General features: G+C 42.9%; 53 protein-coding genes (1 of these 53 running past the window's edge). 37 read left to right on the top strand and 16 right to left on the bottom strand.

Features of this window, described 5'->3' with window-relative positions; genetic code table 11:
• Positions 1-95 carry the final stretch of a DUF6241 domain-containing protein gene (locus BAA9072_RS09145; RefSeq protein ID WP_201714383.1) on the top strand. It extends 451 nt beyond the left edge of the window, so the window shows 95 of its 546 coding nt (coding positions 452-546); its start codon lies off the left edge, out of view; it ends in the stop codon at positions 93-95.
• Between the two features lie 42 nt (positions 96-137).
• Here BAA9072_RS09145 and tagU read toward each other — a convergent pair whose 3' ends face one another.
• Positions 138-1,073: a polyisoprenyl-teichoic acid--peptidoglycan teichoic acid transferase TagU gene (gene tagU / locus BAA9072_RS09140; RefSeq protein WP_201714382.1), complete on the bottom strand. Its 936-nt coding sequence runs from the start codon at positions 1,071-1,073 to the stop codon at positions 138-140.
• Between the two features lie 68 nt (positions 1,074-1,141).
• Here tagU and BAA9072_RS09135 point away from each other — a divergent pair, with 68 nt between their 5' ends.
• From BAA9072_RS09135 to BAA9072_RS09050, 18 genes are all read left to right on the top strand, one after another.
• Complete coding sequence (locus BAA9072_RS09135) at positions 1,142-1,516, top strand: magnesium chelatase subunit ChlI family protein (RefSeq protein WP_201714381.1); 375 nt, start codon at positions 1,142-1,144, stop codon at positions 1,514-1,516.
• 17 nt (positions 1,517-1,533) lie between these two features.
• A complete protein-coding gene (locus tag BAA9072_RS09130) occupies positions 1,534-1,761 on the top strand; it encodes a DUF4160 domain-containing protein (protein ID WP_201714380.1) in 228 nt (75 codons plus the stop codon).
• Between the two features lie 62 nt (positions 1,762-1,823).
• Positions 1,824-2,222 (top strand): DUF2442 domain-containing protein, encoded by a 399-nt coding sequence (locus BAA9072_RS09125; protein ID WP_201714379.1) that lies wholly within the window; start codon positions 1,824-1,826, stop codon positions 2,220-2,222.
• Positions 2,223-2,254: 32 nt separating this feature from the next.
• On the top strand, positions 2,255-3,286 hold the full coding sequence (locus tag BAA9072_RS09120) for a DnaD domain-containing protein (protein ID WP_201714378.1): 1,032 nt from the start codon (positions 2,255-2,257) through the stop codon (positions 3,284-3,286).
• An 84-nt stretch (positions 3,287-3,370) separates the two neighbouring features.
• A complete protein-coding gene (locus tag BAA9072_RS09115; RefSeq protein ID WP_201714377.1) occupies positions 3,371-3,682 on the top strand; it encodes a hypothetical protein in 312 nt (103 codons plus the stop codon).
• A 761-nt stretch (positions 3,683-4,443) separates the two neighbouring features.
• Entirely contained in the window at positions 4,444-5,505 is a 1,062-nt protein-coding gene (gene rsgA, locus BAA9072_RS09110) for a ribosome small subunit-dependent GTPase A (protein ID WP_201714376.1), read from the top strand.
• 41 nt (positions 5,506-5,546) lie between these two features.
• On the top strand, positions 5,547-6,836 hold the full coding sequence (locus tag BAA9072_RS09105) for a helix-turn-helix domain-containing protein (protein ID WP_201714375.1): 1,290 nt from the start codon (positions 5,547-5,549) through the stop codon (positions 6,834-6,836).
• Between the two features lie 500 nt (positions 6,837-7,336).
• Positions 7,337-7,879: a hypothetical protein gene (locus BAA9072_RS09100; RefSeq protein WP_201714374.1), complete on the top strand. Its 543-nt coding sequence runs from the start codon at positions 7,337-7,339 to the stop codon at positions 7,877-7,879.
• Between the two features lie 588 nt (positions 7,880-8,467).
• Positions 8,468-9,715, top strand: a complete 1,248-nt coding sequence (locus BAA9072_RS09095) for a hypothetical protein (protein WP_201714373.1) — start codon at positions 8,468-8,470, stop codon at positions 9,713-9,715.
• The gene (locus BAA9072_RS09090; RefSeq protein WP_201714372.1) at positions 9,702-10,940 is read left to right on the top strand and encodes an arginase family protein; all 1,239 of its coding nucleotides are present in this window, start codon (positions 9,702-9,704) and stop codon (positions 10,938-10,940) included. The genes BAA9072_RS09095 and BAA9072_RS09090 overlap by 14 nt, the downstream gene beginning before the upstream one ends.
• Positions 10,915-12,168 carry a hypothetical protein gene (locus BAA9072_RS09085; RefSeq protein ID WP_201714371.1) on the top strand — a complete coding sequence of 418 codons (1,254 nt, stop codon included), beginning with the start codon at positions 10,915-10,917 and terminating at the stop codon, positions 12,166-12,168. Before BAA9072_RS09090 ends, BAA9072_RS09085 begins: the two co-directional genes overlap by 26 nt.
• Positions 12,165-13,382 carry a JmjC domain-containing protein gene (locus BAA9072_RS09080; protein WP_201714370.1) on the top strand — a complete coding sequence of 406 codons (1,218 nt, stop codon included), beginning with the start codon at positions 12,165-12,167 and terminating at the stop codon, positions 13,380-13,382. Before BAA9072_RS09085 ends, BAA9072_RS09080 begins: the two co-directional genes overlap by 4 nt.
• Positions 13,379-14,167, top strand: a complete 789-nt coding sequence (locus tag BAA9072_RS09075) for a JmjC domain-containing protein (RefSeq protein ID WP_201714369.1) — start codon at positions 13,379-13,381, stop codon at positions 14,165-14,167. Before BAA9072_RS09080 ends, BAA9072_RS09075 begins: the two co-directional genes overlap by 4 nt.
• Positions 14,164-15,390, top strand: a complete 1,227-nt coding sequence (locus BAA9072_RS09070) for an MFS transporter (RefSeq protein ID WP_201714368.1) — start codon at positions 14,164-14,166, stop codon at positions 15,388-15,390. Before BAA9072_RS09075 ends, BAA9072_RS09070 begins: the two co-directional genes overlap by 4 nt.
• 617 nt (positions 15,391-16,007) lie before the next feature.
• On the top strand, positions 16,008-17,258 hold the full coding sequence (locus BAA9072_RS09065; protein WP_201714367.1) for a multidrug effflux MFS transporter: 1,251 nt from the start codon (positions 16,008-16,010) through the stop codon (positions 17,256-17,258).
• Between the two features lie 833 nt (positions 17,259-18,091).
• Entirely contained in the window at positions 18,092-18,313 is a 222-nt protein-coding gene (locus BAA9072_RS09060; RefSeq protein WP_201714366.1) for a DUF3311 domain-containing protein, read from the top strand.
• On the top strand, positions 18,313-19,779 hold the full coding sequence (locus BAA9072_RS09055) for a sodium:solute symporter family protein (RefSeq protein WP_201714365.1): 1,467 nt from the start codon (positions 18,313-18,315) through the stop codon (positions 19,777-19,779). Before BAA9072_RS09060 ends, BAA9072_RS09055 begins: the two co-directional genes overlap by 1 nt.
• A gap of 72 nt (positions 19,780-19,851) precedes the next feature.
• A complete protein-coding gene (locus tag BAA9072_RS09050; protein ID WP_201714364.1) occupies positions 19,852-21,525 on the top strand; it encodes an amidohydrolase in 1,674 nt (557 codons plus the stop codon).
• 171 nt (positions 21,526-21,696) lie between these two features.
• Here the strand turns inward: BAA9072_RS09050 and BAA9072_RS09045 are convergent, their stop codons facing one another.
• From BAA9072_RS09045 to BAA9072_RS09015, 7 genes are all read right to left on the bottom strand, one after another.
• Positions 21,697-22,458, bottom strand: a complete 762-nt coding sequence (locus BAA9072_RS09045; RefSeq protein WP_201714363.1) for an SDR family oxidoreductase — start codon at positions 22,456-22,458, stop codon at positions 21,697-21,699.
• A 644-nt stretch (positions 22,459-23,102) separates the two neighbouring features.
• On the bottom strand, positions 23,103-24,383 hold the full coding sequence (locus BAA9072_RS09040; protein ID WP_201714362.1) for a TRAP transporter large permease: 1,281 nt from the start codon (positions 24,381-24,383) through the stop codon (positions 23,103-23,105).
• Positions 24,380-24,853 carry a TRAP transporter small permease gene (locus tag BAA9072_RS09035; protein WP_201714361.1) on the bottom strand — a complete coding sequence of 158 codons (474 nt, stop codon included), beginning with the start codon at positions 24,851-24,853 and terminating at the stop codon, positions 24,380-24,382. Before BAA9072_RS09035 ends, BAA9072_RS09040 begins: the two co-directional genes overlap by 4 nt.
• Before the next feature lie 80 nt (positions 24,854-24,933).
• Positions 24,934-25,953, bottom strand: a complete 1,020-nt coding sequence (locus BAA9072_RS09030) for a TRAP transporter substrate-binding protein (RefSeq protein ID WP_201714360.1) — start codon at positions 25,951-25,953, stop codon at positions 24,934-24,936.
• A 263-nt stretch (positions 25,954-26,216) separates the two neighbouring features.
• Positions 26,217-26,855, bottom strand: coding sequence for a GntR family transcriptional regulator (locus tag BAA9072_RS09025; protein ID WP_201714359.1), 639 nt, complete (start codon positions 26,853-26,855; stop codon positions 26,217-26,219).
• Positions 26,856-27,502: 647 nt separating this feature from the next.
• Entirely contained in the window at positions 27,503-28,144 is a 642-nt protein-coding gene (locus tag BAA9072_RS09020; protein ID WP_201714358.1) for a hypothetical protein, read from the bottom strand.
• Between the two features lie 659 nt (positions 28,145-28,803).
• Positions 28,804-30,882: a methyl-accepting chemotaxis protein gene (locus BAA9072_RS09015; RefSeq protein WP_201714357.1), complete on the bottom strand. Its 2,079-nt coding sequence runs from the start codon at positions 30,880-30,882 to the stop codon at positions 28,804-28,806.
• A gap of 380 nt (positions 30,883-31,262) precedes the next feature.
• Between BAA9072_RS09015 and BAA9072_RS24670 the strand changes: the two genes are divergently transcribed.
• The 15 genes from BAA9072_RS24670 (at position 31,263) to BAA9072_RS08955 (ending at position 47,181) form a co-directional block, all read left to right on the top strand.
• On the top strand, positions 31,263-31,487 hold the full coding sequence (locus BAA9072_RS24670) for a hypothetical protein (protein ID WP_408015223.1): 225 nt from the start codon (positions 31,263-31,265) through the stop codon (positions 31,485-31,487).
• Between the two features lie 201 nt (positions 31,488-31,688).
• Positions 31,689-32,420 carry an alpha/beta hydrolase gene (locus BAA9072_RS09010; RefSeq protein ID WP_201714356.1) on the top strand — a complete coding sequence of 244 codons (732 nt, stop codon included), beginning with the start codon at positions 31,689-31,691 and terminating at the stop codon, positions 32,418-32,420.
• 33 nt (positions 32,421-32,453) lie between these two features.
• Positions 32,454-33,761, top strand: a complete 1,308-nt coding sequence (locus BAA9072_RS09005) for an ABC transporter substrate-binding protein (protein ID WP_201714355.1) — start codon at positions 32,454-32,456, stop codon at positions 33,759-33,761.
• A gap of 64 nt (positions 33,762-33,825) precedes the next feature.
• Positions 33,826-34,572: an N-acetylmannosamine-6-phosphate 2-epimerase gene (locus BAA9072_RS09000; protein WP_201714354.1), complete on the top strand. Its 747-nt coding sequence runs from the start codon at positions 33,826-33,828 to the stop codon at positions 34,570-34,572.
• Positions 34,526-35,380, top strand: a complete 855-nt coding sequence (locus BAA9072_RS08995; RefSeq protein ID WP_201714353.1) for a MurR/RpiR family transcriptional regulator — start codon at positions 34,526-34,528, stop codon at positions 35,378-35,380. Before BAA9072_RS09000 ends, BAA9072_RS08995 begins: the two co-directional genes overlap by 47 nt.
• Before the next feature lie 20 nt (positions 35,381-35,400).
• Positions 35,401-36,309 (top strand): ROK family protein, encoded by a 909-nt coding sequence (locus BAA9072_RS08990; protein ID WP_201714352.1) that lies wholly within the window; start codon positions 35,401-35,403, stop codon positions 36,307-36,309.
• Positions 36,306-37,181 carry a carbohydrate ABC transporter permease gene (locus BAA9072_RS08985; protein ID WP_201714351.1) on the top strand — a complete coding sequence of 292 codons (876 nt, stop codon included), beginning with the start codon at positions 36,306-36,308 and terminating at the stop codon, positions 37,179-37,181. The genes BAA9072_RS08990 and BAA9072_RS08985 overlap by 4 nt, the downstream gene beginning before the upstream one ends.
• A 6-nt stretch (positions 37,182-37,187) precedes the next feature.
• Positions 37,188-38,081: a carbohydrate ABC transporter permease gene (locus BAA9072_RS08980; protein ID WP_201714350.1), complete on the top strand. Its 894-nt coding sequence runs from the start codon at positions 37,188-37,190 to the stop codon at positions 38,079-38,081.
• A complete protein-coding gene (locus BAA9072_RS08975; protein ID WP_201714349.1) occupies positions 38,081-40,630 on the top strand; it encodes an alpha-mannosidase in 2,550 nt (849 codons plus the stop codon). Before BAA9072_RS08980 ends, BAA9072_RS08975 begins: the two co-directional genes overlap by 1 nt.
• Positions 40,623-42,143: a DUF4127 family protein gene (locus BAA9072_RS08970; protein ID WP_201714348.1), complete on the top strand. Its 1,521-nt coding sequence runs from the start codon at positions 40,623-40,625 to the stop codon at positions 42,141-42,143. Before BAA9072_RS08975 ends, BAA9072_RS08970 begins: the two co-directional genes overlap by 8 nt.
• Positions 42,140-42,289 carry a hypothetical protein gene (locus tag BAA9072_RS24195; RefSeq protein WP_230980811.1) on the top strand — a complete coding sequence of 50 codons (150 nt, stop codon included), beginning with the start codon at positions 42,140-42,142 and terminating at the stop codon, positions 42,287-42,289. The genes BAA9072_RS08970 and BAA9072_RS24195 overlap by 4 nt, the downstream gene beginning before the upstream one ends.
• Positions 42,290-42,407: 118 nt before the next feature.
• Positions 42,408-42,620 (top strand): ROK family protein, encoded by a 213-nt coding sequence (locus tag BAA9072_RS24475; protein ID WP_269139934.1) that lies wholly within the window; start codon positions 42,408-42,410, stop codon positions 42,618-42,620.
• Between the two features lie 55 nt (positions 42,621-42,675).
• Entirely contained in the window at positions 42,676-43,020 is a 345-nt protein-coding gene (locus BAA9072_RS24470; RefSeq protein WP_269139933.1) for an ROK family protein, read from the top strand.
• Between the two features lie 27 nt (positions 43,021-43,047).
• Positions 43,048-44,610, top strand: coding sequence for an FAD-dependent oxidoreductase (locus tag BAA9072_RS08960; RefSeq protein ID WP_201714347.1), 1,563 nt, complete (start codon positions 43,048-43,050; stop codon positions 44,608-44,610).
• 210 nt (positions 44,611-44,820) lie between these two features.
• Positions 44,821-47,181: a glycoside hydrolase family 10 protein gene (locus BAA9072_RS08955; protein ID WP_201714346.1), complete on the top strand. Its 2,361-nt coding sequence runs from the start codon at positions 44,821-44,823 to the stop codon at positions 47,179-47,181.
• 106 nt (positions 47,182-47,287) lie between these two features.
• On the opposite strand, the gene BAA9072_RS08950 is transcribed toward BAA9072_RS08955, so the two are convergent.
• From BAA9072_RS08950 to BAA9072_RS08925, 6 genes are all read right to left on the bottom strand, one after another.
• Entirely contained in the window at positions 47,288-49,138 is a 1,851-nt protein-coding gene (locus tag BAA9072_RS08950; protein WP_201714345.1) for a zinc ribbon domain-containing protein, read from the bottom strand.
• A gap of 80 nt (positions 49,139-49,218) precedes the next feature.
• The gene (locus BAA9072_RS08945) at positions 49,219-50,703 is read right to left on the bottom strand and encodes a zinc ribbon domain-containing protein (RefSeq protein ID WP_201714344.1); all 1,485 of its coding nucleotides are present in this window, start codon (positions 50,701-50,703) and stop codon (positions 49,219-49,221) included.
• Between the two features lie 20 nt (positions 50,704-50,723).
• The gene (locus tag BAA9072_RS08940) at positions 50,724-51,224 is read right to left on the bottom strand and encodes a zinc ribbon domain-containing protein (protein WP_201714343.1); all 501 of its coding nucleotides are present in this window, start codon (positions 51,222-51,224) and stop codon (positions 50,724-50,726) included.
• A gap of 128 nt (positions 51,225-51,352) precedes the next feature.
• Complete coding sequence (locus BAA9072_RS08935; protein ID WP_201714342.1) at positions 51,353-51,676, bottom strand: DUF2628 domain-containing protein; 324 nt, start codon at positions 51,674-51,676, stop codon at positions 51,353-51,355.
• Positions 51,677-51,901: 225 nt separating this feature from the next.
• On the bottom strand, positions 51,902-53,260 hold the full coding sequence (locus tag BAA9072_RS08930; RefSeq protein ID WP_201714341.1) for a DUF4179 domain-containing protein: 1,359 nt from the start codon (positions 53,258-53,260) through the stop codon (positions 51,902-51,904).
• Entirely contained in the window at positions 53,229-53,774 is a 546-nt protein-coding gene (locus BAA9072_RS08925) for a sigma-70 family RNA polymerase sigma factor (protein WP_201714340.1), read from the bottom strand. Before BAA9072_RS08925 ends, BAA9072_RS08930 begins: the two co-directional genes overlap by 32 nt.
• 353 nt (positions 53,775-54,127) lie before the next feature.
• Here BAA9072_RS08925 and BAA9072_RS08920 point away from each other — a divergent pair, with 353 nt between their 5' ends.
• Positions 54,128-54,904: a transposase gene (locus BAA9072_RS08920; RefSeq protein WP_201714339.1), complete on the top strand. Its 777-nt coding sequence runs from the start codon at positions 54,128-54,130 to the stop codon at positions 54,902-54,904.
• Positions 54,905-54,952: 48 nt separating this feature from the next.
• Here BAA9072_RS08920 and BAA9072_RS08915 read toward each other — a convergent pair whose 3' ends face one another.
• Positions 54,953-55,918, bottom strand: a complete 966-nt coding sequence (locus tag BAA9072_RS08915) for a glycosyltransferase family 4 protein (protein ID WP_201714338.1) — start codon at positions 55,916-55,918, stop codon at positions 54,953-54,955.
• A 355-nt stretch (positions 55,919-56,273) separates the two neighbouring features.
• Here BAA9072_RS08915 and BAA9072_RS08910 point away from each other — a divergent pair, with 355 nt between their 5' ends.
• A complete protein-coding gene (locus BAA9072_RS08910) occupies positions 56,274-56,447 on the top strand; it encodes a hypothetical protein (RefSeq protein WP_201714337.1) in 174 nt (57 codons plus the stop codon).
• Positions 56,448-56,534: 87 nt separating this feature from the next.
• Here BAA9072_RS08910 and BAA9072_RS08905 read toward each other — a convergent pair whose 3' ends face one another.
• Positions 56,535-57,413, bottom strand: coding sequence for a helix-turn-helix domain-containing protein (locus tag BAA9072_RS08905; protein WP_201714336.1), 879 nt, complete (start codon positions 57,411-57,413; stop codon positions 56,535-56,537).
• 78 nt (positions 57,414-57,491) lie between these two features.
• On the opposite strand from BAA9072_RS08905, the gene BAA9072_RS08900 reads away from it, so the two are divergent.
• On the top strand, positions 57,492-57,671 hold a 180-nt coding region (locus BAA9072_RS08900), incomplete at its 3' end, for a hypothetical protein (protein WP_408015225.1).

The following is a 57,671-nucleotide window of genomic DNA, read 5'->3' as shown; positions in this document are numbered from 1 at the left end:
GATTGCAGGACGGAACCGTCGGCAAAGCATCCGGATTGTTATCCCCTAAGGCAGAGGAAGCTTATATCGATAAACAAAAGACAGAGAAGAGATAAAGAAAAGGCTCAGGACGCCATCGCATCCTGAGCCTTTATTGTTTATAATTCCAGATGATCCCGGAGAGTACCTTGAATCTCACTCAATTCCTCATCAGGAATCACATAATAATAGATACCATCGATCTTCGTACCTGAGCCTGTCTTGATCTGGATCTGTTGAATATCCTTAGAAGCGGATTTATAATGCTTCTGAATATCGACCATTTCCTCGAATTTCAGGTTCGTCTTTACGTTGTTTCCTAACGCATCGAAGATATTATCGAAATTCCATAGGCTTGAGACGCTGGCACCTTCGTTGATGACGGCCTGGATGACTTCACGTTGTCTAAGCTGACGGCCGAAGTCCCCACGTGGATCTTCATATCTCATACGGGAGAAGGCAAGTGCTTCCTTCCCGCTCAGCTTAAGCTCGCCTTCTTTAAAGGAGTAACCGCCGTAACTGAAGTTCAGGTCATTATTCACTGTTACACCGCCGACTGCGTTGACGATATCTTCGAAGCCTTCCATGTTGATCTGTACGTAGTAATCAATCGGAATATCCAGTAGACCTTCAACGGTATCCATAGACATTTCGACCCCGCCAAATGCGTAAGCGTGGTTGATCTTATCCCTTGTACCATGCCCGACGATGTCCGTCAGAGTGTCACGCGGGATGGAAATCATCTTCACGGATTTCTTATGCGGATTCACGGTCAGTACGATCATGGAATCAGATCGGCCTTTATCGTTTTCCCGTTCATCGACGCCCAGTAACAGGACGGAGAATGGTTCTTTATCTGTGAATGTTACTTCCTTCGTCCGTTTCGATGACATATCCCGGTCGATCGGCGTATGCATCGTTTCCACTGCTGAGTTTAAGCTATGGTAAATGCTGTAGGCGTAAGCCCCACCACCAAGAAGCATCAGGAGAAAGGCAATCCCGACGACCCTTAACCATATGCGTTTTTTACCTCGTTTATGTTTCTCTGCTCTCATCTATTCGTTCCCTCACCTTTTTTTTGCAACCTAATCATTACCATATCAGATTATGAGGGAAAAGCCTAGTGAAATATCACTGGAAATCGATCCATTTACCTAATCAGATCAAGGGACGTTTTTTCTCTTCCTTCATATCTAAATGCTCTTTCATATCGGTCATTTCCCTGATGAGAACCTGGGTATTGAACCAGGCAGCGAATGAAAAGATCACGGCGAGAATAAGAGCGACAGTGATAAAGACAGTCATAGGTTTCACCTCGATTCAGTCATCTTTCTTCATGATGCAGGTGAAGGTTATTCGACTTGCGAGAACGATCGCTGATTTGGACGATTCAGTAAAGGTAACGGAACAACATATGTGGGAAGCGGTCAAACTGCATAGGAGACCGCCAAGTGAGAAACATCATGGTGCCCGAGTGATTGGTGAACCTTTAACTTGATGACATAAAGAAAGAAGGTGGAAGAATCATATGCCGATGATCAGCAAATTTTGGGGATTACCATACATTTGTATTACAACGATCATGATCCTCCTCACTTTCGTGTAAATGATTCTGGATTTATGACAAGAATAGAAATAATGACAGGCGAATATGTAAAGGGAGACGATGCTTTACCCGCAAGCAAAGAGAAGATGGTCATGAAATGGCTTGAGCTTTATAAAGGTGATATGATGAAGGCGTAGAATGACTGCAGGCGTAATGAGGCACCTTGCAGAATACCACCCCTAAACCAGGAGGTGTTTTGATGATTCACATAGATAATGTAGCTACAATTCCTGAGATGGACGGATGGCTTCTCATTGATTTCACCAATGGATCCAAAAAGTTCGTAGACATCAAACCTCATATGGAAGGTATTCTTAAAAAACTGAAAGACCCTGAATTTTTCAGTAAAGTGTATGTGGATGATGAATTGAGAACCATCACTTGGCCAGGAGAGCTGGATCTGGATCCCGATCAGTTACACAGAGAAGGAATCGATCTAATTGAAAGCAAAAAAATCATTGAAGTACGAAAAATACAAATTTATTGGAAAGAGCTTGAAGACAAAGCGAGGGTAAATAGCCCTGGCTTTTTTTGTTTTCTTTTTCAAAAAATAATTTCCTCTTCAGGGTGTCCTATTTCACTTCTACTCCCTATATAAACCATGAAAAGATCAGAAGGGTGGAAGAAAAGATGAAATCAGGATGTCAAGTAGTGGATCAAATCGGGGAAATGGAAATCGTGGGGAATATCGTTCCTCATCTATGGTACAAGAACATTACCTTTTCAAGCGGGAAAGCCCATTTTGTGGCGATTACGTTACTCGCTGATATCGTCTATTGGTACAGGCCGACGATGATCAGGGATGACAGCGGAATGGTCGTCGGGGCCAGGACGAAATTCAAGGGGGACATGCTGCAGAAGAGTTATCAGGCCTTTGCGGATACATATGGGTTTACGAAGCGTCAGGTGAAAGATGCCATTGATTTTCTGGTGGAGCATCATTTGCTGATTCGGGAGTTCAGAACAATCTCGTCTTCGAGCATGATTTTAAACAATGTGATGTATGTGCAGCCGGTCGCTGGGAATGTGAAACGGATGATGGAGGAACGGTGTAACGTGACAGAGCTTGTTTCCATTTGCCCACCTGATACGCCGGAACGTACCACGTCATCCCCTTCAAAGGAGGGTCTGACACATCAAGAGGAAGGGGCTCCTGAGGTGGAAGCTGGGACGTATACAGAGAGTACTTCAAAGAGTTCTTCAGAAAATCATGAAGAACAAGAACAAAGCGCGGCCGAGTGTCCGGTGACCTTTTTCAGAGACAATGGATTCGGCCGGGTGGGGACGTATATCCAGGAGAAAATCAAAAGCTGGTGTGACAGTCTTTCCGAAAGTCTTGTGGTGGAAGCGATGAAGAGGGCGGTTGAACAGGGGAAGTATTATTGGAGCTACGTAGACGCAATCCTTGTGAATTGGGAGCAGTTAAAGGTTCGGGATGTGAAGGATGCGAGGACGAAAGAGTCCCAGAGAATGTTTGAGAAGCACTCTAAGCGAAACGTGTGCAGCGGAACAAGGAAGCCGGTTCGGACGGAAATGCTGCCGGATTGGTTCACCAGTGAATCACAAGACTTTCTTGATATTACCGACAAGGAGTTTGAAGCGGAGAAAGCCAAGCTGATGGAAGAGCTGAAAGCGTATCGTGAGCGTGGGGCTGTCATGTGAAATGAAACTAAATGAAAAAAGTTTGTTCGATGGTGTCCTCCTGAACCAAAAATCTGTATATAAAGGGTGAAGGAGGAGATGAACATGGATCAAACAGTATGGATAAAGGAAGAAATGGTGGATCATGAGGTGTATCGAAACCCGGCGGACTTACGGGTGTATGTGTGGATTCTGCTTCGTGCAGGACAGGATGGTACGTATATTCACGATAATAGTAGGATGTTACATGACATGAGTGAGTCGCTTTGGTATTACAATGGGAAGAAGTTGGATTGGTATTCGAGGGAGTGGATTAGGGATTGTCTCGTAAGGTTGGAGGGGTATGGGTTGATACGAAATATTGAGGATGGGGTTGTGGTGACGTATAAGGATGGGGAAGGGCCGCCGGGGAGTTAGAAAAACGTTTGGTTGGAAGAAAGAAATGTCGAAATGGAGGGGTATGAAGAGATAAACGGTTGTTTAGTGTATTCAAGTTTGAAGATGGGGACGATTCTCTTGCTTCCGTTCGCTCTTACTAAGAGAGCTTTGCGGAGATTCAGAAGAACCGTCCCCACTCTACTATAAAGGAGGATTTTCCAATTGTATGAAGAAGTCAATGGAAGATATAAATTTTGAAGAAGTGAGTTAGGTGATGGACGAAACGATGCACAACATGAATACAATCGTAAAAAAAAGGGGGCTCCTGAGGTGGAAGAGGGGGCTTGTACAGAGAGTACTTCACGTCTTTATTACTATCTCCGGCACTCGCTTTTTTTCCGGCAAACCCACTGAATATTCCAGCGAACAAGATAATACTTAGTAATACTTTCACCCCTTTTTTCATCCTTACCTTCTGCGTATTCAAAATACTCGATCTAAAGACCCTGTCCGAATCCAAAATCCATAATATAGTAAAAAAGTTTTCGTCATTAATAGATTAAAATATTCTTTTGGGCATATTTTCTCAGTGATCAACGGGACAGTTCTCTTGTTTCCTCATTAATGAATAGTAATAGCTGATGTATAAGCCAATGGAAGAACAAATAGTCCATTCAGGATGGTTCAATAAACCTGGGTAGATGATATTGTCTAATTGAAAAATATGGTTTAGTATTATTTTAGAATATTCTTTACTATCTGATTTTTAGCAGGTTTGGATATACATAGGAGGAGAATGGATGGAGTTATCTCAGTTGGGCTGGAATTTATCTTTAGCAGAGAAGTTTAGTGAATATAAAGAATACGGGTATGAAGTAGGGAGAATCGTTCTCGAGCATAAAAATAGTTACCGGGTCATGACCGAAGCGGGCGAGATGTTTGCAGAGGTGTCGGGTAAGTTCAGACACATTGCGGAGGAGAGAAGCGAATTCCCTGCAGTAGGAGATTGGGTGGCCATTTCTATATTAAGAGAAGAGGGGAAAGCTACAATACATGGTATTCTTCCACGGTTTAGTAAATTTTCCCGGAGAGCTTCCGGGGAGTCGACTGAGGAGCAAATTGTCGCTACGAATATTAATACAGTGTTTCTGGTGATGTCTTTAAACAATGACTTCAATATCAGGCGCATTGAAAGGTACTTGATTACAGCATGGGAAAGCGGAGCTAATCCAGTCATTGTCTTGAGTAAAACTGATTTATGCGATGATATTGAATCGCGGGTCAAGGACATTGAAGATGTTGCGCCAGGAGTTCCGATCCATGCGATAAGTGCAACGGAAGGTGTGGGTCTGGAACCCCTGAAGGGATATTGTCTGGAAGGTAAGACAGTTGCACTTCTTGGTTCTTCTGGTGTAGGGAAATCGACGATATGTAACTATTTATTTGGAGCGGATAAACAGCAGGTGAAGGAAGTAAGGGACAGGGATGATAGAGGGAAGCATACGACCACACACAGAGAATTGATTATTCTTCCTGATGGTGGAATCCTGATTGATACGCCAGGTATGAGAGAGTTGCAACTTTGGAATGTAGACAATAGTATGATGAAAAGCTTCTCAGATATAGAGGTATTGGCTAAAGACTGCAAGTTCAATGATTGTCAGCATGAATATGAGCCATCTTGTCGTGTGAAACGGGCAATCGAAGAAGGACTGCTGGATCAAAAACGGTATGATAATTATAAGAAGTTCCAGAAAGAATTAGCCTTTTTAGATAGACAGACGAATAAACGATCACAGCTACTTGAAAAGGAAAAATGGAAGAAGGTGTCTGGTGATCGAACTAGATCTAATAGAAGGTAGCAGGATCGTTCAATTAAAAAGGGAAAGAAAAGGGTGAAACATTGTTTTTAGCTGAAAGAATCAGGCAATTACGTATCCATAAAGGCATGAACCAATCTGAATTAGTAGAAGGGATCTGTTCCATTACGTATCTAAGCAGAATAGAGAATGGTAAAATCAAGCCTTCTAAAGCGTTTTTACAGAAAATCTCCAAAAAGCTGGATGTAGCGATTGAATATTTAACAGATAACGATATTACCAATTTTGAGGCGACGATTCAGGAAACGATTGAACAGTATAAAATGACAAATTATATGTCTGAAAGAGAAATCGCCTTTTTAGAAATTCATTCCATGGAGATGCATCCGGTACCGGTTCTCCTGCAAATCCATGGAGTTTTATTACATTATTATGTTCGGTTAAATGTTCAGAAAAACGCGGATCGTATTTATACCAATTCTCTTAAACTCTTACCGGATCATGTCCATGAATACTATCCGGAAGACTCGGAGTTTTACTATATTGCTTGTGGAAACTACTTCTATCAGAAACAAAACTTTCACAAGGCTGATGAATACTACTCCGAAGCAGACCGTTTAATGGAAGAAGATGAGAGCATTCAAAGGGCCAATTTGTATTATAATCTTAGTTTAGTGAAACAGAGATTGGCTAAGAAGCAAGACATAAGTCGTCACTATACATTAAAGGCTTATAAATTATACGAACGATTGGGGAAAACGACGAATATCATTTCTACTCTCATTACGTTAGGGGTTCAATATCATTTGGATCAAATGTTTGAAGAAGCGAAAGACTCTCTTTCAAAAGCTGAATCATTGATGGACATGGACCATGATGATACGTTTGTAGGAATGATCGAGTACAATTATGGAAGAGTCTTTCAAGGAATGAAAGAGTTTGACCAGGCGATTATTCATTTTAAGAAAAGTCTGCAGATTCATAAAGGAAATGACAAAGAAAGAATTTATTCTTTGCGGGGTTTAGTAGAAGTGTACTCCGAACTGAAAGAATGGAATCTGGTCAATAACTATCTAAATGAAGCGGTAGAAATTGTTGAAACATTGGACTTGCGCTATTTGTATGTAGATATTCATGCGTTAGTAGCTGAATTATATAAAGTGCGAAGGGATGATTACAACTATGAGAAGGAAATGCAACAGCTTATACATTTCTCATTAGAGCATCAACAATTCTTGTTAGCGAAAAAGCATTCCATCTCGCTTGGGGATCATTACTTCAATGTGAATGCCTATAAAATGGCCGCAAAGTACTATCAGATTGCTCTTAAGAATGAGAATAAGATTATTGAAACACCGACTATCTATCAATAAGTAAATATATAGGGCTAAATGATGGTGTAATTACACCTTGAAGCACGAATATTTTACTAGTTATTTTTAACCATTTCCTTCCTGTACGATAGAATTATCAGATGTGAAGGGGAGAAATTACTATGTTAAAAATAAAAGTGCTTTTAGTGTCATTATCAATCGTCCTGAGTGGTTCAGTATTTACATACACCAAGGAGAGCGTGAAGAACCAAGGAAACTCAGAGCAACACATTCTTCTTAATGATGAATCACAACCTGGTCCGTTTTCACAAGTTTATACAAGCTAGACAATAATGAAAAAAACCTGTTATCCAAGTGATAGCAGGTTTTTTTGTGCTTTACGCATACCTGCCTCATTTATTGAGTAAAATTCCAGGGCATAATTTTTAAGTTATCCAATGGATTTTAACGACTATTTTACTTATTTTAGTTAACAATATTCATCCATTATAGTTAATTTAGAAAGAAAAACGCATGAAGAAAGGAGGTAAGCAACACACGTGACGATTGAGGTTGGAAACGAGACAGATCCTCTCCAGCAAACTGGTGGGAGCTTGGATCAGAAAGAAATCATACACTTTCAAATCTTTAAAGATACATTTAGTTTTACGGAAGAATCAATGGGAACTCAGTTTGAAAAAAACCCACTCGTCCATTTAAATACACTGGCTCAAATGGTATATGAAGTGGTAGAAAAGGTAGATTCGCATAACCTACAGCCTACCGTGATTTCATTAAAAGGAAACATAGTGGAGGGTGTAGGAAGACCTGGGGTGTATGGGTTCGATTTCATAAATGAGACGTTGATCCCCATTGAGTCTTTGGGAGTGGAGGAATGGAATACTCTCAAGGAACAAGCGAAGTCTTCTCTTGCAGTGAGCTTTGGTCTGAACATAAAAGAGAGTGAAGGAGTGAAAAATGAAATGAAAAGAATTCTGGAGTTACACGGTGATTTGGAAGATATCGTAGCGGAAAGCCCGGTAGGTATCGCTAAACTTCCATTAGCTTATCTTCATTGGATCAAAGGAAAAAGCGCTTTGTAATACGTCTAACCAGAAATGAGTTAAACCAAAGATCGAGGGCCACAATTAAACTCTGAACCGAACATGATATGGAAGGGAGGTCATCCTCATGGCAGAAATGAAAAAGACGGAAGAAAAAGTATCATTGAAGGACCTTGATATCCGTTTCTCTGAATTAAGAGACGAAGAACTGGCAGCACGTCCAGTCACACATGTAGGTCACTAATGACAAAGTAAACCACTGGGAAAGGAGGAAACCATCATGGCAGAAATGAAAAAGACGGAAGAAAAAGTATCATTGAAAGACCTGGATATCCGTTTCTCTGAATTAAGAGACGAAGAACTGGCGGCACGTCCAGTCACACATGTAGGTCACTAATGACAAAGTAAACCACAGGGAAAGGAGGAAACCATCATGGCAGAAATGAAAAAGACGGAAGAAAAAGTATCATTGAAAGACCTTGATATCCGTTTCTCTGAATTAAGAGACGAAGAACTGGCAGCACGTCCGGTCACACATGTAGGTCACTAATAGCGTCTACATACATCACCTGGGTACGGGGTATGTGGCCCTCGATCTTTGGTTTAAATGTTAAGGAGGGGTAAGGAATGAATTTTTATCAAGAGTTGCAAGCATCTACAAACGACTTTATAGAACCGGCATCATTAAAGAATCAATTGGACATCGCAGACGTCTATGACGCGCCTTTTCGAACATTATTATCAATGGCCGAATCTAGAGGTACTGATGATTCTTATCGGAATAGTTTACGTATTTATGTAAATGGTGAATCACGTGAGGATTTAGAAGAAGATATTCTTCTAAATCCTCCTCATTCGTTTGATGAAATAGAGGAATGGGGAAGGACCACATTTAAGGGTCAGGATTTTCTAGTGGTGATGAACCGGGTGGAGAAATGGTATAGCCCCATCGTCAAATGGTGCGGACATTTGTTCGAAGACGCCGATGGGCAACTGAATGATGAGCTTTTACATCTCGAGGTTACCTACTTTATTGGAAACACAACGTATACACCATTTGGAATACACATTGATGACATTTCAGAGGCTCTTCATCTAAACCTCGGTCCTAACGAAAGATATATGTATTTGTGGGAGCCGGAAACCTATAAGAAGGCCAGAGGTTCATATGAACCATTCATTAACCCTTCCCCACGAATCTTCAATCATTCCCAGAAAAACATCATAAAGAAAGACAATTGGTTCTTTCTTCCCGCCAGTAAATACTTTCACGTAGGCGAGAATACAGATTTCAGTATTTCGTTGGCGGTTGCCATGATTCGCCTGGATGAACATGAATTACTGAAACGGGCAGTTGAGTTGGCACAAATTCCATTTGAAGATGCTTCTGAATCGATCGATGTCAAATCCATCATGAAACAAACAACTGAAGTTGTAAGGAATCATAAGAACGGGATCATCCCTTTAACGGAAATAGGATCATTCAATCACCCTGCTGAATTGGCTTTAGTGCAGTATGCTCTTCGAATCAGGAGTAATCTGGGATTTAGAATTTCTGCTGGCGCAACGGATAAGGCATTTCCTGAGTTATCTGTTTGGAGGGAAAGCTCAATATCATTACATACACCTTTCAAGCTGTTTGTGTTGGAGAAAGAGCAAGAAGTCGATGTGTTTGCTGGGGGACATATGATAAGTCTTGTAAAGCACGGTGCCATCCTGAATATTATAGAGAAATTCAATGGGGAATGCTCATTAAGCGTCATGGAGTTAATTGAGACCTTTCTAAATGACATTAATGAAGATTCAATCTATTTACTATGCAAAACCTTATATAAATGTGGAGTGCTTGGGGTGAAGATGAATGAGTATGTCTAAAACGTTTATTCTTAATCCTACGGTTTCTGTTGAACCAAATGATCAGTTTCTGAACATCATTCTTCCTTTTCAGAAAAAGAAGCTTCAAACGAATCTTCACTTCAGCAAAGTGATCGAGATCGTGGAAGAACCAAACAGTCTCGAAAGGTTAGAGAAAAGGGGATTGACTGGTAAGGTGTTACAGTTTTTGCTGAAAGAATCCATTATCATCCCCGAGGAAGCTCATTCCCTCTATAAGAATGGACTTGTTACACACTCCAAGGACATCATCGGCAAGAAAGTGGACCTCAACCAACTCGAGAACAAGGAATTCAATCAGCAATTCTGTTTCTTGGGCATTCCTGTATCTTATGAGCATAAGGGGAATATGAGTCCAGTTAATGGAACGTCATTAATCAGGTCTAATATCAAACTCTTTGATCAGCCATCTTCTGAGGAAGAGTATTTATTGGATATGAATCATTCAAGAATCTTCAAAGCCGGAAATGTCTTCCCTTATGATGCGGGAGACGTAAGTTATGATGCCCGTGTTGAGACCATTGAAGATGTAAATAAAAAAGTGAAGTATCTTGTGGATAAAATGTCAGATCATCAGTTGAAACCGATTGTCCTGGGAGGGGATCATACTGTAACTTATCCCGTCGTGTCATCCCTCTTGGAAAAGCATGAGAACTTGACGATTATCCACTTTGATGCCCATACAGACAGATACGAAAGCCAATTAAGAAATACAAACGGTCTTACAATCGGAAATGTGTTTAGTGAACTGATGAAAGAGAATAACTTCTACAAGTTGATCCAAGTGGGTATTCGTCAGTTTGAAAGAAAGTCTTCGAATATTGTTGACTCCCCGGATAATGTTCTTGTGTATTCGTCGAACGATATCCATACGATGGCGGATGTCACAACCATCTTCTCCACCATTGATCAAAACACTCCTGTCTATCTTTCATTTGATGTAGATGTACTGGATCCTTCCATTGCTCCAGAGGTGTCGTGGCCGGTGATCGGGGGTATCACTTATCATCAGGCGTCTTATCTCATTGAATACGTGAGTACCCATTTCAATGTCGTAGGAGCAGATTTCGTGGAAGTATGTGCAGGCGAGAGGAAACCTAACTTGGCAGCGTTATCAGTAGCCAACTTAGCGACACAGCTCGTATTAAATCAACATAATCAAACGTATAGAGGTGACGAAAATGAATGTAATGACCAAACCAACTAACATGAATCCGCTCCTAGCGGAAAATTGGATAACCAGGCTGCTTCAAGAAACGAATGATCTGAAAGACTATGCATTAATCCCTGATATGCTACTCGATCCTGAGCAAGTAACCACACAATTGAAGCATGCAATCGGGAAAGTAAAAGGTAATAAAGAGAAAGCAAACTTCAGGATGTTTATCGATAATGGCCAGCGATATGATCTGTTGGAGAAGCTCTGGAATACTCCGTTTCATGTTGAACAGAATTTGGATGAATGGATACAAGAAACGATTGGATATGAGGAATATTGTTTCACCTTTAATGGAGTTATGAAGTGGAATGACTGGCTGCATACCAAAATGACGTCTGAAGTGATCAGCCCAATTATTGAACATGTAGGAGTGCCGATGGCAGGTATAGATGCGTATGCATTTACCGCCAACGCCGGATATACACCATTTGGTATCCACGAAGATCCAGACCATTCTTTGATCTTTCATTTGGGACCGGATGAAAAGCACGTCTGGATTTGGAAGAGAGAAGAATATTTGAAGTTAACGGGAAGTTCCGACCGCCGATTCGATCCGGAGAACCTTGTACAATATGCTACACATTATGTGTTGAAGCCCGGAGATTGTTTGTTTATTCCTAAGGGTGACTTTCATGTATTCAAGAACGTAGGCTTTTCTTCGTTTCTGGGTTTCATACTCTACCCCTCCTCCGCAGGGACAGTAGGGGAAGAAGGAATCAAGATGCTCACAAAGCTTAATGGAAATCAGCCTCATTACTTTGTGAAAGAAGACAAGTTAGAAAATAGTATCTATGAGCAAATTGACTCCATCACTCACTCCTATCGACATGATCTTGAAAAAGGGATCAAGCAAGGTTCATATTTCTACCATCTTCTCCTTAAGAGTAATGGTTACGCCATTCACAAACCGATTATGAGAGAACGTGAAACGATAGAAGGTTTACGTGAAGCAACATTGGTTAAACCTGCATGTTTTCCTATCCTCCATATAATAGAAGACGAGAAGATTACGTTATTTATCCGTGGAAGGCTGCTTCAACTTAAAAATGTGCCAGGCATTGCGGAGTGCATGAAGATCATCGATAGTAAAACTGAAATAACATACTCGAATCTTATCGCAGAAATGACAAACATTATCTCTTCAGAAGTGGCAGAATTCCTGGTGAATTGTGCCATTCAATATAAAGGGTTAATTGTAAAGGAGGAGGAAAAATGAGTACAAAGACTTTACATCATTTGGGTAAAGAGACAAACCAATTTACTCGCCCGGTCGTTTGGAGATCATTCATTAAGAAGGTGGACTGGGGAAAGATTTACACCGATTTTGTCCGAGAAGTGCAAGGTAGTGAAAGAATTCCCCAAATGAATATTAATGTGAAGGACGCAGTCAAACCGTGGTTAAGAAATACAATAAAAGATTTTCCGGTCGATCACCATGCTTCATTGGAAAAATGGTTTTCTCAATGGCTCGGTGGTGACGAGTTCTGTGTATTATTTGACAGAATAACGGATTATAGTGAAAAAATACATGAGATTCTTACTTCTACTGTACTAGCCAACTTGGGTGAGAAGGATTTAAAGATGGGGGCAGACTCTTATGCTATATTTGGGAACTATGGGTATACACCATTTGGAATTCACCCGGATAATGAGCCAATTTTCTTGATTCATTGTGGTCCTTCTACTAAAGATGTCTGGTACTGGGAAACAGAACCTGAACCGACGATAACAGGAAGAACAGACCTATTGGAATCCAATGACGAATGGAAAAAATCTGCTGTTCATATTGTGCTCGAACCTGGTGATATGATCTTTATTCCTAGTCGAATGTATCATTTACTGTATACTCCTGACTTTTCAATAACATTGGGTACTGCTTTATTTCCAAGTAACGTTTCCTCATTAATCCGTTCGGGGATCGCGCATTTAGATTATCAGCCAGCGGATAACTTATCCCTATTCTGGTCAGAGAAAGAGTCAATTGAAGTCCAATACGGTTCCATTTTAGAGAAAGAGTTAAATAGTAATGAAAAAGATCTCGGCGAATTGATCCTCCAAGGAGTACTTGACCAGAGATCTTTACTCCAGAGTAATGGTGGTTTTATTGGGAACCCAACCGGGGAAAAGCATGAGGCTCCCGTCAACTTTGAAAAGGCCTGTTTTAGAGTAAAGAAGAATATCGAAATCCCAATGAAGAGAAGGGGAAGTGAACTGTACCTATATCTACGGGGCAAGAAGTGCAGGTTGAATTACCATCCGTCAATAGAGAAAGCTGTGCACTTTATTCAGGGATCTTCGAAATTTTCTTTAAAAGACGTAGCCGGAGAAATGGAAGATGAAACGGTAGCATTAGACCTGATTAAGCTACTATATCGTAACCGAGGGATCGAAACGGCTTGTACATGTCAAGTGCACGGAGGTGTGAAATGACTGACGCTGTAAAAGAACTGACTATTAAACAGGATCTCCCATTACATGCATTGGAAAAACCAGTGATAATAAGAAAACACTTATCGCAATCGGAATATACCAACCTTGTATCTCATACTATTGAGTCTTTGAAATATAGTAGAAGTCCCATTATCGCAAGCCGGAAAAAGGATCGGGAGACACGGGAGTTCACCATGGGGGAATATCTGGCTTATATGAATGAGACAAGTGATGATCATCCATGGTATGCATCCAACTTGCGTAACAGGGAAATGTTAGATGAAATAATGGATAAGGTCGATCTACCCGTAACCTTTTCGAATTGGTTAGATTCTTTACCACAAGAAGTGAAGCCGCCCTGGCTTTGGTTATTTCTGGGGCCGGGAACATCATCTACTGCGCTTCACGTCGATGTCATGATGAGTAGTGCCTGGAATCTACTATTAAGTGGAACGAAAAAATGGAGGTTCTTATCTCCTGGAGAGTCGATTGGTCAGGGTATATTAGAAGAGGAATATGCGAGTGAGTTTCCTTCCTCAAGGTATGAAGTGGAAGTTCTTCAATTCCCAGGTGACATGGTTTTCACCCCGAGTGGTTGGGCACATGAAGTCGTGAATCTCGAACCAACCATATCTGTGACTGGAAATTTTATTAACGAAAGTAACGTTCATCTGGCAGAAATCTACCTTAAGAAAAGGAAAAAGGATGCTTGGGTTAAAGTACTGAATAAACTAAAGGAAAATCATCGCACAAAAAACCTTTCGGCTGCAGGAGGAATTCAATGAAACCCATACATATTCTTAAAGATATAAACTTTCTTACTTTTTGGCTCGCACACGTCATTTCTTCTATTGGCAATACGCTCATACCTGTCACCATCACCTTTGCAGTATTAGAAGTGACAGGAAGTGCCACCAGTCTTGGTCTTGTCCTGGGGGCACTTTGGATTACGAGAGTGTTGTTCGTCATGTTTGGCGGAGTTTGGGCCGACCGTATTTCAAGGAAGAGCATTCTCATTTGTTCGGATCTCCTTCAAGGGGCCAATCATTTAACCATTGCTTTTCTCTTTTTTACCCATTCAATTGAACTATGGCATTTAGTGATCTCTGCCTTATTATATGGCGCAGTTAGTGCCTTTCATTCCCCTGCTTCAGGTGGACTGATACCACAAATTGCAAAAGAAAATCAGCTTCAACAGGCAAATTCCCTCCTGAGCATTGTGAATAGCATACTTGAAATAGCTGGTCCTGCCGTTGCAGGGATACTGGTTGTTATGGTCGGGTTTGATATCATCTTTTTCATTGACGCCATGACGTTCTTTGTAAGTCTTATACTTATGTTGTTGGTTACACCGAAGTATAAGTTGGAAACTACAGTAGATAGCTCCTATTGGCAGGATTTGAAAGAGGGAATCCATTTAGCGAAGAATCAAACCTGGATTTGGAAGTCACTTATCACGTTTGCTATGATAAACTTTGCGGTTGCGGCATTTAATGTTCTTGGTCCGATAGCTTTGTTAGGTCAGTTGAATGGTCCGAAAGAATGGGGGATGATTTTAACGGCTGCCTCAGTTGGCGGCTTGCTCGGAGGCTTAATTTCTCACAACTTCAAGCCGAAAAATCCATTGAAGTTTGCTTTTAGCTTTATGACTGTATTAGTGCCGCTCCAGATCCTCATGTTGCTTGGACCGGCTTCGCACTGGTTGATTATGGTAGTGGCTATGTTTGCGAGCGCAAGCATTATACTAAGTGCTGTCTTCTGGGATACACTTGTTCAACAGAAGGTGCCTGAGCATATGCTATCCAGAATCGGTTCACTGGATTCCTTTGTATCCTTTGTATTCATGCCGATTGGATTTGTACTGGCGGGACCGATATCAGAAGTGCTTGGCTTAACATGGACATTGCTCCTTCTAGCCTCCTCAGTATTCATCATCAATATGGGAATCATCTATTTTAAAGATGTCGGCAAAGGAGAATTTGATCAGTCCATCAAGGCGGAAGCATAAACAGGACAGGTCCCTTGTTCCAATCGTAAAAACGTATAGGTAGGAGGGAGTCCGTCCTCTCTCTATGAACCAGCCCCAAACATGAAAATGACGAGGGTGAAATCATCCCCTCGTCTTTGTATATTGGGGTCAGACCCCCACCCAACTAAAGGGCACAGCGTTAGTGTGTTAAAGCGAATACAGCCAAGAACCCCCTCTATATCCATCTTTTACCATTTTCCGCCAAGGAATTTACCAGTCAACGCCAACACATTTACTAATGGAATCCTTACTCCCGTCCATTTGAAAAATCAAATGCAAAATGAAAAGGAAGGTTCTCTATCTGTTCAACGACACGTGAAAGAGGCTAGAGAAAGACAATACGATTGTTACAGTGAAGAGGTATGTATATTGGGGTCAGACCCCCGCTCACAAACGAGAATATAGTCAGCAAAATATAAAAGTGCCTCATTCTTTTTACATAATCAAGCCTTTTTATAGGCGGTACATGGGAGACCAGTCTACTGGTATGAAAAAGTTACCCAAAAAAAGCCAAATGATAATGTTGCATATTAAGTGATAAACCTTGCAGAAAGGTATACAATAACAAAGGTATTATCAAATTATTAATCTACTTCATGAGAAAGGCGATAGAAAAATTGAACTTATCAAAGACTAAAAGAATACAGCTGGCTTTGCTGTTGGGGTCACTTGCCATTTTAGGTCCATTTACGATTGACACGTATTTGCCTTCATTTCCTACGATTGTAAATGATTTTCACACAAATGCTTCATTAGTCCAAATTAGTTTAACCACTTGTTTAGTAGGACTCGGATTAGGTCAATTAATTATAGGACCTATGAGTGATGTACATGGTCGCCGTAAACCATTGCTCATCTTCCTCACTTTGTATTTTTTATCCTCTTTAATCTGTGCCATCGCACCAAATATTTATACATTGATCGTTTCCCGTTTTATTCAAGGCTTTGCAGCTGCAGGGGGACTGGTGATCTCACGAGCCATTGTACGGGATTTGTTTAGTGGGCGGGAACTAACGAAGTTTTTTGCTTCTTTAATGTTGGTTGGAAATCTTGGACCCATTATTGCGCCGATTATAGGTGGTGCGATTCTGACGTTTACGAGTTGGAAAGGAGTATTTATTGTCCTGGCTTGTATCGGCATGGTCTTCACATTAATAGTGAGCTTAAAACTTGAAGAAACGTTACCCACTGAAAAAAGGGTACCAGGGAATTTCAAGCAGGTCATCACGAACTTTGGAATGTTATTAAAGGATCGTGAATTTGCAGGATATGCCTTTACTCAAGGATTTACAGCAGCAGGAATCTTTGCTTATGTGTCAGGTATTTCGTTTGTCTACCAAAACATTTATGGCGTTTCCCCTCAAGTATTCAGCTTCTTATTCGGAGTAAATGGAGTGGGCTTAATCATAGGGACTCAAATGGTTGGTCGATTATCACATTATATACCGGAAAAAACATTCTTGAAAATTGGATTAGGGCTTTCCAATACAGCTGCCATCCTTTTGCTAACGGCCATCTTACTAAAGGCACCGATTCTATTTGTAGCGATTCCTATTTTCTTTCTAGTCATGTCCATCAGTATTATTGGAACATCGGCATTTTCTCTGGCAATGGAAACGAAAGGGCATGTTGCAGGAAGTGCTTCTGCTTTATTAGGAGTGTTACCGTTCCTGCTTGGTTCCTTAACCGCTCCACTTGTTGGAGTAGCGGGTGAGTACTCTGCACTTCCAATGGGAATTATTATCTTGTCTGCAAGCTTTTTGGCCTTCCTATCTTACTTCTTGTTAGTTCGGAAAGGCTCTTTGCATTTAAAAGGATCAGACGCATCTTTTCATAATAACTTGTAATAAAAAACACCGTTCTAATCGATTACGGATCGAAGGAATGGTGTTTTTATTTTGGGGATTTTGTGTAGAGGAGAGTTTGTGGTCAGTCCCATCCAGCTATCCCTTGTTTTACTCTCCTATTGTTTAATGACCAATCACATTCATTTCCAGATTGAAACCAGCAGTTCTTCTTCTTATATTACGCCTTCACATAACCCACACATTGATCCTACCAAAACATATTCTTTTTTCTCGAACCGGTTCATACCAGTTACCAATCCTACGTGGAAAATATACTTGGGAAGAGGGGGAACTTTCATATCTGCTTCGACAGTACTGTGCCGTAATCTGATTCCCTGAGGTTGATAATCGAATGTCCGTCTCTAACTACTTTGATGAGGTGAAGATCCGGTTGCCTTAATTGGGCATGTCCGGCTCTGGTTCACTTTTTACAATATGTATAAAGTTCAGGGGTGATTATTTTACATATTGTCTAATGAAACTGCAGGAAAATTAGGTGATAATTTTTATTATTAGTTTTTGGAAAATTTAGATAAATGAGATTGCTGTTTTAAAGAATTTATAAATGGTAAATGGGTCGAGGCGGAAAGTGTGGGGATCATGGGTGGTGGAAATTTGGAAATGCGAAGTTTTTTCGGCGATCCCTATTTCTTTAAAAGTAACTGTTGAAACAACTGTAAGCACGGGAAATCGAGTGTACAAGCTATAGGATGAAATCAGTGCAAGAATGGTAAATACATATACATTCACCTTCCTTTTTTCGGAGTGAATTTAAAGATATTTCATTGGGTGCTATAGGGGGAAAAATGAAATTTAAAGGGAGCTGAGGTAGTTTGAGCAAAGCGACATTTAACAAGCTTTATATCGCTGTTGGGTTAATTCCGTTTTTAGTCCTTGTTTTTCCTTTATTTGAGTTTGCGAATCGAGCGGACCCTATTATTTTCGGATTGCCGTTTTTGTTTTTTTGGGTCATCCTGTGGATTTTGATTACATTCATAGCTTTAGTTATATTATATCGCTTTGACCCAGATCAAGATGAGGAGGAGGAGGTATAATGCCAGGATGGCAAATCGCACTCTTTATGATGATTATCTATCTTGTCATTGCTCTATTTGTTGGTGTGATGGCAGGAAGAGGCAGGGATGGCAGTTCACTTGATGAATTTGCCGTAGCTGGCGGGAAACTCGGACTATTTGTTATGTGGTTCTTAATGGGTGGAGCAGTTTTCAGTGCATTCTCCTTTTTAGGCGCACCGGGTTGGGCTTATTCAAAAGGTGCACCGGCCTTATATATTATCACTTACACGGCATTCGCTATTCTGCCTTGGTATATCATCGGTCCAAAGATTGGAAAAATCGGAAAAAAGCATCGTCTTTATACCGTTGTAGGGTTTTTAAAGGGGAGATTCAACAGCCCCGTATTGGCCATATTGGTAGGCTTAATTGCTTTATTTGCCTCCATTCAATACCTGGCTACTCAAATGTCCGGCATGGCCATCATTTTTAACATCATGACGGAAGGCAGAATCCCTTTTTGGTTAGGAGCTCTATTATCCTATGGGATTGTTGTTGTGTATGTAGCTACTGGCGGATTACGTGCTGCCGCATGGTCTGATGTTTTTCAAGGGTTGTTGATGATTATCATATCGTGGGTGGTTGGCTTGACCATCGTCTATCAACTTCATGGAGGAACGACGGAGATGTTTGCCACTATTGCGAGAGAGAATCCTGAGTTCCTGCAAATTGGCAAAGAGGGTTCCTCAATGGGTACCGTGGCCTATACAACCACCATTTTAGTTTCTGTCATTGGTTTCCTGATGTGGCCGCATTTATTCTCTAAATCGTATGCTTCAAGTCCAAGGACGATTAAAAAAACGGTCCTGGCTTATCCTATCTTTGCCCTGTTTCTAGTTCCGTTATTACTTGTTGGTTTTGCAGCAAAAGGGGTAGTCGATTCAGGGCAGCTTGAAAGTGCTGACCAGATCCTCCCTTATTTAATTACGACGGTCATGAATCTACCCGGATGGCTATATGGTTTGGTAGGTGCAGGTGCATTGGCTGCAGCCATGTCAACTGCTGATGCCATTACACATAGTGCCTCTTTGGAAGTCACAGACGGAATTGTCAAATCCATATGGAGAAACCTTTCTGATAAGACGACACTACTGATTATGCGTGTTGGCGTATTTGTCATCGGTGCTTTAGCCTACTATATTACCGTTTTTGGAGGTCAGGGGTTAATTGCTTTGTTACTTGGGGCTTATGGATCGATTGTACAATTTGCACCAGGTGTTTATGGTGCCCTATTCTGGAGACGTGCAACGACTCAAGGCGTCATTTTGGGATTAATTGTCGGTACAGTAGTGAATTATTATTTCCAGCTTGTCGCAACCTCTACTCCATTTGACATTCATGCTGGGATTCTTGGATTAATTTCTAACATGGTTGTAATGGTTGCCGTGAGCTATATGACGAAGGCGCAACGGGAAGAAGATGTAAACAGGTATGTGGATGTAGCTTAATAAAGGAATCGTCAGGGTTCCAAATGGAACAGGAACCCTGACGATTTTGTTTTGTAAATAGGAGGGGACACGATGAAAGCAGATCTAATATTTGTGAATGGAGAAGTCATGACCGTCAATCACCATAACTCTGTCGAAGAAGCTGTAGCGGTTAAAGAGAACAGGGTGATTGCAGTGGGTACTACAGAAGAAATCATGAAATTAGCAACCGTACATACAAACATCATTGACTTGGAAGGCAAATCATTGATGCCCGGATTCATTGATGCCCATATCCATTTGACCATTTATGGAACCAATCTTTTAGGTGTCAGCTGTATTGAGCCTCACCTTCAATCATTGGAAGACCTTTTTTTAGAATTAAGGGAAAAAGCAAGGACAACTCCAAAAGGTCAGTGGGTCAGAGCCTGGGGGTTTAAAGAAAGTACGTTCAAAGAGAACCGGTATCCAACGAAGGAGGAACTGGATTTTATCTCTACTGATCATCCGATTGTCATTATTCGAACATGTAACCATACAAGTATAGTCAATAGCAAGGCATTGGAAATAGCAGGTATTATGGAGACGACTCCGAATCCTGAAGGGGGGATCATTGAAAAGAATCCAGATGGACGTTTGACTGGACGAATGATTGAAAACGCGCATATGCAAATCTTTGAACATGCCGGCTACAGTAATGAAGAAATCAGAAAAGGGATGAAATTGGCATCAGATGAATTTATTAAATCAGGTATAACGAGTATTCACGATGCAGGTGGTTATGGTGAAGGTTCAGAAACGATAAGAATGATGCAACAGGCCATTAAGGCAGAAGAGGTAAAGGTTCGTGTCTATGCGATGATCGGTTCACTCACCAATTCACACGCATTTGTGAGAAAAATGGTCGATGCAGGTCCCGTGTCAGGATTAGGTGATGATCACTTTAAAATCGGCCCGGCCAAGCTATTTACAGATGGGAGCAGTGTCGGACCTACCATTGCTACACGTGAAGGATATACACATGCACCAGAAGATAAGGGGATTATTTATTACAGTCAGGAAGAACTGAATCGTATTATGGGGGAGGCACATGCGAAAGGATTTCAGTTAACGGCACATGCCCAGGGAGATCGGGCCATTGAAATGTTGTTGAACTGCTATGAATCGGCTTTAGCCAAGCACCCGCGTGAAGACCATCGGCACAGGATCGAGCATGCAGGAATCGCCCCATCAGATTTACAGGAAAGAATGAAAAAGCTAGGCGTGGTCATAACCCCAAATCCTGTTTTCATTTATGCAAATGGAGATAAATATTTACAGTATTATGGAGAACGTACTGAGGTCATGTATCCTGCTCGTGATTTTATAGACCAAGACATTATAGCAGCATTCGGTTCTGATGCCCCAGTGACCTTTTTAGATCCTCTTCTCGGCATTCATGCTGCAGTGAACAGAGAGTCAATGGGAGGCAATGTAGTAGGGGAGAAGCAGCGGATTAGCGTAATGGAGGCAGTTAGAGCGTACACATGGAATGGTGCCTATGCTAGCTTTGAAGAAAAAAATAAAGGGAGTATCGAGATTGGCAAACTGGCGGATTTTGTAATCTTAAATAAAAGCATACTTAAAGAGCCAATCACAACCATTAAAGATTTAAAGGTTGTATTAACCATGATCGATGGAAAAGTACAATACGATGCACAAAACCTTAGCAGGACTCACGAGAAGCGCGGGGACGGTTCTCTTGCTTCTCTTTATTTAGGGAGGTGAGCCCTAGAACGTTCACCAGGATATGGTCCAGAAAGAGATGAAAAGAAGATGGAGTGGTTGTTCGGGTTAGACTGGATGGGCTGATCAGGGCCGGTTCGTGTTTTATCTAATGGAAAAAAGGGGAGGGTAGAATTGGGACTGTCCCCACTCTACCCTCCGGTATTGAACTAACTATCTCCCAAGCCAACCTCCATCAACAGCCACCAAATGCCCATGTACATATTTCGAAGCCTCTGAAGCTAAATAAACAACGGTTCCCTTAAAATCATCCGGCTCTCCCCATCGCTCGGCTGGAATCCGGTCAAGAATCTGTTTACTCCTGATTGGGTCATCGATTAAGGCTGTATTCATATCCGTAGCAATATAACCTGGGACAATAGCGTTCACATTGACACCCACTTTAGCCCATTCATTCGAGAGAGCTTTCGTGAGCTGTGCCACACCGCCTTTAGCTGCTGCATAGGCTGGAACGGTCAATCCTCCCTGGAATGATAGAAGGGAAGCGGTGTTGATGATTTTGCCTCCTCCTTGTGCAACCATGTGACGTCCGGCTTCCTGACATAATAACCAGACCACTTTTAAATTGATATTCAGAACATCATCCCAATCCGATTCAGGGAAGTCAACGGAAGGAGACCGGCGTTGAATACCGGCATTGTTTACTAAAATATCAATCTTTCCGAATGTCGAAAGCACACCAGGAATTGCCGATTTCACTTCCTCTTCCTTTTCAAGATCGCATGGAATAATCGAACACTTTCTACCAAGCTGTTCAATTTCCTCCTTCACATCAGTCTGCTCCGGATTCCTTTGAAGCAAAGCAACATCAGCCCCGGCCTCTGCCAAAGCCACCGCCATCGACCGTCCAATCCCACGCGTAGCCCCCGTAATCGCCGCTACCTTTCCGGTTAAATCAAATAAGTTATTTGTCATATGTATCTCTCCTTCTCCGATTCTTTATTTTTTCTATCTTTTTTTCGTATAGATTTTTTCTTAAATACACGAACCGTAAAAGTGCTGTTAATCAGTCTGTGTTTGCTTCCTTTTCAATAGGAATTTTATTTCTCCTATACACGTTAATATAGAACTCTAAATACTTAAAATGTAGCTGTTTTATAACATTTATGAGTTTTATTCTAGTGAATAACTCACACTTAATAGTTGATTGAAGCGGAAGGTGCTCGCTCCTGCGGGAAAAGCGGGAAAGCCCGAAAAGCGGAGGCGGCTTGCTCAGCCCCGACAAGCATAAGCTAAATGGGCTAAGAAGGCGTTTTTTGCCTTCTTGGACTATTTAGCTTATGACCTCGAGGGGCTAGCCGCCGGAGCTGGACAATCCGAAAAGCGGAGGCGGCTTGCTCAGCCCCGACAAGCATAAGCTAAATGGGCTAAGAAGGCGTTTTTTTGCCTTCTTGGACCATTTAGCTTATGACCTCGAGGGGCTAGCCGCCGAAGCTGGACAACTGAGACCCCGCAGCCGAGGAGGCTCACCGACCGCCCCGCGGAAAGCGAGCACCTGGAGCGGAAATCAACCAGCACTCACTCTTTTAATAGCAACAAATTTTTATGAAAGTAGCTAATCACTCAATCAAACTAGGAATAAACGTAACAATCGACGGAAACATCACAATTAAAACGAGGGCAAAACAAAGCACAAGAACAAAAGGAATCGCGCTCTTCATCGCATGATCAAGCTTAACACCGGCTGCAGAGCATGCCACAAACAGGCAGACACCAACCGGAGGAGTCAGCGTTCCAATCGCAATGTTAATCACAATCATGACCCCAAATACAATCGGATCCATTCCGGTTCCCATGGCAATGGGTAATAGGATCGGAACAAACATAATTAACAACGCAAGCCCTTCAATGAACATACCGCCAATGATAAAGATTAAGTTAATGACAAGTATGATAAAGAATGGACTGTCGGATACGCTTGTAATGAGACTGCTCAGAATCTGCGGGAAATTGTGACTCACAAGAATCCAGCTGAACAGAGAGGAGGCCGCTATGATCAATAACACGTTCCCCGAACTAATGACGGCTTCCATGAAAATCGATGACAAGTCTCGCAATTTGATGCTCTTATACACGAACAATCCCAGGATTAGCGTATAGACAACCGCAATGACACTGGATTCTGTCGGTGTGAAAGCACCCGTTAGAATCCCGCCGACGATAATGACCGGAGCAAATAAAGGGAGGATCGCTTTTTTGAAACTGTCTATGAAATAGCTGAATGAAAACGAATTGGATTTAGATACACCGTAGTTGTTTTTAGTGCAAATGATCCTCGCCGCAACCATGAAGAGAACCCCAATGAGAATACCGGGTATGATCCCTCCCAGAAATAGCTTCCCGACGGAAATACTGGCAATCCCGCCTAACACGACCATGGGAATACTCGGAGGAATGATGATGCCAATCGATCCTGATGCTGCCTGCAATGCGGCAGCAAATCGTGCCGGATACCCGAGTTTCACCATACTTGGCGTCATGACACTGCTCAGGGCAGCTGTATCAGCAGGGGCGGAGCCGGAGATTCCTCCCATCATCATCCCGGAAGTGACACTCACATAACTCATGCCGCCCTTCGTCCATCCAATAATGGAATCGGCAAAATTAACTAGTCTTTGCGTTAATCCACTTTTATCCATGATCACACCTGTCAGCATAAAGAAGGGGATGGCGAGTAGCGTAAAGCTATTCATGGACACGAACATTTTTTGGGGAATCAATAATAACGGGACCATTCCTTCCCATAAAATCGTGACGATCGAGGCCACTCCTAAAGAGATCCCGACTGGAACACCCAAAATCAAAAGGACAAAAAAGGCAATAAACAGTAATAATATCATCGTTTCTCCTCCTTGAAGGTCGCCATTAATACGACCACAAAGATTACGGCAATAAAGCCTGAAATAGGTATAATAGAATAAATGATTCCCAGATTAATAGGCAGTACAGCTGCCGTTCCAGTCATATTTACCATGACAAATTCAATCCCCTGCCAACATAACACCGCGAAGAATGATCCTGTAATGAAGTGTACCAGAAGCTGAATGCCTTTCGACAAACCTTTCAGTCGATCGGACACCGCCGTAATCGCAATATGTTTTTGCTTATACACGCCCATTGTGATTCCTAAAAACATTAACCAAACGAAAATGTATCGATCAAGCTCTTCGACCCATACCATCCCATTTGAAAAGACATACCGAAGGACAACCTGAATAAAGACAAGTGAAACCAAAACGGCCATAAGGAGTAGTACTGTGTACACAACTAGTTTTTCCAGTCCTTGGCCAATGAGTTTTAATGTTCTCACACGTCCCACCTCCTAATTAAATTCCCAATGAACATCCATGAAAGAGGGGCTGGGATAGCCCCTCTTATTAATCTGCCAATCTACTTTGTATCCATGATCTGCTGGATAAGGTCTTTCCCGAATTCATCGCTGTACTTGTCATAGACAGGTTGAACGGCTTTTCTCCATGCCGCTTTATCCGGGTTTTCTTCTATAGTTAAATCGCCTTCTTCTTTCAGGTACTTAATATCTTTCTTTTCATTATCACGGATTAACTCACGCTCATAATCTCCAGCTTCTTTCGACGCCTCGATTAGTGCTTCCTGAACATCCTTTGAAAGACTGTCAAATTTCTTTGGATTCATAATCAGCAGCATCGCTGTATACGTATGACCATCTAAGACCATGTAATCTTGTACTTCATACATCTTCGAACTTTTGATGGCGAATATCGGTCCTTCCTGCCCATCGACAACCCCATGCTGTGCAGCCATATAAAGCTCGGAAAATGGCATCGGTACGGCACTGGCACCAAGCGTCTCTGTGGCGGAAGTCAGTACAGGCCATTCAGGAGTTCTGATTTTCAGTCCTTCCAGATCTTCTGGAGATTTCAAAGCATGCTTACTGTTTAAATAATGTCTAAACCCTGACTCCCAGTAGCTCATCACTTTAAAGCCACCTTGTTCTTCCGCTTCAGTTGCAAGCTGCTCTCCGACTTCTCCCTGCAATACTTTATCTACATGATCGTAATCCCTGAAGAGAAAAGGCAAATCAAACATGGAATAGCGTGGGTAGTATTGTGTTACGCTTCCAGTGGCGACAAGAGAGATATCCACTGTTCCCATTTTCGTCCCGGCAGCGAGCTCTCCTTCATCCCCTAATTGACTGTCATGATACACATCCACTTTCACTTTCCCATCTGATTTCTCCGCTACCAATTCCGCAAATTTTTCCGCTCCTGCATGGAATGGTGAAGAGGTAGGCTGATTATGACCCAGCTTTAACGTAATCTTTTTTGAGTCACCTGATGCTGAGCCACCGGTACTTTTTCCACAACCTGCTAATCCAATGAGTAAGATGACGGCAATGAATACACTAAACATTTTGAATGTCTTTTTCATTTTCTTTCCCCCCGTTTTTAAAATCGTATGAAACAGCATGAGTATACTGTAGATACTGATGTGAAATCCTCTACAATGTAAACGCTAACAATAACCTGTAAAAAAAAGTAAATTTACTTCCTCAGCCCCTTTGAGTACGGATCAACCACCGTTTATGAAAATTCAGATTTTTATTATATATAATATTTGTGATTATATATAATTTGAGAAGACACGTCAAGACCCCTATCCAAGTAAAGATTAGATAGGGGTCTTGTTTGAACTTATTTTTCAACCATTTTCATAATATGTTCGCTAAAAACATTTTTAGCTTTCTCTATGTCTCGTTCTTCCAATGTTTCCACAAGCGCCTGATGATATTGATACACTTCCTCTGGAAGGATTCGAACCTTTGGATTCAATAACGTGATGTATCTTCGAATATGATTCGTTAACATTCCCCAAATACGTAAATATACATCTACATTGGACCACTCAATGATCGTACGGTGAAACTCCATATCCAGTTGCGACTGGATCGCATATTCCTTCTCGGCGACTTTCATTTTGTCCACGATATCGTATAGTTCACCGAGATGCCTTCTGGTCAGCTGGGGGAGAATCACTTCAATGGCGTCCGTTTCGATCTTCGCCCTTAACGAAAACATATGATACATCTCAACGGGATTGATATCCGTTACAAAGGCACCTCTATACTTAATCGTATTAATGAGCCCTTCTTCCTCCAAGCCCCTAAGAGCTTCCCTTACCGGCACTTGACTAATACCAAGCCTTTTAGCCACCTCGGTTTCCACAATACGGTCACCAGGCTTGAGGTTAAGCATAATGATATCCTCTCTAAGTTTTTCCTTCACTTCATCTTTAAGGGAAACAAGCGTATTCACTTTTTTCATTTTCGACATCTCACACAGTCCTTTATCGCAATTAGATTTACTAGGTTATATATAAGGCATTGTATTGTATATAAGGTTGGGTTGCAATGGGGAAGCAGGGGGACGGTTCTCCTGCTTCACTTTTTCGATGAATAAGGAGAGAACGTGTAAACCTATCAAAACAAGTATGAATAACCATGTAGATCTCTGCCGAATGAAACCAGATGATGAAGCAGTTAGTGAGATCAGGAAGTGCTTGACCAATTCGAAAAAACTTCAACTGAGAGCAGTCTGCCGAAGAAGGAATAGAATGGGGGAGGAGAGTGAATCTGATTGTTTAAGAGAGAGTGGGGGGAATGTCACCCTCTCCCGTATTACAAATTCGTATCTCCCTTTTTCATTGATATGACAACGTTTATTACTTAAATAGAGTGTTTTAACATACAAATTAGCATCCGCTTTAACAACCCTTTTAGCAGTAATGAATAAATTTATTCACGGTTGTTAAAAAGGCCAATAATTGAATTGTTGAAAGTGATACTGAAAACAAAAAGAGGACCATCCGATTTGGATGATCCTACTTATTCCATTAAAGCCCCCTTAAGTTGAAGAAGTTAAATCACCTTAAATTTCCTACCTCCGTTTAGTGATCAAACAAGGTAGAACTAAATCAGTACTTACCTAACTTTAATTTCTTTACCGCTTTCATCGAATAACTTAAACGTTAAACCGATTTGATTGGCTCTGTCGCCTTTGTAGTACGGTAGTGACAGGTCTTTTGGAACTGGTTTAGCAATGAAGAAAGTGTCTTTGTTCTTTGGAACGGAAACGGTTGTTTTGATGTGTGATGTAACATGTTTTTGTTTGGTGACGGAAAATTGTTGTGCTTGTAACACGACGCTTGCAATGGGTACATTCCCGTATAAATCATTGATTCGTTTTCCGTATAGTATTTCACTTAAACCATCTTTGGTTTCGATGACACTTGCTTTCAGACCACTTGTTGTCCCCCACTGGACCATCCAATCGTTTTTTTCTGTGATGGGCGGAATCTCATACTTCCTGTTCCATTTTTTCTCTAGTAATGCAAATCCGTTCATCTCTCCGTATTGTTCGCTTTTGACGCTAAAGAAGGCGATCGCTGATTTGTCACCAAGTTTCTCCGTTTGAAGCACGCTTACTTTATCGCGGGTGAGGGTTTGTATGGCAGTCGCCATTTTTGAATCGTGTAAGGTGAGTGTTCCCTTCTCACTATTTAGAATGAATCCCCCAACAATCAAGCCAACTAATAGTAATACAATAATTAATCGTTTCATCATTTCTCCTCCAAGATAGCTGTTATAACAATCTTATTAATTAAATTACACAAAGCATCTCTCCAACTTCATAATGTCGATTAGAAAAGTCTATTCCCCGTCTTTTTCAACTAAACTTCCCCGTTAATGGAACAACAATTTCAATAAACATGGGAAATTCTGTTAACATTAGTTTATCATATACTGTATTCTCAAGGCAGCCTGCATCAAATATTCTGTGGAAAAACACTCTAAAACAAAAATATCAGACCAAAAATTTTACCATTTGGTCTGATATTTTTTATGTTAATTGATGTGTTAAAAAGCATTCTATTTTAGTTGTGAATTGCATTTTTCTCCTTGTCAACCGAACGGGTTACTGGAAAAGGGAGTGGCTCTTTGCTATATGTTATAAGAATTTCTATTATCCATATTTACTAACGGATGAAGTAAAGTAATAAAATAGTTCAAAACACTGCCATTTCTTTTCTTAATTAATTCAATGTCTTGAATGACCTGTTGAATCTGATGGTAATTTAGCTTTTTCGATAGCATTCTCGCAATCTGGATGGAGGTTTCTTTCACCGAAAATCTTTTTCTTATTTCGGAATGAAATTCAGCACAATAATTATATAACGTGTATTCTTCCGTACTCATTTAATAGAACACCTTTTCTTCATAAATTATACTTTGAATTTGCTGCTGATTTCTGCTAGTAAAATACTAGCTTCATTTAAACTGGCAGCAGATTGAGCGATTGAGTGTAAAGCCATCAATTGTTGTTCAGTTGATGCACTTACCTCTTCACTGGATGCAGCTGATTGTTGCGCAGCTGCTGAAATACTTTGGATTGCCCCTACGACATCATCTTTATGGCTTGTCATGAATTCAACCTTATGGGAAATACCCTCAATTGAGGCAACCATGTTATTGATCATAGTTGAAATGGAGTGAAACGCTTTTTCCGTTTCGCTCACGACAAAACTTTGTTCATCTGCAATCTCTCTCGTGGTTTTCATTTCATTTGTAGCCTGCTTAGATTCGTTCTGAATATCTTGAATGGTACGTCTTACCTGATCCGTTGCCCTGGCTGATTGTTCTGCCAATCTTCTGACCTCTTCAGCTACTACTGCGAATCCTTTCCCATGCTCCCCGGCTCTAGCCGCTTCGATACTCGCATTAAGTGCAAGCAGATTAGTCTGATCAGAGATTTCATTTATAGAATGAATAACTGTATCAATTTCATTTATTTTCTTTGTCAGGTTTTGAATGACGGCTTCCACAGTATGAAGAACTTCATTGGATCGATCCGCCTTCTCTTTTAAAGTTGTCATCTGTTTCAACCCATTTTTACTGGTTACGGATGCACTCTTTGAATGTGAGAGTAATTCAATAGATGCTGCGTCCACTTCTTCAATTTGAGTAGATAGATCCATCGTTCTTTGATTTCCCACCTCTGCATCTGAAGCTGCCTGTGTCGCACCATTTGCGACTTCGTCCATAGCCCTGGCTATTTCTTCACTTGAAGCAGTTGTTTCCTCTGAAATGGCACTCAGACTCTCTGTTGATTCTTTCACCTGAGTAACTGAATCCTGGACGGAATGTATGATTTCTCTCATACTCATAATCATTGAATTGAAGTTCTTGGTAAGTTGACCCACTTCGTCATCTGATGTTGATTGTATTGATACTGTCAGGTCACCTTGAGCTACTTTACTTACTTGTTTATTTAAATCAAGTAAAGGTTTCGTAATATTTCTTGCAACGACAGTGGTGATGGCAGAGATTAATACGATGATCATAAGGGTGATCAATAATAATGTATTTCTTAAATTCGTCGCTTCCTCTAACATATTTTTATTTAAATAAACCGTTCCAACCTTCCAGTTTGTTTCCTCAATGGTATTGTAAAATAATACCCTTTCTTCTTTCTTAAAAACATAATCTAATCTTCCACTTTGTTTGGTTGAGTCATACATTTTTTTAATAAATGCAAGGTTCATAAGGTTGTTCCCTTTTTCTGTTGGATGAACCATTGCAACGGCCTTCTGATCGAAGATGAAAGGATATCCTTTGTAATCAACATTAATGGATTTCACTAATTCATTAAGCTCATCAATCTTTATATCGAAAGCGATGACCCCTACTATTTTGCTTGAGTTTTGCTCGGTAATGACTTTGGATAACGTAACAATAAACTCACCAGAAGATTTATCTTCGTAAGGCTCACTCCAAAAGGCTTCTTCCAGATTTGAACTGGCACCTTTGAACCAGGGAGCTTCTAATGGATTAAAGTCAGAAGGAAGAGAGACAGCTGGCTCTATTAAAATCCTTTTATCCATCCCAGTCACATATACATTTGTTACCGCTGGATTATTCCGGATGAAAGAGGCAAATTCATTGGTGACTCTTGTTTGCAGTACCTTCGATTCGAAAGAATTCTCTTCTTTTTGAGAACCTGAATCCTTTAAATAATCTACTAAAAGAGATTGATTACTTAAAATGCTTATATTTGAATCATATTTTTCAAGAAACATATTAATCCCGAAATCGATTTGTTTAACAATTGCTTCTGATTTGGTTTGTGCTTCTTCTTTAATCTTCTCACTTTGTTGAACATATAAGAAAATGGCTAATCCAACTAAAATGATGGTAAAAACGGATGAAAATATCAATATCATTTTCATTCGTAGACTATTGAATGAAAATGAAATGCGAGGCCCTTTCCCTCTTTTAACATAATCTTGCCAACGTTTCCTCATGATGGCTCCCCCTTGGTTGAAATCTTGAAATTTTTCCTCCCGTACTTATAAACAAGTCTTTATGCCTTATTTAATTACAGAAAAATGCATTTATGCATGACTTTTAATTCATCATTTCAAAAAAGATTATACCATCATAATAGGAACCTCATGTAAAAAAATGTCGAAAAATGAGAAGTAATTCTATTCAGAAAAATATAATTTATTTGGTGGCTGTGGAAGCGGAGGGACGGTTCTCTTGCTTCCTTTTTTCGTATTACGACCTATCGACTCTATGATTATGATCAAATGGATCAGGAAGGGAAAAAGCGTGAGCTGCATATCCACAAATCCATTGATGTTACGCCAATTCCTCACGAGAGACCTGAAGTGAACAAAGGGTGGAGCATCGTAACGGGACAGTGATCACCACTTATGTCCAAGTCGACTATTTTCCGGAGTATAAATGGAACAATCATGGTCGTTCCTCGTTTCAGCAGGATCAACCCTTCCAGCTTGGGAGTGTGATAGAAGGCGAAGGCACCCACCCTACATGTCGATGGAGAACAACTGCAATTGAACAAAGGAGATCACTTTATTTTACCGTCAGGAATGGATCTTTTTGAATGGGAGATCATCGTATCCCACGTTTAAAACATGTACATGGCCCTCAATGATAAGAGTTCAAGTCACCAGTATGGTTAATTGTGGAGTATTACTCCACCAAAAAAATAAAAAATGGAGAACATATTCACAAAAGCGCTTTCATATGCTAGGATAGAAACAAGCTAGGAAATTTAAACCATAGAAGGGGGAAAATGGTTTCATTGATTTCAAACTTAGAAGAACACCAGATTAACAGTCATACCTTAGGCAAGAAACAACTCTATTATTCCATGGAAGTTCGAGAGGGTCAGAGTCAAGCAGTAGATGTCTTGTATGTGCAGGATGGTATGGATTATCTCAGGCTGGGGAAGCTTCAAGACACATGGGATCATATCCTCAAGGAAGAAGGCAGACGGGATTATCATTTTCTTCTTATACTCGTCCCTCCATCCACTTCAGAAGAACGCTATCATTATTATCATCCATCAGGTACTCATCATGACAGATACATTCACTTTTTTCATCACGAGCTTGTTCCACTCATAGAGAAGCAGATCAGAGCATTAGGGAAAAGAATCCAAAAGAGAGGTCTGTTGGGGGATTCCCTTGGCGCAGCCATTTGTATCGCACTTGCCAGTGAAGAACCGAAAGAATGGACGCACCTGCTCCTTCAATCCGGGGCATTTACAGATTTTCACATCCATAAAATTCGGAATATTAAAACATCAGCACCTTGGAATGTGTATCAGGTAGTCGGGAACCTTGAAGGATCCGTCACTTATCCACTAACAGGAGAGACCTTCTCGATTCTACCGGCTAATCGCACTCTCTATGAGGAGCTTCAACCCATCGCAGAAAATCATACATATTACGAAGAAGATGAAGACCATCTATGGGATTTCTGGAGAAGAGATCTTCCAAGGGCACTGCACTATTTTTTGACAAAGGGGTAACAGCAACAACCAAAAGGGAAAGGGATGAAGAATATGTTTAAAAATGGAAAGTTTCTATTAACGCTCATGTTGATGTTTGCTATGCTATTTACAGCTGCTTGTAATAGCAGCAAATCAAGCTCTTCAGGGGAACAAAAAGAAGGAACGAAAGAGGATCCGGTCGAGATTGAATTCTGGACGATGCAATTATCTCCAACCTTTGATGACTACTTAAACGGGGTCATTGCTGATTTCGAAAAGAAAAACCCGAATGTGAAAGTGAAATGGGTGGACATTCCTTGGGGTGATATGGAGACGAAAATCCTTTCAGCCGTCGCTTCAAAAACGGCTCCGGATGTAGCCAACCTGAACCCGCAATTTGCGGCAAAGCTGGCAGAGCTTGATGCATTAGTCAATATGGATGAAATGGTTCCTGAAGATGTGAAGAGTAAGTATTTCGAGAACATTTGGTCTTCCAACACATTCGACGGAAAGACGTTCGGTATTCCTTGGTACCTGTCTTCTCAGGTAACGATGTATAACTCGGATATCTTCAAGGAAGCGGGACTTGATCCAGAGAAAGCACCGGCTACTTTCGAAGAATTAACAGATGTGGCAAAAACGATCAAAGACAAAACGGGTAAATACGCGTTCTTCCCGGCCCTTGATGGAAGTCATCTACTGGAGACAATGGTCATGATGGGCGTGGATTTAACAAATGAGGACATGACGAAAGCGACATTCAACACGGCAGAAGGGAAAGAGGCATTCAATTTCTTCGTAGACCTTTACAAGAATGATCTGATTCCACGTGAAGTGTTAACAGAAGGGCACTCTAAAGCGGTCGATTTGTATCAAGCGGGTGAAATTGCGATCCTGCCTTCAGGACCACAATTCCTGACAATTGTCGAAGAGAATGCTCCTGATATTCTAAAAGCGACAAGAACGGCTCCAATCATCACGGGTGACACAGATAAGAAAAATGTAGCGGCCATGAACGTCGTGGTACCGAAGCAGTCTGAACACCAACAGGCAGCAGTGGACTTCTCCATTTTCTTGACGAATGCAGAAAATCAGGTCGAGTTTGATAAACAGACAGCGATTCTTCCATCCATTGAAACGGCTCTTGATGATCCGTATTTCAGTGAAGAGCCTGCGGATGCGACTCCAATTGATAAGGCCCGTATTGTATCGGCTGGTCAATTGAAGGATAGTGAAGTACTGATTCCGCCAATGAGCAACTTTGAAGAGTTACGTACAGCGATGAACGAAGCCCTTCATGCAGCCATGCTTGGAGATATGACGGTGGACGAATCATTGGATCAGGTTGAAATGAAATGGAACGAAACGCTATCTAAATAAGGGAATGGAGGAAAGGGAGTTTATCTCCCTTTCTGCATTTCAATGAAAGAACGGTGAAGACAAGATGATCAGCAAGGAAATCGTTTTTGAACAATTAAAGGGAAAGCTTGTGGTGTCATGCCAGGCCCTTGAACATGAACCATTGCACGGGGCGGATGTAATGGGGAAAATGGCGAAGGCCGCTTACGTCGGTGGTGCGTCGGGGATCCGGGCAAACAGTGCGGTTGATATTAAAACCATCAAGCAGTACGTGGATTTACCGATCATTGGATTGGTGAAGAGGGATTACCCGGGAAGTGATGTCTACATAACGGCTACCAGGAAGGAAGCCGATGAACTGATTGGAGCAGGGGTGGACATGACCGCGATTGATGCGACGACGAGAACACGTCCGAACGGTGAATCACTGGAAAGCTTGATATCGTATCTGAAGTCAAAAGGGCAAACGATCATGGCGGATGTTTCCACCTATGAAGAAGCCGTTCATGCCGTGGAGCTCGGGGTCGACTGTGTCAGCACCACCATGTCGGGATACACGCCGTATTCGCCTCAGCAATGTGAACCTGATTTTAAGTTGTTGAAAAAATTGGTTGAGACCATCAAGATTCCAGTGTTTGCCGAAGGGCGGATTTCGACTCCGGAAGAAGTGTGTCAGGCATTGGATATGGGAGCTCACACCGTCGTAGTCGGTTCGGCCATCACAAGGCCGCAGGAAATCACGAAAAGGTTTGTACAATCCATCCAAAATAAAGGAGGTAATCAAGATGCAGGCACAAACGGCATCAAAGAGCAAATTAGGAGGGTTAATTAACAGCTATTATCCTTCCCTCACAAAGTCCGAGCAAAAAGTGGCGACAGTTGTGTTAGAACAAATGGAAAAGGCCCTGTACTATTCCGTCACGGATCTTGCCGATGTAGCGGAAGTGGGGGAAACGACTGTACTCCGTTTCTGCCGGAAGATTGGCATGAAAGGATATCAGGAGTTCAAGCTTGCCATGGCGAAGGATTTATCTTCCATGTCTCAAGAAGAAGAGTCAGATCCCAGTAAGCCCGCCGGCTTCATTCAATCGATTGCTTCTTATACGAAGAACGCGGTGGATGAAACCGTCAATAAGCTGGACGAAGAAACGTTGGAGGAAGCGATCAGACTCCTTTCCGGGGCAAGATCCATCCATTTCTTTGGAGTCGGGACGTCAGGACTGACGGCATTGGATGCGAAGAATCGTTTCCTTCGGATCGGATACCGGTCGGATGCGGTCATCGATCCACATATCCAGTCTATGACGGCTGCTACCGTAAAAAAAGGGGATGTGGTCGTTGGCTTGAGTATCTCGGGAAGCACGAAGGACACAATCGATTCCCTGACACTGGCCAAAGAAAACGGAGCAAGCGTCATCGCCATTACGTACTATGCCCGTTCACCAATCACGAAGCTTGCCGATGCGGTTCTGTTAAGCGGTGGGAAAGAGTCCCCTCTTGAAGGCGGATCCATGATCGCGAAGATTTCACAGCTCTTCGTCATCGATCTGCTATGTACCGGACTTGCCCTCCATAATAAAGAGTTCTCCCTTGGCATGAAGGAGAAAACTGCAAGAGCCGTTGTAGACAAAATCTATTAAACTGGTAAGCAGGTGAAACGATGAAGGTCATTGGAATCGATGTCGGGGGTACCGGGGTCAAAGGAGCGGTTGTTCAAAAGGATGGCACGATCCTACACCAGGAAAAGGTATCCACCGATATCTCGAACGGGAGAGAGGGAATCCTCGGCTCCATCTTTCAAGTGATTGATCTATTAATGAAGAAAGACGGCACTATTTCAGGAATCGGCATCGGTACGGCAGGCCGTGTGGATCCGGATAAAGGGACCGTCGTCTATGCAACGGATAATCTGCCTTCCTGGCAGGGAACCCAAGTAAGAGAAGAAATTGAAACGCGCTACGGACTGCCATGTGCAGTCGACAATGATGCCAATGTGGCTCTCCTTGGCGAGCTATGGAAGTGGGAAGGAAATCCCGAAACGGCGGTTATGTTGACCCTTGGGACCGGTGTCGGGGGAGCGAATGCCATACAAGGTGAGGTCTTACACGGCCATCACCATCAAAGTGGGGAATGGGGACATGTCGTGCTCGTTCCAAATGGAAAGCCATGCAATTGCGGGAAGAAAGGCTGCCTGGAGCAGTATCTGTCGGGTACAGCACTTGTGCAGGACGTTTTCACCGAAACGAATCAAATTTTCCCCCATGGCTCAGAGATCTTTAAAGAATATTCAATTGGAAATCAACAGGTCAAGCAGGTGGTTGACCGTTATCTGGATTATTTGGCCATCGCCGCGTCCAACATCTCTGTGAGCGTCGATCCGGAAGTCCTCTTCATCGGGGGAGGAGTCATTGACTCCAAGGACCATTGGTGGGCCGACTTCCAGGTTAAATTGAAGGAATATTTTGTTAATACAAGCATTTATCCTGCAGTCTTAGGAAATCAGGCGGGAATGCTTGGAGCTGCCAAGCTCTTATTTCAAGCGATGGAGAAAAGAGGGGAGTCCGTTTGAGAAATCATCCGTTAACACCATTTCTGTTTTTAATACCCGGTGTCATCATCCTGGGTGCGTTCATCTTTTATCCCATGCTCAATGCCATCTGGCTGAGTTTCACGAATTACAATATCGTTACTGATGCCGAATTCATCGGACTTGAAAACTACAAAGGGCTGTTTTCCGATGCCCTGTTCTGGAAAGTGCTCGGGCAGACGTTATTATATCTGGTCATCGTCGTGCCCGCACTCGTGATCCTGCCGATTTTCCTGGCGATCCTTGTGAACCAGCAGGTAAAGGGGATTGGATTCTTCCGTTCCGCCTATTATGTACCGGTCGTCACCTCCATGGTCGTGGTGGGAATTGCGTGGAAATGGGTGTATGCCGATAAAGGAATCCTGAATTACATATTGGAATCACTTGGATTGATATCTGAACCTGTGAACTGGCTGACATCAACGACGACGTCCATTTTTGCCGTCATGGTCGTCACCATCTGGAAGGGACTTGGGTATTATATGGTCATTTATTTGGCGGGACTGCAGTCGATTTCAGATGATTTATATGAAGCGGCAGACATTGACGGGGCAAGCAAATGGAAACAAATTTGGCATATTACCATTCCTTTATTAATGCCTTCCATTATGATCGTTACCATCATGTCATCCATTTCCGCCATGAAGGTATTCGAAGAAATCTACGTCATGACCGGGGGCGGGCCGCTGAACAGCTCGAAAACACTCGTCTTCTACATTTATGAAGAAGCCTTCGATAAGCTGCAAATGGGCTATGCCAGTGCGGCCGGGGTCGTATTATTCATCATCACGTTGATCTTCTCTGTTATTAATATCAAGTTCATGAGCAAAAAAGAATCTGCGATAAAGGGGTGATTCTCCATGAGTTCTCCTTCTCTTGGAACCAGTAACGAACATTCAACCGAACTAACTGTCAAAAAGCCGATAAATGTAAAAAAGATAGGGAAAGTCGTTCTTCAATATGCGACCCTCCTATTCATCACACTCATCATGGTCGGTCCATTCCTATGGCTCCTGGCTACGTCGCTCAAATCGGGCAGCGAGAATATCTTCTCGTACCCGCCTCAGTTCATCCCGGAAAAGATCACGTTCGGAAACTATGTGGAAGTGATGGATTTCTTCCCATTCTGGCGTTACCTGTTTAATAGTGTTGTCGTATCTGTAGTGACGGTTATCTTGAATATCGTCTTCTGTTCACTGGCTGCCTATCCACTGGCCCGTATGAACTTCCGTGGAAAAAACATCGTCTTCGTTCTCATTCTCAGTACGATGATGGTGCCGTTTCAGCTTCTGATGATCCCGATTTACTTATTGGCATTGGACTTAGGGCTGCAAAACACGTATGCAGGATTGATCCTGCCCCACGCCACCACGGCTTTCGGGATTTTCCTGATGCGTCAGGCATTCCTTACGATCCCATACGAGCTGGATGAGTCGGCACGTATGGATGGAGCTAATGCGTTTCAAATCTGGTGGCGGGTTCTTATGCCACTGGTGAAGCCTTCACTCGTCACATTGGCTATCTTCACGTTCATGATGGCATGGGGAGATTTCCTCTGGCCGCTGATCATCTTAAACGATACGAGCATGTACACACTGCCACTCGGCGTCAATACGCTCGCCGGTTCGTTCTCGGCTAACTGGCGCTACATCGCGGCAGGATCGATCATCTCGATTCTTCCGATCATCATCATCTTCTCCATCCTGCAGCGCCACTTCATCGCAGGTGCCATGAAAGGGGCGGTGAAAGGATAATGAGCAAGAAAATGACGTGTCATATCGTCTTCCAAACCCATTGGGACAGGGAGTGGTACTTACCGTTTGAAGTATTCCGCCACCGGCTCGTCCAGGTGATGGACCGGATTGTGTCAGGTCTGGAAAAGGGAGAGTTGGAGCAATTTGTCCTGGATGGCCAGATGGCTGCCCTGGAGGATTACTTTGAAGTGTGTGAAGAGAGCATGAAGGAAAAAGTCCTTCATTTAATAGAAGAAAAGAAGATTATCATCGGTCCGTGGTATGTCCTGGCCGATGAGTTTCTTGTCAGCGGGGAATCCCTGATCAGGAATATGGAGATGGGATTGAAGATCGCGAATCAATATGGTGAATCCCAGCAGGTCGGGTATTTACCGGATACGTTTGGTCATGTGAGTCAGATACCTCAGCTGTTACAGGGATGTGGGATAGATAACGCGATTTTGTGGCGGGGAATTAAGCCCGAAACGTCTGAGTTTCATTGGGAAGCGCCGAATGGGTCCAGAGTGTTCACGGCCTTTTTGCCAGAGGGGTATTACCAGCCTCTTTTGAATGAGGACAATCCAGAAGAGCAGTTGAAGTCCTATGTGGAGAAGGTCACGCCTTATGCGACGACGTCTCAGCTGCTGTTAACCAATGGCGGGGATCACCTGATGCCGAAGCACGGAAATCTGTTGAAGCAAATCAACGAGCTTCAAGGGGAAGTGGAGTTTGTGTCCAGCACCTATGAAGCGTTTCTTAAGAGCGTTCAGGCTGAGATACCTGCTGATTTACCTGTGTTTGTCGGAGAAATGAGAAGCAATGAGCATATATATGTCCTTCCGAATGTCATTTCGGCAAGAAGCTATCTCAAGGTTCAAAATCAGGAGATGGAGGATGAACTCACGGGCTATACGGAACCACTTGCGACTCTTGCCGGGCAAGAGAAATATCCTCATCGTTACCTGGAGGAATCCTGGAAGCTTCTACTGTTGAATCATCCACACGACAGTATTTGCGGCTGCAGTATTGATGAGGTTCATAAGGAAATGGAGACGAGGACAATGATGCTCCAGCAGAGGCTTTCGTCCATTCAAAGAGGATCCCTCACTCATCTAGGTATTCAGGATCCAATGTTTTCAGGATCAGGACTGAGAAAGCCGTTTGAGGATAATAGCGTGTTTACGGTCTTCAATCCTCATCCAAGGCCGTTCACTGGCTGGGTATCAGGGGAGATTTGGCTGGAGGAAGAAAGATTGTTTGTATTACAGGACGTAAACGGGAAGCTTCATATCCCTGTGATCAAGAATAAGCGGAAGAGTCGACATTTTGATTCTCCTCTGGACGCGTTCCCGGATTTTAAAGAGGGGACATTTTATGAGATGGAATTTTATGTGGAGGATCTTGCTGCCACTTCACTCTCTACTTTTACAGTAGTGGAGGGAAATTATGAAGAAATACGAGAGTCCCATGAGCGCGTGATTGAAAACCAATATTACTCGATTGAACTGGATGTGGATGGAACCCTTTCACTACTTGATAAAGAAACGGGTAAGCGTCATGAAGGATTGCAGCGGTTCTACAGTACACTGGACGCTGGCGATGAGTATAACTATTCCCCGCCTGTGCACGATGTGGAGACGGTGGCTGAGCTTTCGGGCGCAGGAAAGATCCGGAAAGCGACTGGAATTCAAGAATTATCATATGATCTAAAGCTTCTTACACCGGCAGGGTTGAACGAAGATCGAACCGGTCCTTCAGAAGATAAGGTCACCACGACTGTATATATCACTATTACTGTTAAAGATCATGATAAGAAGGTCGATGTATCATACACGATCAATAATCGCTCGAAGGATCAACGGCTCCGCATTCAATATCCATTGGGAGCGTCCGTGGATCACACGTACAGCGATACGGCATTCGATGTGGTGAAACGGAAAGTGAAGAAGGATGAAGAGTTCGATGCAGCAAAGCAAAAGGAAGTGCCGGTTGTCGTGGAGCCTTCCCTGTCATTTGTTCGTTCGACTAGCGGCTTCCAGTTTTACCATCGAGGGTTGCAAGAATATCAGATTACCAGAATGGAAGAGGAAGATTCCCTGGATGTTACGTTGATCAGGAGCGTGGGCTGGCTGTCCCGTGATGATTTACGGACCCGTGGAGGGGGAGCGGGCCCGAATATGGAAACGCCGGATGCTCAGTGTATCGGAACGTACACCTTCCACGCAGCATTTGAATTCCACCCACATAAGAGTATGGGCCACGTGGCCACGGAAGCCCACTTGTTCCGTGTTCCTCCGCGGATCTATCCGGGTGAAGGGAAGGGAATCGGGTGTTTAGTAGAAATCGATAATGGAGACGTACAGTGGAGTTCACTTAGAAGAGTAGAAGATGGAATGGAGCTGCGTGTATGGAATCCGACCGATCAAGATCAGGTGTTTACTTTGACCTCAAGTGGTGAGGTCGTGGAGCGGGTGGACTTCTTGCATAGAGCTGGACGGGTTGGCGTGGAATCATTAAAACCGAAGGAAATCGCTACTTATCTCATAAAAGGAGGAAACAAGCATGAATAGAAAGATTGCCCTCCTGCCTGTGGATGGGAGACCGGTGACAAGGGAGCTTCCAAGGCGGATCGCCTCGATCGGAAATTGGGAAGTGCTGCTTCCGCCTAAAGACCTCCTCGGCTTTTTGAAAAAACCCGGGGATATAGAGGGTTTGGAAAAGTGGATCTGGGAAGTAGCTCCTGATGTGGATGGATTTGTCCTTTCCGTCGACATGCTGGGATATGGAGGACTGGTTCCTTCACGGGTTTGTACTGATGGAGAGGAGACCATTAAACAGCGCATCGGGACCCTCCGTTCATTAAAAGAAAAGTATCCCGACAAAGCTCTGATGGCCTTCAGTTCCACCATGCGTATCTCCAATAACTACGTCAATGAGGAAGAGAAGGAATACTGGAGTGATTACGGAGTCGAGCTGTGGGAATACTCCTTCCATATTCACCGGTTTGAGAAAACAGGGTGTGAGGAATCCAATCGAAACGTTCAGGATCTCAGGAATCGGATCCCGTCAGAGGTTTTGGAAGACTACCTATCAACCAGACTGAAAAACTATCGTGTGAACGTTACCCTGTTGGATATGGTGGAAGATCAAACACTGGATGTACTGGTATTCCCTCAGGATGATACGTCCGAGTATGGGCTGAACATCGGGGAGCAGGAAGACCTTTCAAGGAAAGTATATGAGCGGAAGCTATTTAAGCGTGTATTCATTTATCCGGGAGCGGATGAAGTCGCCAATACCCTTGTAGCGAAGATGATTTATCAGCTTGAAAACGTCAGGTTCCCTACGTTTTTCCCGATATACAGCGGTGAAACCGGTGCGTTATCAACGGCCATGTATGAAGACCGTCCGATCTGCGAATCGGTGAAGGGGCAGATTTTTGCTTTTGGCGGCTACACGGTTCATCACGCCGGGGAAGCGGATATTGTGTTCGCGGTCAATGTACCGGGGAAACGTCAGGGAGATCTGGCACTGCAAAAATACCTGGGGGAAGTCGACACCCCTCATCGGAATATAGGGGAGTGGATCAAGCGCATCTCTCATTACCTTCGTCTGGATAAGTTTGTGGCGGTGGCGGATACGGCCTATGCCAACGGAGTCGATGCCCGCATGCTGCCCCAGTTGTTGTCCGAGATCAAGGTGAGTGAGCTTGCCGGATTTGCAGGCTGGAATACAGCGGGGAACACGTTGGGTACGGTCGTGGCACAGGCCGCCATGGTTCATCTTCAGAAGCAGAAGCCTTCCCTGCCGGAAGCGGAGGTAAAGGAAAGAATGCTGGCTGAAATCACCCTTCGATTATTGGACGATTATGTGTATCAGTCGGTTGTTCGTCATGAGGTGCGGGCTGTAGTAGATGAGTCGGCTGTCAGCCGGGAAGAGCTGTTGAGCCAAGTGACGGAAATGTTCCGTAGGGAGGCTTCTGATTTCCTGGATCGACACCAACTCCATTTTTCACTGGAGGACATTTACCTGCCTTGGGACAGGACGTTCGAAATCGGTATAGGCAGAGATGTTGAGTCATGACTTTACGTCTCGGGGTGGACTTAGTCGGAACAAATTTGCGTGCCGCACTCCTTGATGACAAAGGCAGTATCCTGAAAGAAGCCAAAGAGAAGACGGAGGTTCATGTAGAACCATTGAAGGTCATCGCCAACCCTTCCACTCATTGAAAAGGTGAAAGGGGACGGTGAGTTGCTCGGCATCGGGATTGGTTGTCCCGAGCCCCTGGATGCGAAATCCGGCACGATTCTTTCTCCGCCTAACTTACCCGGTTGAGAACGAATTCCTTTGGCGTCGATTGTCAAGGGGTATTTTGAATTACCCGTGAAAGTGGATAATGACGCGAATGTGGCGGTGGTTGCTGAAGCGAAACTTGGAGCAGGGGCCGGATATGAAAGTGTCTATTATCTGACGGTAAGCACAGGCGTCGGTGGTGGATTTGTCATTAACGGGAAGGTATTTCAAGGGGCAAATGGTATGCCGGAGAGGTTGGCAATATGATTGTCGTACCGAATGGACGGAAGCACCCTTCATTAATTCTGGGGCACTTAAAAGTTTGGCAAGCGGAACGGCTATTGGAGCAGCCGGAGAATCAAAAGGGATCCCCGGTGGGTCCGAAGCCGTGTTCAACGAAGCGCGTAATAGAAATGAAGCGGCCCAGGTCATTATTGATGAAGCTGTGGATTACCTGGCCATGGCAATCGCCAATCTCACTCATGCCATCAATCCTGAAGTCTTCGTATTGGGCGAGGGCGTAATGAGTGCGGAAGAGCAGATTCTCCATCCGTTAAGGGCAAAAGTGAAAGAGTATGTATATCCGGAATTGAAAGAACTCGTCCAGATCGTCCCTGCAATGCTTGGATGCAAATCAGGGGTGATCGGGGCAGGATTCATCGGTTAGTTTTTTTTTGAGAAAGGGGTGGAGAAATTGATGGAGACCTTACAAGCAGACGTCATCATCATCGGTGGCGGAATCGGAGGATGTACGGCTGCACTCGCCGCATCCAAACGAGGGAAAAAAGTGATCATGACAGAGGAGACCGATTGGATTGGCGGACAGCTGACGAGTCAGGCGGTCCCTCCGGATGAGCACCAGTGGATCGAGCAGTTTGGCTGCACAAGAACGTACCGTGATTTCCGTAACCGGGTACGGGAGTACTACCGTCGTCACTATCCCCTTAAGGAAGAGGCGAGGCGGGATGAGCGGCTGAATCCAGGAAAGGGATGGGTCAGCAGGCTCTGCCATGAACCGAAAGTGGCCCTTGCCGTGCTTCAGGAAATGCTGATTCCGTTTACGAGCAGCGGGAGGTTACAAATTTTTACCGATTATAAAGTGACCGGTGCGGACGTTGATGGAGACGATGTTCGATCTGTCACCGTTCAGCACGCGGACGGGCGTTTCAAGAAACTGCAGGGACAGTATTATCTCGATGCGACTGAAACCGGAGAGCTTTTGCCGTTGGCAGGAGTGGAATACGTCACAGGGGCAGAAGCGAAAAAAGATACGGGCGAGCTGCATGCGCCGGAAGAAGCAAGGTCGCAGGATATGCAGTCATTCACGTATGTGTTCGCAGTGGATTATGTAGAAGGTGGAAATTTTGTCATTGAAAAGCCTGAACAATATGAGTTCTGGAAAGAATATCAGGCTCCGTTTTTACAGCATAAGCAGTTAAGCTGGTTTGCGCCAGATGCCCATACGGGTGGTTCGAAGGAATTTGCGATGTTTCATCATGAAGATCTTTGGGGGCTGTGGGATTATCGCAGGATTGTGGACCCGAAGCTATTTGTGGAGGGAACCTATGAAGGGGATATCTCCCTGATCAACTGGCCGCAAAACGATTATTGGAGGGGTTCGATCATTGATGTAAGTGAGGAAGACCGGGAAAAGCACATCCATGAATCGAAGCAACTGAGTCTTTCCCTGCTGTATTGGCTGCAGACGGAAGCGCCGAGGCCGGATGGGGGCAACGGGTACCCTGGACTGCGGTTACGGGGGGATATTCTCGGGACGGAGGATGGTCTCGCAAAGTATCCCTATATCCGCGAATCCAGAAGAATCAAAGCCGTTTCGACGGTAGTCGAAGAAGACATCAATGCCAATACGAGGGACGGTATCAAACAGGTGGAGGATTCTGTGGGGATCGGCTGTTACCGGATCGATTTGCATCCGACGACGGAGACGAATACATTTTTTTATGCTGAGAGTTATCCGTTTGAGATTCCCATGGGGGCTTTGTTGCCGGTTCGGGTGAACAATGTGCTTCCAGCGTGTAAGAATATCGGGTCTACCCATATTACGAACGGCTGCTTCAGGGTGCATCCGGTGGAATGGAATATTGGGGAGTCGGCAGGGTACCTTGCGGCTTTTGCCATTGAGAAAGGGGTCCTGCCACGTGACGTGAGGGAGGACCAAGCGTTGTTGCGAGAGTTTCAGGCACTGCTTGTTGAGGAAGGGATTGAATTGAAGTGGCCTGAGATCGGGGCGATTTAGAGAAGATCCCTTTTTGCAGGGGATCTTTCCGAATGTTTTATAAGTCAATAGGTCTAGAAATCGACGTTTGCTTTGTCTAATAGTGAAGAATATATCCATTTTAATTATCTATTATGAAGAAGTATTCCTTTTATTCGGAAAATTATGATAGAATAAAACTGCCACAACATGATAGCGCATACATATAAAACGATTATATGGAGGTACTCTATGAAAAAGTGGTTAATCGGAAAGAAAATGACAATGTCAGCACTGGCCCTCGCACTGACAGTTCCGGCTTTTCAAGCCCCAGCCCTCACTGCGGAAGCGGGCGAAGGGGAAGCGACGAAGGTTGTGGATGAGGACGGAATCAGCATCATCGTCAATGCAGAAAATGACCGTAACAATACGAATAAGCTTGTCGTGTTTGATCCGACGTTCAGTTATTTTACCGAAACAAATGGGTCATCATATGAGGTAATTCTTAAGAAGGATGAAGGGAACCGTTATCATGTTGTTTCGTCTGGACAGGGGGACAGCGCCATTCCTGAAGACGGGATCGTTCTTTCAACGGGACCGCAAACGACAGATGAGATCATGGGTTTCCTGAAGAGCCTGGAAAAGGGAGAGGCGGTTTCAATCAATGAACCGGTTGAAAGGACCTATGCCAATACATTAGACGATATCGACCCTACCGATGAATCCAACCCTGAAGGAGCACCGTTTCCCGGTAATCGTGGAGCCAACCAGTTACTCCTTTATACACCTGCCTTTGGTTCAAGTACGGGAACGAACCCATATGGTTATGAAATCACCGTAACCGATGGAGTGGTCACGAAAATCGGCGGAGGGGACAGTAGCATCCCGTCCAACGGATTTGTCGTAAGCGGTCACGGAACCGAAGCGGAATATTTGAAAAAAGCAGAGATTGGGATGAATGTAGAGTATGATGCGGACGGCAATATCGAATTGATCCGCGACGCATCCACCTATATTTTTAAAAGTGAACAAACCTTGCAGGAAGCGAAGCAAAGCATCGCCCAAGCTGAGGAAAATTATATTGCTGCAGAGTTCAAGAAAGCACATGCTTCTGTAAAGGAAGCTGAAGAGCTTTTGAAAAAAGCAGGAGACATCCAGAGTGAAGATCCTCAAAAGGCATTGGAATATACGGAAGAAGCGACGCAGGCTTCCTACGACGCGTACTATTATTCCCTTCCTTCTGAAGTAGGAGAGCAGAGAGCCATCTGGTATCGACCTGAAGAGAAGGATCTGAATGACGTCATCACGACTCTGGACCGGATGGAAGAAGCAGGCTTCAACTCTCTTTATCTCGAAACCACCTTCTGGGGATACACGATTTTCCCGAGTGACACGATGGAAGCCTACGGTCTGCCAAAACAGCACCCGAACTTCGCCAATCAGGACTATGGGAAATACGGTTCGGATATACTGAAAGCCTTTATCGAAGAAGGGAAGAAGCGGGGGATCACGATTCAATCTTGGACGGATGGTTTCATGATCGGCCACAGCAGCCTTGGTTTGCCGTCACAGTTCAAGAAGTATCCTGAATGGAGCGCGGTACAGCGAAATGATGAGCCGGGCACCCCGGGAAGTGATTCCAGCAGTAACTATTACTGGCTGGACATCGCAAATCCTGACGTTCAGGACTTTATGCTGGATATTTATAAAGAACAGCAAGAGGACTATAAGATCACAGGTGTGAATATCGACTATATGCGTTACCCGCACCATCCGTTTGATCAGAGTTATGGATTCAGTGCCTCGAACCGTGAACGTTTCGAAAAGGAATTCGGAGTCGATCCAAAGGATTTGGAGGAGTCCGATGAGTTATGGGAAGAGTGGGAGAATTGGCTGCGTGAACAGGAAAACACGTTTGTCGACCAGCTCCATGTGCAGAGTAAAGACATCAATCCTGCCTTCATGGTGACGGCCACTCCTGAACCGGGGGCAGAGGCCGTCCTGATCAGCGATTGGGTCGAGGACATTGATGGCGTCATCCCTCAGGCATACGGACATGATTTTAACAGCATCCAATCCACGGTCATCGCCAGTAAAAAACTGACCCCGTCGTCGATGATGTATTATACGGGAATCTATTCGTTCTATCACCACCTGGGTGAAAAAGCTGCGGTGAACGATGTACTCGCTGCGGGTCATGGAACCTCAGGTGTGAACATGTTCGCCTTCGGTCAGGCCAGTGCCCCGTCTGTAGACGCATTGGGGAAAGGGCCGTGGAGAAATACGGCTGTGAATCCTGGAGAAAATCCGAAAGCGGCAGTTCAAGCCACTGTCAAGCAGTTGAAGGAACAGACGGCGTCCATCTATATTCCAAAGGGAGCGATTAATAAAGAAGAAGGAAAAGAGCTTGAGAATAATCTCCGCAAGTGGGAGAAGATGATGGAGCGGCCGGATCAGTCTCTTAAGAAAGAGAAAGTTGAGGAAGAGATTGAAAAGGCTGTTGAGTTGATCAACTCTTTTGAAACATTAAATGCAATAGTGAAGGATAGAATAGTAGAGAAGATGGAAAAAGTGCATAAGTGGTTGAATTATTATTTTGAAAAACAGCAGTAAATTAAAAGGTTTTGGGAGAGCATTTCTCCCAAAACCTTTTTTAGCTGGCATCTAGGTTTTGTCAGAAGCACGGGGACGGTTCTCGTGCTTCCCTTCCCCCCATGCTTTACAGATCCCTACTATCCACTTCCTCAGTGGATACCAGATCATACATCTTTAAGGCATCATCTGTAGAGGTTATTTTGTACTTGCCTTCAAATGCTTTGTATTTACCTGTGTTGTCTTTGTAATAGATGTTGTATTCTTCCGTTGTGTAAACGTAGTAAGAGCCGTCTTCCAATGGTTCGACTTTCTTGATTTCAACGTTGACGAGGTCCTCGGTTATTCCTTTTTTCTCAAGGTGGTCGATATAGTCTTTAACCGTTTTTGAATAGGCGGAAGATGAGTCTATATCATCTGATAGAATTGAAAAGTCACGATTGTTATATGCTTGAACGCCATTGGAAATAAAGGATTCAACAAAGGATTCCACATCATCACTGACTTGTTTTTGAGAAATGACACTAAAGGCTGGTGCAGTCTCCATTTGCTTTTTCAGTGCAGCGGTATCGATATCGATCTTTTGAGCGTTGCTTTCATCAAAATCCCACGCGGAAGACCAGGAGGCGACACTCCATTTTTTACTTTTTGGTGCATAGCTTAAAGAGTAGTTACTCACATCACTCTCTTTTGTCAGAGATATGGGGTCTCCTGAATACACATAATCCTGCATCCATTCTGCGTGGATCGGTAGAGTGGCCAGCCATTCACCATCCACTTCCTCCAGGTATATGGCTTTTGAATCTACTTCCAGGCCTGTAATGTACCCGAACGTTTTCCAGTCATCCCCCGTTAACTCTTGAAAGGAAGAAGAAACAAAGGAGGAAACTTCGTTGGATTCCTCTTTAAGATACTTTTCATCTTGATAGGCAAGGGCTTTGGAAAGGTTAAGGAAGTATTGTTTCAGTCCTTCCTTGACCTGATCTTTTTGTTTGTCGCTCAACGTCAAAGGCGCATCAAGTACATCGTCCTCAATGGCCAGGACATCGGATTGAACTGTCCCGAAAGGCATGTCTTTCTTTACTTGCACCTTCATGGAACCATCTGTAAGAACCGGGCCGATTTCAGCGGTGTTGTCTTCTGTGGTCTTCATCCCGGTATCCTTTCCGTTCACCCACACGGAGGCACCTTCGCTATTCGTATGGATCGTTGTATAGTCGATGTCAAAGAAAAGGTCCGTATTTGTTTGTCCAACATGTTGAATATCGACTTCCTTTTCCAACTCCACGAAATCGGAAGTAAGGACTGCCTTGACTTTATACGTTCCAGGTATGAACGTCCCGAAATTGACACTCCCGCCTTCTCCGGATTCAGGTTTGATTTCTTTTCCGTTGACGTAATAACGAAGGTCGTCGTAATTTGTGTAAACATTCATAGGAGCGGACTCCATGATGAAATCATAATTGTCGTAAATCAGGAACTTCTTCCCTCTTTTTTCAAAGGTGATCAGCTGGTTGGGAGACTCAAGATCATCATGGGCTTTAACTGTATGGACATCAGCGGTTTTTACATTGTTATGTAATTGGGTTATCATGCCTTCTTTTTGGTCCGGGTTTTCTTTTAAATAGGTAAGAAGGACCTGAACATTTTTCTTTGTAACTTTTTCAGAGTCTTTTCTTGAATCAAGAATACTGACTAATTCATCGATATTGCCTGTCTCTAAGTGTTCCTCGAAATCAGCCATCAGGTTTGATTTATCTGTTAGGGTGTCGCCCACTTTATATAGCGAAATACAGGCAATGAAGAAAAGTATAGCGGCTCCGATGATGATTTTTGTTTTTAAGGATAGAGAGGCAAGGGAAGGCATACTGGCTACTCTTTTGGTGTGTGTTTCTTTCCCGTGTATGTTAGCCCCGCAGCTGTTGCAGTGGGAGGTGTTGCCTTGAATTTTCTTTCCGCAGAAAGTACAAAATTTCACAATGATTTCTCCTCTTCTTTACATGTTTAGTGAAAACGAATGGTTGTCTCCAGTCTTACAGAGACAGCCATTCGCTTTGTTCATGATGAAAACGGCGCCTGATGGCTGGTCTGACGATTGGTCACCATCACTGCCGCATAACTGATTCCAAATGCAAGGAGTGTGCTGAAGATAAACGTCCCAATGATGGAAAATCCAAGCGTGACCGTAAATACATCATCGAAATTGGTATCGATGGTAAGTTTCGATATGGAAACCATCATGGCGTTGACGATTCCAAAGGTAACGGCATAGACTCCCAGCTCATATAGTATGTTTCCTTGGGAGGATTTGCGAAATAGATTCCCTGCCCACGAGTGGAGCGCGATTGGAATAAGCACTAACATCCAAATCCAATTGAACCCGTCAAAAAACTCAGTCAAGGCATCATCATCCCCTTCCGATGCCTTTGGTCCGCCAATCAGTGAGTAGCTGGCTTTCACTGATTCACCATCTGCAATCAGATCAAACTTCAGGGTCTGGAATTGGGCAATATTCCACAGGTAGCCTCCTGCTTGCGTTCCAATCAGGACGTCACCTGCAGAATTGTCCGTTGTTACTTCATCATTTGATGAAACATAGATCGAACCTGCAATCATCATCAGGGTCAACCCGATCATCGAATGGAGAATGGCTCTGGAGATTGAAAGGCCGAATTGATCATTAGATGAACGCTGTTCTTTATGTAACGAGAACATAGAGCCTATACTTGTAAAAATCATACTGATTATAATAGCGTTAAACATACTTTCTATGAAAGGATAATCTGCACTTACGGTTATGTCCCCCAGTAATTCGGTTGGATCCGAAATATCCATGGATACTCCGGCAAAAGTACTGAAAATCCCTACCAGCAGGCCATATATGATGGAAAAGGAAAGGCAGAGTTTCAGCTTTTCAATTACATAGTTTTCAGTATGACGGTTCATCAAGAACCCGGTGATGATTAAAACGATTGCCGGGATGACTAATAGGAAGAATAATCCACTTGTCGTTGAAAGTACACCTTCGAACATAAGGGCACGTGCACTGTACTCCACGCTTGCCATATGACTGATCATAAAAATATCCGAAAACGATAACAGCTTAACCCCATCGATCATCGGTCCAAAGTCTCCGCGGAATGAGTCTCTCAAGAATCCATTTAAGACAGAACTACTGATGAGTGAAATGATGAAGAGCACCGCCAAGGATATTCCATTCCAGAGAGCAAGTTTCTTGAGAATGTTCGTATCAGAAAACATGTTCATAAATTTTCTAGTTTCCTTGGCACCAGTTCCAAGAAGAGGCTGGGCAGATCGATTCGGTCCACGGGTATCCTGCGTTTCCTTTACTTTACTCAATGTCTGGCCGCATTGCTGACAGTAAAGGGCGCCAGTGATTGCTTCGTGACTGCAATGGCTGCAGTATCGGGTGTTTTCCTGATAGGTCAGGACATTTTCATTATGTATCGCAAATGCTTCACCATCGTTTATACAGTAGAGAGCACCTTCTGTGTTCTTTGTTCCACACTTTTTACAGTACAATGTTTCTTAGCCTCCTTTCTTTAGATAGACACCTTTTTCCCACAGCAATGACAATAATTCGCAACCGGGGAAATTTGTTCTCCACAGTGCAGGCATCCATTGGTCGATTCAGGCTCGATTTCCACCCCTTGTTCAACTTTCACTCCACAGCCTCCACAGAATTTCGAATCCAAATCATTCGGTGTTTCACAAGCCGGGCAGATAATGGCATTCTCTTGACCGGGCTGGCTTGAAAGTTCGTTCACTTTTCTTGATGTCTTATAGATTACGTGATCCATATCGACTAAGGTAGAGGTCAAATCAAGTAATTCCTGATCTTGGATTTCACCGATCCTGATTTTTTTATACACTTTCTGTCCCAATTCAAGTAGTGTTTTCGATTTCTTGACAGAAGTATCATGAATGTCTTTCTTTAGTTTATTGATTTCCTGTACGGTTTGTAACTTAAGCTTTCCCTGTTCAATGCCACCCTGAAATTTGGACAGGCCTTCACCTAATTTTGATTGAAGATTACTAGACAAGATTCAAGTCTCCTTTACGCAATAATTTAGTAGTGTCATAGACTCATGATTAATAAATGGGCCATAAAAATACCACTCCAGTGAGAAATCGGAGCGGCAATAAGAACGAAAGATCATTCCGTCCTTTATTAAACTGCTTTTGACAAACCGGAGATGATTCCTCTGGATTGTAGTTCACTTCTGGTGGTTTCATCAGCAGGTCGGTAGCCTTTTTCAAGAAGATCTTTAATGAAGATTTTATTATATACAAATGAGAATATGATACCTGGAATCCACGCCCCAAATCCAAATGTAAAGGCACCTACGATGGCGGCTGTAAGAAACATAATGACCGCCCATTTTAAATCTCCTCTAATAAGGGCTGGGAAAAATCCAAAAAAGAAAGTCGTCCAACTGAAACCGACCTTCACTTCTTTTGTAACTCCCGCTTCGTTTTGCAACCGTGCTTTCACTCAGCATTCCTCCTTCTTTAGTTGTAGTACTTTAGTATTGTATCATAATATATTCAAAAAATAACTATATTTTCCTTAGTTGGAATTGATTATTCAGGGGGAGCGAGGGGACGGTTCTCTTGCTTCCTTTTGAGACATTTTTCAAGGTTATTAGAGGCAGAAGAACCGTCCCCCTGCTTCGTAAAGTAAAAAAAGTAGAGTGGGAATTTACCCCACTCTACCTCTCTAATCTACATCCACCTTCACTTCATCCAACTCAACAGGTATATTAATACTCAACGAGCCTAATCTCACCCTCATGACATAAGTCTTTAGGTCAAAATCATCAAGTTGGCTGATATCAAATGTACTTCTAAAGCGCAATTCATCCTTTTGAAGAGTTTTGACGGAGTGCTTGATAGGTTCCTCATAGATTTCCTTTTCTGATTCCTTCACTAAAATGACATCATGTTGGGCAAAATCCTTAAAGAAACTAAAGTCCTTGTTCACTGCATCCCCGTTATTCCATTGAAAGTCAACGACAAGGGTATTGTCATCAACCGTTATATCTTCAATCGTAACAGATAGATTCTGTCTATCTGCTTTCACTTCCACAGGCGTTGAAGCATTCAGTGGAACAAATTGATCCTTTTCATTTAGGGCTACTTTTGGATGAATCTCCAGATATTTTGTTTCCCCTTTTACCGACTGTGGAAGGATGCTTCTTCCTTTAACAATGTATTGGTCCCCACTTTTCGTCGTTTCCAGGCCAATGCCATCCATGGAAATGTTCATTTCTTCCCCTTTGTCATCATAGACTTCCAGGCGCACCTGATCGCGCTTTCCTTGAACAGGGAATGTTGCCGTATAGTTAATGGCTGTCGATGCTTTCCCCAGGATAATGGAATCAAAATGGACGTTAACGTCTGAAAGCTTATCACTTCTTTCTTGATCAAGCGTAACATTTTCAAATGGCAGCTGCTTAATGGGGACATCGAACCTCCAACTTCCTTCTTTCCCGCCAATCGTTTTGAACTCAAGTGGGAAGGTCGTGTCTGACGGCAATTCAGATTTTGGATAACTTAATTGAATGTGGCCGATATAACCATCTTTTGTCGGTTCCATATGAACGTATTCTTTGCTATCTGAAATTCCTTCGTCTCCGTCAAAAATCTCATAAAATCCTGCGACCCGACCATTTTCCTCTTGGTTCATCTTTCCTTTAGCCTTGAACGTTACTCCTACAACCGCTCCGTCATAATATGCATTGGTGATCGAGACATCGATCCCTTTATTGCTGGCGGTTTGATTGAGTTCCGTTATGAGTTCTTGTGATTGCAAGCTTCTGCCAACGGAGTCGTTGAACGTTTCATAAACTTTTCCGAGAATAGGGACATCCGCCATGACATGAGACAGGGAAGGAGAAAGGAAACTGGAAGAAATGAAAAGAGTGGCAGCTGCAACGGAAGACCATACAGCGGTTTTCTTTTTCGTTTTATGAGCATCAGAATCAGCCCGGTTCATTCCGTTCTGGATGGATTTTAAAACGTCCTCCTGTGGGACTTCAATCTTTTCATATGCTTTTTGAAATGAGTTTTTTTCCATTATGGTTCACTCCTCCTAATAACTTTTTCAATCGCTCTTTCCCTCTACTCAAATAGGTTTTCACTGTATTTTCTGGAATGTTCATGACCTTGGCCACTTCGCTTATTGGGAGATCCTGAAAGTAGAAAAGAATGATGGCATCTTTATGCTTTTCATTTAGCTGGTTGATTGCTTTCAATAGGTCCAGACTCTCGACTCCCTGTTCCCCCCTATCCACATCGCCTTCGCTTATCTTGTCTATAGGAATCTCTTTCTTCTTCTTTTTTAAAACGGCATAAGAACAATTGATCAGGATCCTTGTTAGCCAGGTTAAAAAGAATTTCTCATTTTTTAGTTGGCTGATTGACATAAATGCTTTGTAAGATGCCTCCTGAACCACATCCAGAGCATCTTCACGATTCCTCACATATAAGAACGCCGTACGGTACAACTGATCACTATGCAAAACAAGAAGTTCCTCAAGACACTTCTTATTCCCCTTTACGGCCTTCCTAATAAGACTAAGTTCATTCACTGCTTGCCCTCCTTTTTGACCATTAGAGCGGGGACGGTATCAATAAGTTTCAACTTTTTTTGGGGAGCGGGGGGACGGTTCTCTTGCTTCCTTTTGAGGCATTTTGAACGTGATTTGGAAGCAGAAGAACCGTCCCCGTGCATCCTCCTTTATCAATTTAGCATTTTATGGTAAGTTAGTTTTTACTCCAGTTTTCTTCTTCGTTATTCACTCTATTTTAGTCCACAGGTTTAATCTTAATCTACTTATCTTTCAACACTTTCAATTTCGTGGGAATACAACTTTATTTACGATGTCAGGATACACTTTTTTGTTTTGAAATCGTATTCAGAAGGTGAAAGGAGGTGAAATAAATGCCTCGGCATGCAAGAAGGAAAAGTGAAACGGGGGTCTATCATGTCATTGTGAGGGGAGCGAATAAACAGGAAATTTTCCACGAGGACCACGATCGCATCAAATACCTGGATATCCTGAAGAAGTATAAAAGCGAATCAGGCTTTAGGATGTATGCATGGTGCTTGATGGGAAATCATGTTCACCTGTTGATGAAAGAGGAAAATGAAAGTATTTCACTTGTAATGAAACGGGTGGGAGTGAGTTATGCTCATTATTATAATTCCAAGTATCGTACGACCGGTCACCTCTTTCAGGATCGGTTCAAAAGTGAAAATGTAGAAAACCGCATGTATTTTTTGACTGTCACAAGATATATTCACCAGAATCCCCAAAAGGCAGGTATTGTTTTGAGCCCACATGAATGGAAGTGGAGCAGCTGCCTGGGATACTACGGGAAGACGGTCTATCCCCCTACCCTGCTTGATCCCCACTATCTATTAAATCTGTTTTCTCCCAACCTTTCTATCTCCCGAGCAGAATTTAAAAAATTTAATGAAAGAAAAAACGACGATCAATGCCTGGATGAAAATTCCGTCAGAAGGAGATTATCTGATGAGGAGGCAAGGGTGGAGATTATGAAGTGCCTCGGTTCTTATGAAATACCACAAGTGAAGAGCTTGCCCAGGGAAGAAAGGAATACAATACTCAGAAGTGTAAAAGAGATACGAGGGCTATCCCAAAGGCAGGCTGCCAGAATTCTGGGGATTTCTCCGAGTGTGGTGTTTAAGGTATAGAGAAAGAGATGCAAAAAAAGGAAGCAGAAGAACCGTCCCCCTGCTTCCTTAAAAATGAATAGCCAACAAAATAAAAATAGCAGTAGCACTGGTACTGATACATAAAAAATAGATGAGCATGACGACTTGGACCTGGGACAGGCCGTAGCTGAGAAGCCTGTGGTGCAGGTGCAGCTTGTCCGCATGGAAGATGGATCGACCCTGCTTGATTCTTTTTAAGAAGACAAAAAGTGTATCAAAGATTGGGATAGCCAGTATTAATAATGGGATGTTGATGGTGATGACGGTGATGGTCTTCATAGCTCCGATGACGGAGATGGCACCGATCATGAAACCGAATAATGTAGATCCCGTATCCCCCATAATAATTTTGGCAGGAAAAAAGTTATGAGGTAAATAGCCGATTGACACCCCTAACATGAGTGCAGAGAGGAGGGCTGAAACCGGTTGGTTCATCAAGATGGACGTAATCAGAAAGGTTAATGAGAAGATACCGGCCATTCCGCCTGCCAATCCATCCAGTCCGTCCATGAAATTGATGATATTAATGATGAAGATGATCCACACCATGGTGAACAGTTTTCCAAGTACAGGTGAAAGTTCAATATTGCCGAATAAAGGGAGGTCGAGCTGCGTGACATAATCCCCGAATTGAACGACGAGAAAAGCCGAGATGATTTGAACCAGTAACCTGGGAAAAGGAGAAAATTCTTTTGATTTTGTTTTATAATAGTCATCTATGAGTCCGATTGAACTCAGCATGACAACCGCCATGATGAAAGCCATGCTCATACCCATACTTACATAATCCAACCAGCTTAAGAGGAGTATGCCAACAATGGTAATCACCGTGAACACCGCTCCTGCCAGCATAGGCAGAGGCTTTTTATGAACTTTTCGTTTGTTGGGATTATCAACAAAATTGATCCTGATGGCGAAAGGAATCATATATTTTACCCCTATATAAGTAATGATAGAGGTTAACAGTACGATTATCAAAGATAATATGATCATTATAGAGGCTCCTTTAAAAAATAGAAAACTACGAGACTATTACTTACAGTATATTACAATACATAAAGAGTTTCTACATTTTGTCGAAGCAAGGGAAGCAAGGGGACGGTTCTGTTGCTTCTTTTTCGTCTTATAGAAGCAAGATACTGGAGTGGGCTCGGGGAGAAGAGGAGAGAATGAATTTGAGTTCTAAAACAAATACTTACAATATACACCATTATAGGAATGTTATAGAATGGGTGAGGGGGATTGTAATTGTAAACTCCCATTTTATTAAGAACAACGGCAAGAGTGTAATTCAGCTAATGATATTATTACGGTCTTGATTGTTAGTTGTCGAACATGGGGGCACAGAATGAACAAAAGATATTTCTGGGTATGGATGATCATTGCTGCTGCACTGTCAATCTTTACAGGTGAATTGGTTACATTTATGATGCTATTTTTAATTTTACTTACTCTGAATGAAATTCACTCGATAGTACAGAAATTTCATGAAGATTGGAAGAGAAAGAATAGCGGGTTCTGATGGAAGCAAGGGGAAGCAAGGGGACGGTTCTCTTGCTTCTTTTTGAATTTTGGAAGCAGAAGAACCGTCCCCCTGCTTCCCCCTGCTTCACTTCGAAATCTCTTCTATTTTTTGTGTAAGAAAAGACACATACACTTCATCTTTTCGTATTTCAAACATATGCAGTGCATGTTTGAAGTAGGGAAGGGCTTTTGGTAGGTCTCCTGCCAGTTCATAGTTATAGCCAATTTGGTAATGCAGTTCCCCTAATCCCCATAACAACTCTTCTTCAAAACACCACTTGATGGCTTTGAGGCAATAGTCCGTCGATTCCTCGAGTTTACCTATGCGTGTCAGCAGTCTGGATATATTATAGAACAAACGAGTCTTTATGGACTTATCATGTAATTGCTCAGTTGCCCGTATGGCCGCTTCGACTTGATTGTAATAAACTAGGGCTTCCTCATATTGGTGAATTAAAAAGTAAATGGTGCCAATGCTTGCAAGGATATGCATTTCTCCTTCGGTCATAGCTTTTTTCACGCTGGCGGTCAGCTGATAAGCAAAATGTAATAGCTCAAATGCAGCATCGGCTTCCTTTTTTACTTCATATTGATAAATGCCTTTGTGCCAGTATAGAAGCTGAAGGTTGACATTATCTTGGTAGAAAAGAGGATTCTTTTCTTCTGTTTTGACAAGCTCATTCATTTCTTCAAAATGTCGATTGACCCGTAAACCTCTTAATTGTCTCTCCACCTCTTTAATATAATCCAGACGAGGGGTGGTGCCGATTTCAAAGAAGTAGTTAACGTCGACACCGAGCTTTACTGAAATTTGGTATAAAGCTGTGGCACTGGGGTAAATGTCTCCTTTTTCAATTCGGCTGATCAGCGCCTGTGTGCAGATTCCTTCAGCAAGTTCACCTTGTGTGATCCCTACGGCCTTTCTCATTTCTTTTATCTTTTTTCCTATTACTGAATAATCCATTATGCTGCCTCCCGGCGAGGTTTTCTCCTTATAGTTTAACAGAAAGAGGGAGTGCAAGGGAGCATGGGGACGGTTCTCTTGCTTCCTTTTTTCCTTCTAAAAGGGGTACTCGAAGAAGCAGAAGAACCGTCCCTCGCAGTGAAAGTGGATTCCCTTCATATTGGGGAAGTAACGGCTTTTTCGATTGAAGAAGCGGATCAGTTCTTCCACAGACTCCAACTGTCTGAAAAAGATATGAAGATTGCCAATCTTATTCTG

The organism is Rossellomorea arthrocnemi (assembly GCF_904424705.1).
Classification (GTDB): Bacteria; Bacillota; Bacilli; order Bacillales; family Bacillaceae_B; genus Rossellomorea; species Rossellomorea arthrocnemi.
This window is presented reverse-complemented; position numbering and strand designations above follow the sequence as displayed.

Excerpts from the sequence above, each read along its gene's own strand:
- BAA9072_RS09015 (WP_201714357.1), bottom strand. The coding sequence starts at position 30,882 with ATGAGGAAACGTTGGCAAGATTATGTTAAAAGAGGGAAAGGGCCTCGC.
- BAA9072_RS08990 (WP_201714352.1), top strand. The coding sequence starts at position 35,401 with ATGAAGGTCATTGGAATCGATGTCGGGGGTACCGGGGTCAAAGGAGCG.
- BAA9072_RS09115 (WP_201714377.1), top strand. The coding sequence starts at position 3,371 with ATGGATCAAACAGTATGGATAAAGGAAGAAATGGTGGATCATGAGGTG.
- BAA9072_RS08955 (WP_201714346.1), top strand. The coding sequence starts at position 44,821 with ATGAAAAAGTGGTTAATCGGAAAGAAAATGACAATGTCAGCACTGGCC.
- BAA9072_RS09085 (WP_201714371.1), top strand. The coding sequence starts at position 10,915 with ATGAATGTAATGACCAAACCAACTAACATGAATCCGCTCCTAGCGGAA.
- BAA9072_RS09070 (WP_201714368.1), top strand. The coding sequence starts at position 14,164 with ATGAAACCCATACATATTCTTAAAGATATAAACTTTCTTACTTTTTGG.
- BAA9072_RS09005 (WP_201714355.1), top strand. The coding sequence starts at position 32,454 with ATGTTTAAAAATGGAAAGTTTCTATTAACGCTCATGTTGATGTTTGCT.
- BAA9072_RS08970 (WP_201714348.1), top strand. The coding sequence starts at position 40,623 with ATGAATAGAAAGATTGCCCTCCTGCCTGTGGATGGGAGACCGGTGACA.
- BAA9072_RS09050 (WP_201714364.1), top strand. The coding sequence starts at position 19,852 with ATGAAAGCAGATCTAATATTTGTGAATGGAGAAGTCATGACCGTCAAT.
- BAA9072_RS08915 (WP_201714338.1), bottom strand. The coding sequence starts at position 55,918 with ATGATCATATTATCTTTGATAATCGTACTGTTAACCTCTATCATTACT.
- BAA9072_RS09080 (WP_201714370.1), top strand. The coding sequence starts at position 12,165 with ATGAGTACAAAGACTTTACATCATTTGGGTAAAGAGACAAACCAATTT.
- BAA9072_RS08920 (WP_201714339.1), top strand. The coding sequence starts at position 54,128 with ATGCCTCGGCATGCAAGAAGGAAAAGTGAAACGGGGGTCTATCATGTC.
- BAA9072_RS09125 (WP_201714379.1), top strand. The coding sequence starts at position 1,824 with ATGATTCACATAGATAATGTAGCTACAATTCCTGAGATGGACGGATGG.
- BAA9072_RS09055 (WP_201714365.1), top strand. The coding sequence starts at position 18,313 with ATGCCAGGATGGCAAATCGCACTCTTTATGATGATTATCTATCTTGTC.
- BAA9072_RS08980 (WP_201714350.1), top strand. The coding sequence starts at position 37,188 with ATGAGTTCTCCTTCTCTTGGAACCAGTAACGAACATTCAACCGAACTA.
- BAA9072_RS24195 (WP_230980811.1), top strand. The coding sequence starts at position 42,140 with ATGACTTTACGTCTCGGGGTGGACTTAGTCGGAACAAATTTGCGTGCC.
- BAA9072_RS08910 (WP_201714337.1), top strand. The coding sequence starts at position 56,274 with ATGAACAAAAGATATTTCTGGGTATGGATGATCATTGCTGCTGCACTG.
- BAA9072_RS08905 (WP_201714336.1), bottom strand. The coding sequence starts at position 57,413 with ATGGATTATTCAGTAATAGGAAAAAAGATAAAAGAAATGAGAAAGGCC.
- tagU (WP_201714382.1), bottom strand. The coding sequence starts at position 1,073 with ATGAGAGCAGAGAAACATAAACGAGGTAAAAAACGCATATGGTTAAGG.
- BAA9072_RS09045 (WP_201714363.1), bottom strand. The coding sequence starts at position 22,458 with ATGACAAATAACTTATTTGATTTAACCGGAAAGGTAGCGGCGATTACG.
- BAA9072_RS08930 (WP_201714341.1), bottom strand. The coding sequence starts at position 53,260 with ATGGAAAAAAACTCATTTCAAAAAGCATATGAAAAGATTGAAGTCCCA.
- BAA9072_RS09020 (WP_201714358.1), bottom strand. The coding sequence starts at position 28,144 with ATGATGAAACGATTAATTATTGTATTACTATTAGTTGGCTTGATTGTT.
- BAA9072_RS09030 (WP_201714360.1), bottom strand. The coding sequence starts at position 25,953 with ATGAAAAAGACATTCAAAATGTTTAGTGTATTCATTGCCGTCATCTTA.
- BAA9072_RS09000 (WP_201714354.1), top strand. The coding sequence starts at position 33,826 with ATGATCAGCAAGGAAATCGTTTTTGAACAATTAAAGGGAAAGCTTGTG.
- BAA9072_RS09120 (WP_201714378.1), top strand. The coding sequence starts at position 2,255 with ATGAAATCAGGATGTCAAGTAGTGGATCAAATCGGGGAAATGGAAATC.
- BAA9072_RS08995 (WP_201714353.1), top strand. The coding sequence starts at position 34,526 with ATGCAGGCACAAACGGCATCAAAGAGCAAATTAGGAGGGTTAATTAAC.
- BAA9072_RS09090 (WP_201714372.1), top strand. The coding sequence starts at position 9,702 with ATGAGTATGTCTAAAACGTTTATTCTTAATCCTACGGTTTCTGTTGAA.
- BAA9072_RS09025 (WP_201714359.1), bottom strand. The coding sequence starts at position 26,855 with ATGTCGAAAATGAAAAAAGTGAATACGCTTGTTTCCCTTAAAGATGAA.
- BAA9072_RS09095 (WP_201714373.1), top strand. The coding sequence starts at position 8,468 with ATGAATTTTTATCAAGAGTTGCAAGCATCTACAAACGACTTTATAGAA.
- BAA9072_RS08975 (WP_201714349.1), top strand. The coding sequence starts at position 38,081 with ATGAGCAAGAAAATGACGTGTCATATCGTCTTCCAAACCCATTGGGAC.
- BAA9072_RS09065 (WP_201714367.1), top strand. The coding sequence starts at position 16,008 with ATGAGAAAGGCGATAGAAAAATTGAACTTATCAAAGACTAAAAGAATA.
- rsgA (WP_201714376.1), top strand. The coding sequence starts at position 4,444 with ATGGAGTTATCTCAGTTGGGCTGGAATTTATCTTTAGCAGAGAAGTTT.
- BAA9072_RS09075 (WP_201714369.1), top strand. The coding sequence starts at position 13,379 with ATGACTGACGCTGTAAAAGAACTGACTATTAAACAGGATCTCCCATTA.
- BAA9072_RS09040 (WP_201714362.1), bottom strand. The coding sequence starts at position 24,383 with ATGATATTATTACTGTTTATTGCCTTTTTTGTCCTTTTGATTTTGGGT.